The sequence below is a fragment of the Massilia sp. NBRC 108631 genome, assembly GCF_059704565.1.
In genome coordinates this window covers 1-53454 of sequence record NZ_BAAKJE010000124.1, presented here as the reverse complement: position 1 = coordinate 53454, position 53454 = coordinate 1, and the positions used below count along the sequence as shown (strand labels likewise).

Here is a 53454-nt window from a genome sequence, read left to right as displayed (position 1 = left end):
AGGGTTAATTATCCGTACGGATAATTAACCCTGACCCCATATTGCTGCCTGGAAGCCCGCGTGATGCGGGCTTTTCCGTTTTAGCGGTTGCCGCGGTCGATGGCGTCCTTGACCGCTTCCTTGGCGTCGCCTACGCCTTTCTGCAGCTTGCCTTCGGATTGCTTGGCCAGGCCCTTGGCCTGCTGTTCGGAGCTGCCTACCAGTTCGCCCACTTCCTGCTGAACTTTACCGGCGATGTCTTTCGCTTTGCCTTTGACTTGGTCCTTGTTCATGATGCTCTCCTTGGTTGGTTAGGCTCACACGCAGATGCGGTGTGCTGGAGTGCATCGTAGCCCCCGGTCCCCCATGCTTCTGTACGCTCGCGCACACTAAGCGGACATTGGCTTGCGCCACAAGCTGGCCAGCCAGGGCTGCTGTTCACGCGGCAGGCCGGGCGGACGGTAGTAGTGGCCCAGCGCCTCGAAGCCGGCGGCGGTCAGGTACCGTTCCCAGGTTTCATAATCGTAGTAGCTGCCGTAGCGCGGGCCGTTCCAGCCTTCGCGGTTGTCGCCGCGCGGGTTGGAACTGAACAGTACGCCATCCGGCTTGAGCGCGGCGTGCAGGCGCAGCAGCACGTCCGGCAGGGCGGCGCTGGGGACGTGGAACAAGGAGGCATTGGCAAAGATGCCGTCGAACTCGCCGGGCGGCAAGTCGAGCTGCACGAAGTCCTGCTGCCACACTTCGCAGCCGCTCCAGGCGCGCGCCATGCGCACGAACTCGGCCGAGCCATCGACCCCGACTGCACTGTGGCCCAGCCCGCTAAAGGTCTTGAGGTCGCGCCCCGGCCCGCAGCCCACGTCGAGGATGCGGTATGGGGCGCTGGACCGGATGGCGCCCAGCAGCGCAGACACGTTCTGGCTGACGTCGTGGTCGCGCGTGCCTTCGAAAAACTGCTGCGCACTGTGCTCGTAGTGCTGCAGCGTGGCCTGCGTGATCTGCGTGATCTGCTTGAGTTGCTTGATGTCGTTATCCGGTTCCATGCCCCTACTTTACCAGACGCGCACGCGCTGCTGCGGCGCCAGGTACAGCTGCTGGTTGGGCTGGACGTTGAAGGCCTTGTACCACGCGTCCAGGTTGCGCACGGTGTAGGTGCGCCATTGGGCCGGGGCGTGGCCGTCCGTCATCACCTGGCGCCGCAGCGACGGTTCGCGCGTCACGGTGCGCCAGCCTTGCGCGTAGCCGAGGAAGAAGGCGCGGTCGTCGGCTTGCGGGTTGGCGATCTTGAACGCGTCGTAGGAAGCCGCCAGGCCGGCCAGGTCGGACAGGTTTTCGCTCAAGGTCAGCTGGCCGTTGATGGCCAGGTCCGCGAACGGTTTGTAGCCGCTGTACTGCGCCACCAGTGCGCCCGAGGCGGTCTTGAAGTGGGCCGCGTCGGCCGGGGTCCACCAGTCGCGCAGGCGGCCTTCGGAGTCGAACTGGGAGCCGGCGTCGTCGAAGCTGTGGCTGATTTCGTGACCGATGATGGCGCCGATGGCGCCGTAGTTTTGCGCGTCCGGCCCCTTCGGATCGAAGAACGGCGGCTGCAGGATGGCGGCCGGGAAGTTCAGCGCGTTCTGCATCGGCATGTTGACGGCGTTGACCAGTTGCGGCGGCATGCACCACTCCTTGCCATCCACCGGCTGGTTCAGCTTGGCCAGCTGCTGGACGTAGCGCAGGCGCGAGGCGCGCTCGGCGTTGCCGTAGGCGTCGTCGGCCTTGACCGCCAGCTGGGCGTAGGCGGTGAATTTGTCCGGATAGCCGACGCCGACGTACAGCGCGTCCAGCTTGGCGTGCGCTTCCTTGCGGGTGGCCGGCGCCATCCAGTCCAGCCGGTCGATGCGGCCGTGGAAGGCGTGCACGATGTTGGCCACCATTTGCTGCAGCTTGGCCTTGGCTTCGGGCGGGAAATATTTGGCGACGTACATCTTGCCGACGGCGTCCGGCATGCCATGGTTGACGGCGTCCAAGCCCCGCTTCCAGCGCGCGGCCATCTGCGGCGTGCCGCCCAGGGTGCGGCCGTAAAAGTCAAAATGCTGCTCGCTGAACACTTGCGGCAGGTGCGCGGCATTGGTGTTGATGGTGTGGAAGGCGAGGAAGTCTTTCCACGCGTCCAGCGAACATTCCTTCAGCAGCGCGGCCACGCCCACCACGGCGCCCGGATGCCACAGCATGAACTGTTGCTGGCGGCCCAGGCCGGCAGTGTGGAAGAACAGCTTCCAGTCCATGCCCGGCGCCTTCTTCGCGAAGTCGGCGGCGCGCCAGGTATTGTTGGCCTTGAGCACGTCGGCCGAGTCTTCGCGGCTGGCGTGGGTCAGCGCCAGCTTGCGCTCCAGTTCGTATACGCGCGCGGCGCGGGTTTCCGGGTCGCTATAGCCGGCCAGCTTGAACATGGCGGCGATGTGGGCCTGGTAGGCGGTGCGCAGCTTGTGCATGCGCTCGTTGTCTTCCAGGTAGTACACCCGGTCCGGCAGACCCAGCCCGCCCTGCAGCAGGTAGGGCATGTTGCGCTTGGGCTCGTTCAAACCCTGCGCCACCCACAGGCCCAGGATGTTCTCGGTGTGGAATTCGGTGTTGTTGAGCGGATCGACGTCGGCGCGCAGCGTGGCGGCCAGCGCGCGGGTCAGCTCGGTCTTGTCTTTGATGGCGGCGATCTTCTTGAGCGCCGGCTGCATGGGCGCCAGGCCCCTGGCCTCGATGGCGGCCTCGTCCATGAAAGCGCGATAGTAGTCGCTTACTTTCAGCGCTTCGGCGTCGGCCTGCTTGTCGCCCGGCACCGCTTCGACCAGCTTGATGATGCGCTGGTTGGTTTCCTCGGCCAGCTGGGCCATGGAACTCCAGCTGCCACGGTCGGCCGGGATCTGGGCGGACTTCAGCCAGTCCGCATTGGCGTAGGCAAAGAAATCGTCGCCAGGCTGCACCATGGCGGCGGCGGGGACGGCAGGCGTCTCCGCCGGGCCCGCGCAGGCAGGCGCGATGGCCTGCAGCGCGCCGGCCAATGCGAAGCTGAGTACGGTCTTGATGGGTGCGTGCATGTTCCTGTTTCCTGTTGTTGTGTTTTTGGTCGGCGTGGTACGCCAGCATCCACTCTAAGCAAGTGCCCGCCGGGATGCGAGCGTTGTGCGACAGGCTGCAGATTCCAGGGATGCGCTGCAGAATACAGGGAATGCTGTGCGTCAATGCTACGCCCGGCATAAAAAGGCCACAAAATTGGGGCGAATCGCTATATAGTTCACCTACAGCAACGCACATAAAACCAGGAGAGCCCCCTATGAAACTTGAAGCCCTTTTCCAGAACCCGACTGCGTTGCCCACGGCTCCCAAGGTTGTTGAAGAACTGATCAGCAGCTTCGACAAGGCCAGCGTTTCGACCGAAGAAATCGCGAAAAAATTGTCCACCGACCCAGTGCTCAGCGCCAAGCTGCTGCGCCTGGCCAACTCGGCCTACTACCACGTCTCGCGCAGCATCGGCACCGTCGAGGACGCCGTGCTGATGCTGGGCTTCGTCACCGTGCGCACGCTGGTGATCAGCTCCGGCCTGGTGAGCGGTTTCAAGACCGTGCCCGGCCTGGACCTCAAACAATTCTGGCGCTACAGCCTGTACACCGCAGTGTCGGCCAAGTGGATTGCCAAAAAGACCAAAGAGAACACCGACCTGGCGTTCACCATCGGCATGATGCACGCCATCGGCCAACTGGTGATGCACGCCGCCATGCCCGAGCAAGCCATGCAGCTGGACAAGGTTGCCGGTCCGCTGGACTCGCGCCGCCTGGATGCCGAGCAAGCGTCGCTGGCCTACACCTTCGCCGACGTGGGCGCGGAACTGGCCAAGCGCTGGAAGTTCCCGGAAGCGTTCTCCGAGACCATCATGGCCTTCCCCGACCCGATGAACCACGAGCACGGCACCCGCCTGGCCGGCATCATCCACCTGGCCGCCTGGCGCGCGCGCGTGGAAGAGAACAAGCTGACCGACGAGGAAATCGAAGCCTGCTATCCGACCGAGATCGCCGAGGAACTGGGCCTGGAGCCGAACGCGCTGATCGACGACATGCCGCCGCCTAGCGAACTGAGCGCTGGCCTGGAAGAACTGGTCAAATAAAGCCCTGCCTGCCAGCCGCCGGCCGGCGCCGCCCTTCGGGGCCGCGCCGGCCTTGTTTTTTTGCCTATCCCAAAACTATTTTCAAATTATTTTTCAAAAACCCTAAAGTTCCCGAAACGCATGACGTTAATCCAGACAAGCAGTAATCCATTTTTACTTTTCAGGATGCGCCATGACCTCCAACGAAGTCCTCTCGATGTACGAAAATGTTGCCAGCCTGACCAATAACATGGCCATGGCAGCACGCGCGAGCGACTGGGAGAGCCTGGGCCGCCTGGAAAAGCAGACTGCGATGGCAACCGCCACCGTTGCTGCCGGCGCCACCGTCGCCCCGCTGGACGGCGCAGCGCGCCAGCGCAAGATTGACCTGCTGAAGCAAATCCTGGCCAACGACCGCGCCATCCGCGACGTGACCGAACCCTGGCTGAACCGCACGCCCGGCATGGCCCAGTAGCATGGCCCAGTAAGCCGTCCACGCCCCAACGAAAAAAAGCGCCTCACGGCGCTTTTTTTTGCCTGAGAGGAAAATGGAGCCTGACCCCATTTTCCCTTCTGACAATATTACCGGCTGATTGCTACGCGCAGGGACAAGGCGATGCCCTTGGCGGCCTGGCGGATTTCGTCCAGCGAGGGGAAGCTGGGGGCGATGCGGATGTGGCTGTCGTCCGGATCGTTGCCGTAGGGGTAGGCGGCGCCTGCCGGGGTCAGCGTGATGCCGGCTTCTTTCGCCAGCGCGATGGTGCGCTTGGCGGCGCCCGGCGGGGTCACCAGGTCAATGAAGTAGCCGCCTTTCGGACGGGTCCAGCTCACACCTTCCACTTGCCCCAGGTATTCCTCGAATTGCGCCAGCACGATGTCGAACTTGGGCTTGAGCAGCGCGCGGTGCTGTTCCATCAGCGCTTCCACGGTGGCCTTGTCCTTCAGGAAGCGCACGTGGCGCAGCTGGTTGACTTTGTCCGGGCCAATGCTGCGGATGCCGGCGTGCTTGCTCCACCAGGCGATGTTGGCCGGCGAAGCGGCCAGCGCGGCTACGCCGGAGCCGGCCCAGCTGACCTTGGAGCTGGAGGCAAACACGATGGCGCGGTCCGGCTGGCCGGCCTTGGCGCACTCGTCCAGGATATTGGCCATGCCGATCTTCTCGTCGCCCAGGTGGTGGAAGCGGTAGGCGTCGTCCCACATCAGGCGGAAGTCGGGGGCGGCGGTTTTCATGGCGGCCAGGCGGCGCACGGTTTCGTCCGAGTAGACCACGCCGCCCGGGTTGCTGTACTTGGGCACGCACCACATGCCCTTGATGCTGGCGTCGGACGCGACCAGGCGTTCGACCAGGTCCATGTCCAGGCCGTCGTCGGTCATCGGGATGTTGATCATCTTGATGCCGCGCTGCTCGCAAATGGCGAAGTGGCGGTCGTAGCCCGGCACCGGGCACAGGAAGCTGACCGGCTGGCCGGACGAGATCCATGGCGCATGGCCGGGCACGCCCAGCAGCAGGCTGTAGACGACGACGTCGTGCATCAGCGACAGGCTGGCGCTGCTGTCGACCACCACTTGCGCAGCCGGCACGTCCAGCAGTTCGGCGAACAGGGCGCGCGCTTCCGGCAGGCCCACGCCCCCGCCATAGTTGCGGGTGTCGGTGCCGTCGCCGGCGGCGTAGCCGTCCAGCGCGGCCATCAGCTGGTTGGACAGGTCCAGTTGCTCGGGCGCGGGCTTGCCGCGCGACATGTCAAGTTTCAGGCCGAGTTGCTTGAATGCGTCGTATTGCGACGCGATGGTGGCGGAAGTTGCGGTGCTCATGATGCCTTTCCTATGGATTGAAAGCGGGTGCGCAGTGCGCGGGCACCACCCAGCGCCTGTCGCCAGGCGGGAGCGCTGGCTATGCTGACAAGAAAGGAACGGAAAGAATGCTGAAGAGCGGCGGCCGGGTCAGTCGCCGGGATAGTCATGCTTGCGCATGCCGGGATGGCAACCCGGCGAGTATAGCGCGTTTTGCGCACCGCCGCCGGCACCGCTCGCATGGTGCTTATTCCTTCTCGGGTATAGCCTCGTCCGCCACTGCGGCTTCCGGCGCGGCGGCGCTCTTGTTCCTGCGCCAGCCTTGCCACACTTTCAGGGGCTCGGTGGAGAATTTGATCTTCTTGCGGCGAATCAGATAGGCCAGCAGGCCGCCGGCCAGCGCCAGCAGCAGGACGCCGCCCACCACCATGGTGGTGGTGTTGATGCCGCCGGCCTCGCGCTTTTTCTTGCCGTTGACCTTAGGCGGCGCGGAAGGCGGAATGACCGTGCCTGCCTTGTTGGCCGCTTCGGCCGCGCCGGCGGCTGCCGATGCTGCCGGGGCGGCTTGGGGACCTGGCGCCGGCGCGGACGCGGCGGCATTGGCGGCATTGACGGCAGATGCAGCGGAAGACGCAGCTGGTGCTGCGGCCGCTGCACCGCCCTGCCCCAAAGCCGCCTGCAATTGCTTGACCTTGTCTTCCAGGTCCACCAGCTTGGTCTTCAGCTCGGCATTGGTCTGGTCCAGCGCCACGCACTGCTGAGCTTCGGCGTCGGACTGGCCGGGTGCGCAAACGCCGGCCTTGGCCGCACCGGTTTTGCTCCTGGCCACGCGCGGCTCAGACCCAAGCTTGATCGGTACCGCCGCCGGGCCCGGCTTGACCTCGGCCGCAGGCGGCGGCGTGGAAGCGGCATCGCCGGCGGCATCGCGCGCGGCGTTGGCTGCGGCGCGCAACCTCGCGGCGCGCATGGCAGCTGCGCGGTTGGCTGCCGCCTGGGCTTCCTGGGCGGCGCGCTCGGCGGCGGACGGTGCGGCGGCGGGGCCGACGCCGGCGTCGACCGCTAACGGCGGTGCGGTTTGCGGCCGTGGCGCGGCAGCGGCAAGCGCAGCGGCTGAAACGGTAGAAGCAGGCAGCGCAGGCGCCGCGGAGCGCACCGGCGGCGGCTCCGGCGTCAGCCACAGCGTGGCGGAACGCACGCTGGCGCGGCTGCCCGCACCCAGTTCAAAAAAGAGATGCACCAGTTCGGCGTCCAGCGGCTGCAACGTCGTTAAATGCAAAAACTGCCGGTTGTCCCGCCTGACCACCGACATGCGCAGCGACGACAGCGCCGGATGCATGCGCACGTTGGCGCCCAGGTAGATATTCTGTCCGGCCAGCCTGACCTGCACGCCCGCCTGGTCCTCCGGCGTCAGCATCACCAGCTCAATGTCGGCCGACAGCTGCTGCCCGATATGCGAGCGCACCACCACATCGCCCAGCTCTGCCGCTGGCGCGATGGACGGCAAGGCAGCGCACGAGAAGGCGGCCGCCAGCACGATGGCGCCGGCGCGGCGGGCGGGAAAACGGTAAGGGCTACGCTGCATGTATTCGGGGTCGCTAGGCTGCGAATTTCTAAAGTGTAACAGTCTTAACGGCTGGAATTCCCGGTTTTGAAGTCCTGCGCCGGAATTTGGACTCTGCGCTACACTAATTGCATATTCCATCACGAGAGGCATCCATGAGTACCCGTTCCGAGCGAGACAGTTTTGGCCCGATCGACGTCCCCGCAGATAAACTGTGGGGCGCGCAAACCCAGCGCTCGCTGGAACACTTCGCCATCTCCACCGAACGCATGCCGCCCGAGCTGATCAACGCGCTGGCCAGCGTCAAGCGCGCCGCAGCCCGCGTCAACTTCGACCTCGGCCTGCTGGACGAAGCCAAGGCCTCGGCCATCACCCAGGCGGCGGACGAAGTATTGGCCGGCCAGCACGCAGGCGAATTCCCGCTGGCCGTGTGGCAAACCGGTTCCGGCACCCAGTCCAATATGAACATGAACGAAGTGCTGGCCAACCGGGGTTCGGAAATCCTGGGCGGCGAGCGCGGCGAACAACGCCTGCTGCACCCGAACGACCATGTGAACATGGGCCAGTCGTCCAATGACATCTTCCCCACCGCCATCCACGTGGCCTCGGCCAACGCCCTCGCCCACGCCGTGCTGCCCGCGCTGCGCGACCTGCGCGCCACGCTGGACGCCAAGGCCAAGGCCTTCGCCGATATCGTCAAGATCGGCCGCACCCACCTGCAGGACGCCACGCCGCTGACCCTGGGCCAGGAATTCTCCGGTTACGTGGCCCAGCTGGACTACGCCGACCTGGCCATTACCGCCGCCCTGCCCCCGCTGCTGGAACTGGCCGCCGGCGGCACGGCAGTGGGCACCGGCCTGAACGCGCACCCGGAATACGCCACCCGCATCGCCGCCGAGCTGGCCGACCGCTTGCAGCTGCCGTTCGAAACCGCCGACAACAAATTCGCCGCCCTGGCCGCGCACGACGCGCTGGTGGCCGCCCACGGCGCCATGAAAACCCTGGCCACGGCGCTGATGAAAATCGCTAACGACGTGCGCTGGATGGCCTCCGGCCCGCGCTCGGGACTGGGCGAGATCACCATCCCGGAAAACGAGCCGGGCAGCTCCATCATGCCGGGCAAGGTCAACCCTACCCAGTGCGAAGCCGTTACCATGCTGTGCTGCCAGGTGTTCGGCAACGATGTCGCCATTACCGTGGGCGGCGCCTCCGGCAACTTCGAGCTGAACGTGTACAAGCCGCTGATCGCGCACAACTTCCTGCAAAGCGCGCGCCTGCTGGCCGATGGCATGCGCAGCTTCGACCATCATTGCGCGCAGGGCATCGAGGCCAACCTGGGCCGCATCGGCGAGCTGATGGAACGGTCGCTGATGCTGGTCACTGCGCTGGCGCCGCATATAGGCTATGATCGCGCCGCGCAAATTGCCAAGAAGGCGCAGCACGACGGCACGACATTGAAGGAAGCAGCGCTGGCACTGGGCTTCGTCAGCGCGGAACAGTTCGACCAGTGGATCGTGCCGCTGGAGATGACGCAGCCCAGCGCCAGGGCTTGAGCCTGTGCGCTTCGGCTGAATTTTTTGATAACTGAACAACACGTCATCGCGACAAAGGATAAAATAAATGCAAAAGGTTAGTTTTGAACTGACGTCGGAATTCATCGAACTGAACCAGCTGTTGAAAAACGTGGGCCTGTGCGACAGCGGCGGCGCCGGCAAGGTGCTGGTGGCCAGCGGCCAGGTGAAAGTCGACGGCAAGCAGGAATTGCGCAAGACCTGCAAGATACGCGCAGGTCAGCAAGTCAGCGTAGGCGATGTGCGCATCAGCGTCGAGGGTGACAGCGGCGCAGACGGCGCTTGATCGGGCTTGAGTGGCAAGGCAGGAATCGCAATTGCAATATTTCTTGCATTTGGGCAATCAATCGCTAAGCTGAAGGTGGAGCAGGCTGTGCCTGTTCCGCACAGCGATGTTGCTCAACCAGCAGGAGGGGGATCGCCATGGACGGCCCTGAACACAAGCTGCAAACCCAGGAGCGCCTGATCGGCGATTTGCGGCAAGTGATTGAAAACGCGGAAGAACTCCTGAAAAACACCGACCAGCACACCAGCGCGCTGTACCAGAACGCGCGAGCGAAGCTCACCCAGGCGCTGCAGGCCGCCACCGAAGAACTGGCGCGTTTCGAAGACGCGCAACTGGCGCGCATGATCGCCGCCACCCATGCCGCCAGCTTGCAGCACCGCGACAGCAGCGGTGAAGCCAAGCTGATGCGCGCGTTCCGCTAACCGTTCCTTGCCACCGTCAATCCGGCCGTTTCTTCCCGATCAATGCATCGAGCGAAAAACGGCCCGGACCGAAGGCCACCACGACCAGCAGCATCGCTCCCCAGTAAAAATGGTCATTGATGGCCGCCGGGCATTCAAAGCTGAACAGCTGTGGATAGGAAAGCACGGCCATGGCATTGACGAAGAACAGCGCCAGCGCGGCCGGACGCGAGAACAGCCCGACAAACAGCAGCAGCGGCAGCACCAGTTCGCCGCCGGTGCCCATGTAGGCAGCCAGGTCCGGCGGCAATAGCGGCACCTGGTATTCATCGTGGAACAGCGCCAGCGTCGTGCTCCAGTCGTTCACTTTGGTCAGGCCGGCTTTCAGAAATTGCCAGCCGACGTACAGCCGGACCGCCAGGCTGGCCAGCGAGCCGCCCCATGCGCTCAGCGCGGCGTCGTAGCGGGTGGACAGGCGATGCAATGCAGACAGGTTTTTCATGTCAGTCTCGATTCCAGGTTGGGGCAGCCAGCGGCTGCGGTATCAATGCGTGAGCGTGGCGCCCGGCGTGCGGATCGCACTGAACACGGCGTGGTCCAGCCATTGCTGCAAGTGCGCGGCGACGTCGAACGCTTCGTCCTGCTCGAACGCGGCGTCCAGCGCGGCGCCGAAATTGCCGCCGCCCTGCAGCACCGCCAGCGCGGCGTGGCCTGCGCTGCCGAGCGGCAGCACTGCGGTTTTCCAGCGGGCGCGGGTGATGAGCGCAAAACCGGGGATCTCCATGCTGTCCGGGAACGGCGGGCCATCAGACTGGTGCGCCAGCCACAACTGCACCACGTTCCAGCCGGATGCGAACAGGCTGCATGCGCGGCGCAGCGCCAGGTGCGCCTGTTCCAGTTGCTCGGGCGGGACGGCGGCCAGATCGGCAGCCGGCACCGCGGGCGAGTCGGCCGCATAGTGGGCGCGGTGCAGCGCCCATTCGAGCCTGGCCATGTCGGGCAGGTATGGGAGAGCGGCGGTGTGCGGGAAGTCTGCAAGGAAGCCGGCAAAGCCGGCGCCGAACTGGTTCAGGTCGCCGCTGGAGGACGGGTGCGCGCGGCCGTATTGCCCGCTCAGGCCGCCGAAGAATTCTTCGCCCACCAGCTGGGCAATCACCGGATAGGCATTGGCCAGGGTTTTGTGCCAGCTGACGGCCAGATTGCCGCGATACAGAGCGTAGCGCTGCTCGTTGGCATCGCCCCGGCAGGCCGCCAGCACAGGGCCGGCATCGGCGACGTCGAGCAAGCCGGCGGCGAAGGCTTGCTGGCTACCGGCCAGCTTGGCCAGCCCGCCCGGCACTGCGGGCGCGCGGCCATCGCTCTGCCGCACGTCCGGCAGCGGCAGCCGCACTTGCCGTGGCCCGGCGGCCCATCTCTCAGCCATTGCGCGCGCTTTGCCGGCCTCGCCCAGCAGCACGTCGAGCTCGGGAATATCGGTATCCCACTCGATCAGCGTGGGCAGCCAGCCGAAGCGGCGCAGAGCGGCTTCGTACAATGCCCAAACCGGCTCGGCCACCGCCGCACCATGGTGGTCGATCACCGCGTCCGGCGTCACCAGGTGGCCCGCAAGGTGGATTTCGCCCACCGTGCCGGGTGCGATCGCGGCTAGCGCAGCCAGCGCGTCCTCGCCGTGATTGCATTGGTTCACATAAAGATTGTTGATGTCCAGCAGCAGCCCGCAACCGGTCCTCTGCGCCAGCGCCGCCATGAACTCGGCCTCGCTCATGGCGTCGCCGCGAAAGCGTAGATAGGTGGACACATTTTCCAGCAGTATCGTGCGTTGCAGCCTGTCCTGCACGCGATGCACTCGCTCGCACAGCAGATCCAGCGCGGCGCCGTCAAGCGCCAGCGGCAGCAAGTCATTGAGGTGGCGGCCGGCCACGGCTCCCCAGCACAAGTGCTCGGACACCAGTGCCGGCTGCACCGCCCGCACCAGCTCGCGCACGCGGTCCAGGTGCTCTTCGGAGAAGCCGCGCGCCGAACCCAGCCCCAGCCCCACGCCGTGCAGGCTCACCGGATAGTCGCGCCGCAAGTCCTGCAGCACGTGCCAGTCCCAGCCGCCCCGGTCGAGATAATTCTCGGTGTGTACTTCCAGCCACCCGGCCGTGGGCCGCTGCTCCAGGAAGCGGCGATAATGCTGCGCCCTCAGGCCAACGCCAACGCCCAGCGCGGGGGATGGATGGGCGTCGTGCGGCATGGCGGTGGCTCCGGGCGGCAGGGGCGATTACTTGGCTGGCGCGGTGGTCTTGCCGCCGGCTTTTTCGCAGGTGCCCTTGGCCACATATTTCCACTCGGTAGGCGCGTTGTCGGCTTTGGCCTGGCCGGCGCAGGAGTGGGTGCCATTGGACGAAGCACAGTCGTTCTGGCCGGCTTTGGCGATGCCGTAGCATTTTTCCTTGCCGGCGGCAGGTTCCATGGCCGAGGCGGACACGGTGGCGGCGCTGCAGACGGTTGCCAGGGCAGCGGCGATCAGGGCTTGACGTTTGTTCATGACTATCTCCTAAGGATAAGTAGGGTTATCGTTCTTGATGCGCAGAAGTCTGCGGCTGAAGCATAGTCGCGCACCGAGTTCGCATCCTTACATATTTTTTTGAATTCACAAAAGAAAAAGCCCGGCATCACCGAGCGGTGTCTCCGGGCTTGCTGGCGCGCGAGGAGCGCGGCGGCGGTCTACGCCGTGGTGTTGATGGTGTTGCCGAGGTTGGAAGGCAGGTTGGATGCCTTCGGTACAGGAGGGATCGCTTCGATCAGCGCCTGTGCGCTCGATGCCTGGACGTCCTGGGCTTTTTTCTGCACGGCCAAGGCCACGTCCTGCTTGAGGCCGGTGTCGGCGATACTGGTTGCTACGCGTGCAATTCCTGAAACGTCCATGACATCCTCCACTATGGGCTATCCCCTGTTTACGGGCGCTTTTGTGAAAGCTTTAGGGGGCCGGCGAAATAATTTTCACGCGTTGCCGCAGCCAGGCCAGGATGGCCGGCGGATTATTCAAATCCAGCCAGGCCAGGCCGTCGCGCAACTGGTCCGGCGGCGGCTGGTCGGAGGCCACTGCCGCGATGCGCGGGTCGGACGGGTACAGCGGCGGGCGCCCCGTTTCCGGGCGGTACACCTCCAGCTTGTAGTAGGGATAAGACTTGAAGCCTTCGACCAGGGTCAGGTCGGCGGGCGCCATGCGCGCCAGCTGCTCGTACAGCGTGGGTTCCGGGGCGCCGCGCAGCTCCTGGATAATGGCAAAGCGGTACGGGGAGGCCACCATCACTTCGGCCGCGCCGGCCATGCGCAGGCGCGCGGAATCCTTGCGCGGCGGCTCCAGCTCCAGGTCGTGGTGGCTGTGCTTGATGACATTGACGCGCAGACCCAGCGCGGCCAGCTGCGTCACCAGCAGTTCCAGCAGCGTGGTCTTGCCGCTGCCGGAGGTGCCGACGATGCCGATAACGTTGCCGGGAAGTTCGGGGAAATGTGGATGCATCAGAAGTTCTTTCAGTACGGCACGCGGTAGCGGTAGCCCTTGAAGGTGAAGATGGCCGCTTTCGGCAGCAGCTTTTCCAACACCAGGCCGGGGGCGACCTCCTCGCCTTCGCGGCGCAGGATTTTGTCGATCAGCACCAGGCGGTCGGCCGGGTTCTTGGAATACATATAGCCGCCCATGGTGATCGGCGGGATGCTGCGCTGTATCGGCTCCGGCAAGTCGCGCAGCAGTTGGACCGGCTCTTCCGTGACTTCGGCGACAGCGGCTGGCGCGGGTTTCGCCGGCGCAGGCTTCACCGCTTCGGCAGCGGCTAATTGAGCGGGAAGCGGCGCCGGAGCTGCCTGCACTGGCGTGGCAGCCTGCGGCAGCGCGGCCGGTCCGGCCACGGCAAGCTTGGCGGCGGGCGGCGAGGCCGGCATCCCGGCAGCAGCGCCTGGCGGCGGCGCTGGAGGCTCGGCGGGCGGCGCAACCGCAGGCGCAACGGCGGCGGCAGGCGCCGGCGCCGATGCAGCAGCAGCAGCAGCAGCAGCAGCAGCAGCGCCAGTGCCGGGCGCGGCAGGCACTGCCGCCACCGCTGGCGCCTGGCCAACAAGCGCGGCGGGTACCGGCGCGGCAGGGGCGGCAGGAGCGGCTTGCTCGCGCCATGCCAGCGCGGCCGCGCCGGCAATGACCACCGCTCCGGCGGCCAGCGCCAGTGGCTTCCATGGCAGCCCTGGCGCGCGGCGGGTTGCCACCGCATCCAGGGTGGGCGCGTGGATGGTCGGCGTGGCGCCCAACTGGCGTTCCGCTTGCGCCTTCTTGAGCGCTTCAAGTATGTACGACATGATTATTTCCCCGCCACGGCCACGCCGGGCTTAGCCGGCGCCAGCAGGCGCGGTTCGTTCACGCCGCCCAGCTGGTTCAGCCTGATAAAAGTCTTCGGCCCCGCGACACCGTCCGCCTTCAAGTTCTGGCTGAGCTGAAATTCGCGCAGCAGGCGCTGGGTTTCCGCGTCCATGGGCCGGTTTTCCGGCGGCGTGCGGGCGCCGCTCAGCGCCGCCAGGCGCTTGGCCAGCCAGTCCACGTCCGGTCCCTGCTGGCCGGCCGACACCTCGTCGCGCCATGCACGCGGCGCGCGCCACAGCGTGACGAAGGTGCCGTCAAAGCGGCCGGCCAGCGCCTCCAGCCGCACGGTTTCACGCTTGCCGGCAATTTCCAGCGTGGCGCCCTGCCCGTCCATCGCAGTCAGCACTGCGTAGCGCGGCGCCACCGGGTCATCGATCAGTTTCAGCACCGCCGGGCGGTCCAGCAAGCGCAAATCGTCCAGGCCGCCTTTGCCGAACAAGCAGCGCAAGTTCAGTTTCGCGGCGGCCGGGCAGAATTCGCCCGCCGGCACAGCCTGCCCCCACAGCGTAGCCATCTGCCGCAGCGCAAGCTGGACACTTGCCGCCGCGTTCGCAGCGGCGCCAGCAGCCGGGCTTGCAACCAGGGGCGCACCCGGCGCCGGCTGCAATGCGGCGACTGGCGTGCCGGAAGCCGCCGGGGGCGGCGGCGTTGCGGCGGAAGGCGCGGCTGCAACCGTCGCCAGCCCCGTCCTGTCAGGCACCACAACCGTCACCGGGTGCGACATCAGTTGCCAGGCGGCGGTGGCGGTCAAGGCCGCACCCGCCAGCACGCCGGCGGCGACGGCCGGCCACAGGCGCTTGGCCGGCGCCGTACCGGTCTCGGTGGCGAACACCTCGGCGGCGGCGCGGCGCAGGATGGTGCGCGTGACTTGCGGCGCGTTTTCGACATAGGCGCCCAGCATGGCGCGGTCGCACAGCAGGTTGATGCGGCGCGGCACGCCCTTGGTCAGCTGGTGAATCTGCGGCATCAGGCTGGCCGGGAACGGCGCCGCGCCAACCGAGCCGGCCACCGCCAGCCGGTGTCCGATGTAGCTGCCGGTTTCCGCCACGGACAGCGAACCCAGGTGATAGCGCGCGATCACGCGCTGCGCCAGCTGCTCCAGCTCGGGCCGGGCCAGCATGGCGCGCAGCTCGGGCTGGCCGATCAGGATGATCTGCAGCAGCTTGCGCTCGCTGGTTTCCAGGTTGGTCAGCAGGCGCAGCTGCTCGAGCACGTCGGCCGACAGGTTCTGCGCCTCGTCGATGATCAGCACATTGTTGCGGCCCTGCGCGTGGCTCTCCAGCAAGTGCTGGTTGATGCCGTCCACATAGGCTTTGACACTGACCGCGCCGGCTCCCTGCGGCGCCAGCGTAATGCGGAATTCATCGCAGATCGACAGCAGCAGCTCTTCCACGGACAGCTTGGGATTGAAGATGTAGCCCAGCTGGCAATTTTCAGGAATCTGTTCCATGAAGCAGCGGCACACGGTGGTCTTGCCGGCGCCGATCTCGCCGGTCAGCAGCACGAAGCCGCCGCCGCTGCCCACCCCGTACAGCAAGTGCGCCAGCGCTTCGCGGTGGCGTTCGCTCATGTACAAATAGCGCGGGTCGGGCGCGATGGAAAACGGCGATTGTTTCAGGTTGAAAAATTGCGTGTACATGTAGTCCCTGGATGAACGCCCGGCCAAGCCCGCGCTGCGGCCCGCCGTCAGCGCAGGGCAGGCGGCAGCGGCTTGAACTTGGCGCAGTAAATCTTGGCCCTGCGGTCGGCGTACACGATGCGGCTGCCCAGCGCGGCTTGCCGCACCGGAAAGCGCGAATTGTCAATTTTCGCATACCGCAGCCCATCCTGGGCAATGATGGCTTCTTCCAGCTTTTCCGGCGTGCTTTCAGCCACCGCGCCAACGAACACCATGGGCCAGCTGTCGTCGCTGACGATCACTTCCACGATCTCCTGGCCCCACAGCCGCGCGTCCTCGGTGCGGAACCACCAGGCGCCGCCTTCGCGCTTGTATGGCGGGCCGAAGAACTTGACCATGTAGTCATAGTAAAAGCGGTTGCTGGTTTCGTCGCGGCACAGCAGGCCACTGCCGATCACCGTGCCGAAAGTGGTGGGCGGCGCAGCCTGCGTTGCCGGCAAGGCCAGCAGCAGGCTCAGCGCGAAAACGGCTGTCAACGAGGGGGGCAGGCAGCGCATTACTAGATTTTGGACATCCACGCGCGGTTGGCGCTGATCTTGGCCTTGGCGGCCGCCGGCAACGCGTCATAGCAGCCGGGATACTGCTTCAGCGCGCTCTCGCGCACTTCCTTCTGCAAACCGTTTATCAGGAAGACATAGAGAGTGCCACCTTCGCTGGTTTTCCTGGTCCCTATGTATTTGATCATGCTGATTCTCCTTCCCGGCTTGGCATGCGCTCCGCCGGCGTCGCTCTGCAACCATTATGACATCTCTGGGAGCTTCTAATGGTATTTCGCGTGGCTATGCCGCTACACAACTTAACGGTATGGAACCGGGAAATCTATAGGGCGCCGATAATTGCTGACATTGGAATTGTGCATTGCGATTATGCGGCTTTTTCAAGCCAATGGCGCTGTATACACTGGGCTCATATTGATGTGGAAACACTTCTTCCCTCTTCCCTCTTCCCTCTTCCCGCAAGGAGCCAGACCATGAAATCGCTGAAACTGATTGCCGCCCTGACCGTCCTGAGCGCCGCCTCCGCCTTCGCGTCCGACGCGCCCAAGGCCGAAGCACAAGCCCCGGCCGACGCCAAGCCGGCCCCGGTGCTGCTGGCAAGCGCAGCCACCCCGGCCGCCGCTGCCGGCCTTGCCACCGCCGTGGCCGCCCCCCTGGCACCGGCCAAAAAAGACATTGGCCGCTCGCGCGCCGAGGTGCAGCGTGAAGCCGTCGAGGCGGTGCGCAACCATGAAAACACCCTGTCCAGGGACTTGAGCTTCTATACCAGATAAGCGCCCTGCCCCTGCCTGTGCGGCGCTGCATTTCAGCGCCGCTATTTTGCAGTTGATCCCGCGATTTCGCGCTTTCATCCCATTCCGCCTACCGCGCGCTGCTTTTTATCATATTGTTCACACACTTCCCGCCCCCTGGGTGAAAACTACAGTGTGAAAACTATATGAATAAGCTGATCAAACAAACCGCCCTGGCCTCCCTCCTGGTAGCGGGCGGCGCCATCTCCCTGGCCAGCCGCGCGGAAACCGCCCCGTCCAACGCCGTGGCCAATGAAGCACGCCCGGTGGCGGCCTTCACGGCCATCGAACTGGCCGGCCCCTACAACGTGGTCATCAAGGATGACGGCGGCCGCGCAGTGGAAGTGCGCGGCACCCGCAAGCAGCTGGACAACCTGGAAACCATAGTGCAAAACGGCACGCTGATCGTGCGCCCGGTCAAGCGCAACGGCTTTTCCTTCCAGTTCGGCAAGACCGCCGAACCGCCCACCGTGCGCATCAGCGCGGCAGGCCTGAAAAGCCTAATCGCAGGCGGCTCCGGCGACGTGCGCGCCGACCTGATCAAGGGGCAGCAATTCGCGCTCACGGCCAGCGGCTCCGGCGACGTGGAAGCCAGCGGCGCGGTCGGCAACCTGGTGGTGCGCGCCGGCGGCAGCGGCGACCTGGACATGCGCCAGCTGAAAAGCGGCAGCGTGAACCTGCAGATGAGCGGCTCCGGCGACGTGCAGGCCGGCGCCGTCAGCATGGACCTGAACGCCGAACTGAGCGGCTCGGGCGACCTGGAAGCCACCGAGCTGCGCACCAACACCGTCAACGCGCTGATGCACAGCTCCGGCAGCGTGACCCTGGGCGGCAGCAGCAAGGAAATCCGCGCCGAGATTACCGGCTCGGGCGACCTGGAGGCGTGCGGCCTGGCAGTGGAAAACGCCAGCGCCATGCTGCGCAGTTCGGGCAACGCCTGCATCGCCGGCAACATCAAGAAATTCGACGCCGAGGTACATGGTTCGGGCGACCTGAGCGCGCGCGGCCTGGCCAGCAACAATGTGCGCGTCATCCTGGACAGCTCGGGCAGCGTGGAACTGTCCGGCACCAGCAATACGCTGAGCGCCGAAGTGAACGGTTCGGGCGACCTGGACGCCAAGGGCCTGGTGGTGGCGCGCGCCGTCACCCGCAACCGCGGCCCCGGCAATATCTTCCTCAAGAAGGTGAGCGACTCGCTGGACGCCGAAGTGCGCGGTTCCGGCGAGCTGAAAACCACCGCTGAATGCAAGGACGTGAAACTGACCATGAGCGGCCCGGGCCAGGTCCACCTGGACGGCAACACCGCCAACCTGAACGCCCGCCTGAGCGGCTCCGGCAACCTGGAGGCGCGCGGCCTGGTGGCCAAGCAGGCCGACGTGGTGGTGCGCGGCCCGGGCAGCGCCTGGGTCCACGTGCAGGGCAAACTGAACACTGAGGGCAAACAGTCCGGTGCGGAAGGCTCGCGCATGGTGATGATAGATCGCAGCGGCGTACGCCCCAGCCGCGACAATTGACGGTGGAGGCGGGCCTGCGGGTCCGCCCAGCCAGACTTTCCCGAACGCCCGGCCCCGAGCCGGGCGTTTTTGCGTTTACGGTCCCGCCCCCTGAAAATTGGCCTTATGCCAGACCAGATTCAATACCAACGCAACAAAATAATTTACCCTTAAAAAACAAAGATATAAGCAATAATTGCCGCCTTGGAAAGCAAGTCCACTTAACCCAAATACAATACCAGTTAAATACCTGTTGACAAGCTGGTTAGGCAACCATATAGTGCCCCACAGCTCCTCACATACACATGAACATGATCGAATTCTTAATCGGCGTCGATGGCGGCGGCAGCGGTACCCGGGTGCGCCTGATGCGCAGCAACGGCGCGCCGCTGGGCGAAGGCGACAGCGGTCCTTCTGGCCTGCTGCACGGCATCAAGAACGCGTGGTCCTCGGTCGAGGATGCGGCTGCGAAAGCTTTCAAGGCCAGCGGCCTGGACTATCCGGCGCGCGAGCGCATCGCCATCGGCCTGGGCCTGGCGGGCGTGCACAACCGCCAGTGGGCAGCCAATTTCGTGGCAGCCAATCCCGGCTACGCGGCCGTGGCGCTGGAAACGGACGCCTACACCACCGTGCTGGGCGCCCACCAGGGCCAGCCGGGCGCCATCATCGCGCTGGGCACCGGCAGCGTGGGCGAAATCCTGCTGGCCGACGGCAGCCGCAAGGAAGTGGGCGGCTGGGGCTTCCCGGCCGGCGACGAAGCGGGCGGCGCCTGGATCGGCCTGCGCGCCATCAGCCACATCCAGCAAGTGATCGACGGCCGCGCCGAAGGCGGCGCCTTCGCGGCCACTGTCATCAATGCCTGCGGGGGCGAACGCAACGCCATCCAGGTGTGGCTGGCCAACGCCACCCAGACCCATTATGCGCACCTGGCGCGCATCGTGCTGCAGCACGCGGACACGGACGAGGTGGCGCGCGCCATCCTGCTGGAGGCGGGCCGCCAGGTAGCCTTGATCGCGCAGGCGCTGGACGCCTCCGGCAAGCTGCCGATCGCGCTGTGCGGCGGCCTGGGCGAGCCCCTGCGCGCCTACCTGCCATCCCAGCTGCTGCAGCGCATCGTCGCGCCGCAGGGCGACTCGGCCGCCGGGGCGCTGCGGCTGATCCAGCAGCATCTGCAGCACTCGCAACAACACCAGACCAACAACTAAGCACCCACCAGCAAGGAGCCACCCGTGCTAGACCAGTTGAGCGATTTCAGGCCGGACCATGAAAGCGACACACCGCTGTACATGCAGCTGGCGAACAAGCTGTCCGACGGCATAGCCAGCGGCGACTGGCGCGCCAACGAGGCGCTGCCGTCCGAACGCGTACTCTCTGAAATGCTCGACATCTCGCGGGTCACCGCGCGCAAGGCCATCGACATGCTGTGCGACCGTGGCATGCTGACCCGCAAGCGCGGCTCGGGCACCTACATCACGCCGAAACTGGAACAGCCGCTGTCGCGCCTGACCAGCTTCTCCGAAGAGCTGCGCCAGCGCGGCTTCACGGCTGGCTCGCGCTGGCTGCAGCGCGAGATCGGGGTGGCGGCGCCGCTGGAACTGCTGTCGCTGGGCCTGTCGCCCAACATGGCCGTGGCGCGCCTGAAGCGCCTGCGCACCGCCGACGACGTGGTGATGGCGATCGAAACCACCACCATCCCGGCCACCTACATGCCCAACCCGCACAGCGTGACGGGTTCCCTGTACGGCTTTTTGGAAGCCAACGGCACGGTGCCGATGCGCGCGCTGCAGCACATCCGGGCGGTCAACGCGACCACCGAGCAAGCCAAGCTGGCCAACATCCAGCCCGGCGAAGCCATGCTGCATATCACGCGCGTGAGTTATCTCGAAAACGGCGCAGCGGTGGAGCTCACGCACTCCTACTGCCGCAGCGATTATTATGAATTTGTAGCGGAGTCGCGCAGATGAGCGATGTAACGATCCAAGGCAATATCCTGACCCCGGCCGGCTGGCTGAGCGGCGCAATCTCGTTCGGCGAACGCATCGCCGGCATCAACGGCGCGGCAGTCGACCCGCAACTGAACGGCGACGACTACATCCTGCCCGGCTTTATCGACCTGCACGTGCATGGCGGGGCCGGCAAGGACGTGATGGAAGGCGGCGACGCGGTGCACACCATCGCCAGGATCCACGCGCAGCACGGCACCACCAGCATGCTGGCCACCACCATGACGGCGCCGCCGGAAGACATCGACATCGCGTTGACGGCCATCGGCCGGGCGGTGCGCCAGCGCGGCAAGAACGAGGCGCGGGTGCTGGGCGCCCACCTCGAGGGCCCGTACATCAATTCCGGCAAGCTCGGTGCGCAGCCCAATTTTGCGCGCGCCGCCACGCTGGCCGAAGTGCAGCGCCTGGAAGCCATGGCGCCGCTGCGCGTGATCACCGTGGCGCCCGAAATCGCCGGCCATCTCGGCCTGGTGCGCGAACTGGCCGACGAAGGCATGCGGGTGCAGATCGGCCACACGCTGGGATCGTACGAAGACGGCGTGGCGGCGCTGGAGCACGGCGCGGCCGGCTTCACGCACCTGTTCAACGCCATGAGCGGCCTGCACCACCGCGAGCCCGGCATGGTGGGCGCCGCGCTGGCGCACGCCGAATACGCCGAGCTGATACCGGACCTGCTGCACGTGCATCCGGGCGCCATCAAGACCGCGCTGCGCGCCATACCGCGCCTGTACTGCGTCACCGACTCCACCGCCGCCACCGGCATGCCGGACGGCGAATACATGCTGGGCCGGCACGTGGTCCACAAATGCATGGGCGGCGTGCGCCTGCCCGACGGCACCCTGGCCGGCAGCACCCTCACACTGGACCAGGCGCTGCGCAACCTGGTCGGACTCGGACTGGACCTGGCGGACGCCTCGGCCCGGGTCTCAACCAATGCGGCCGACTACATCGGCCTGCAGGAACGCGGCCGCCTAGCGCCGGGCGCGTATGCCGATCTGGTGGTACTGGATCGCGATCTCAAACTCAAAGCCGTATATATCGAAGGAGAACGTTGTGACCTCAATGATGCTTAAAGAAGCCCTGTCCGCCGCTGAATGCGTCGCGCTGCAACTGGCGAACGACGCGGACCGCTACGCGGACCTGGGACGCAAATTGAGGAGCACGCCCTTCTCGACCGCGCTGACGGTGGCGCGCGGCAGCTCGGACCACGCCTGCAACTACATCGCCTACCTGATCATGGCGCGCCTGGGGCGCGTGGTGGCCTCGCTGCCGATGTCGCTGGTGACCCTGCACAAGTCGCCGCTGATCACGCGCGACACCTTGACCATCGCCGTGTCGCAGTCGGGCCAGAGCCCGGACGTGGTCGAGCCGATCCGCTACTTCCGCGACGGCGGCGCCACCACCGTGGCGCTGGTCAACGACATCGACTCGCCGCTGGCGCAGGCCGCCGAGTGGTCGATGCCGCTGCGCGCCGGCAAAGAGCAGAGCGTGGCCGCCACCAAGAGCTTCATCACCTCGCTGGTGGCCGGTGCGCGCCTGGTGGCGCAATGGCAGAACGACCCGGAACTGCTGGCCGGCCTGCAGGCCCTGCCCGAGTCGCTGAGCAAGGCCACCGAGGCCGACTGGTCGCAGGCGCTGGACGTGCTGGCCCCGGCCAAGAACATCATGGTGGTGGGACGCGGCATCAGCTTCCCGGTGGCGCTGGAATCGGCGCTGAAATTCAAGGAAACCTCGGCGCTGCAAGCCGAGGCGTTCAGCGGCGCCGAGATCAAGCACGGCCCGATGGCGCTGATCGAGGAAGGCTACCCGCTGCTGATCTTCGCCACCCGCGGTCCGACCCAGGCCGGCCTGCTGGCGCTGGCCGACGAGATGCGCGGCCGTGGCGCGCGCGTGCTGCTGGCCGCGCCGGACGACGTGGCCCAGCGCGACCTGACCTTGCCGGTGGCCGCCACGCCGGACCTCGATCCCATCGTCGCCATCCAGGCGTTCTACGTGATGGCTGCCAAGCTGTCCGCCGCGCGCGGCATGGACCCGGACCGTCCGCGCCACCTGAGCAAAGTCACCAAGACCAATTAAGCAAGCCAAGCTGCGCCCTGCCCCGGACCATCGATGAGAATCAAGACACTGCTGACCGCATTGATGGCCCTGGGCGCGGCAACGTGCGCCCTGGCTGCGCCGCCGGTTCAAAAAATCGAATTCTGGACCTTCAGCATGAAGCCCAAATTCACGCCCTATTTCGAGGGCCTGGCGCGTAATTACGAAGCCACCCATCCCGGCGTGAAGGTTGAATGGGTCGACTTCCCATGGGACATCATCCAGACCAAGCTGGTGACCCGCATCGTGGCCGGCACCCCGCCCGCGCTGGTGAACCTGAACGTACCCTGGGCCGATGAATTCGCCCGCGACGGCCTGCTCACCCCGGTCGACGACCTGCTGCAAGGCGCCCGCCAGCGCTACCTGGCCAGCACGCTGGAAGACCTCACCTTCGGCGGCAAGACCTACGGCTTCCCGATGTACAGCAACGTCGCCGTCATCAGCTACAACACCGAAATCTTCAAGGCTGCCGGCCTGACGCGCGCGCCGCGCAGCCTGGACGAGCAGCTCGCCTTCGCGCGCCAGATCGCCCAGCGCACCGGCAAGGCCGGCCTGTGCCCGGCCTTGGCCAAGATCGACGGCCTGATGATGCAGCAAGGCCTGCCAGTGATCAAAGACGGCCGCGCCGCCTTCAACTCGCCCGCGCACGTGGCGCTGATCGCCAAGCTGGCCGAGACCTACAAGGCCGGCGGCCTGCTAAAGGACAGCCTGTTCGCCGAAGACAACTTCCCCGCCGCCATTGACGCCTACAAAGGCGGCCGACTTGGCATGCTGCTAGCGCCGCCGACGGCCGTCAAACGCATCGAAACCGACGCCAAAGACATCTACGCCAAGACCGACGTGGCCCCCGCGCCGCTCGGTCCGACCGGCATCGCCGATGGCGGGTGGCTGGTGCACTTCGCCGTGCCGGCCGGCGTGGACAAGCAACTGCTGCCGCAGATCGGCGAGTTCGCGCGCTACCTGACCAACGACGCCAACCAGCTGGCGTTCGCCAAGCAGGCCAGCGTGTACCCGGCCGCGGCCAACGCGGCGCGCGACCCGTTCTTTCTGGCGGTGCCGGCCAATGCAGGCGCTGCGGAAAAAGCGGTGTCGGCCGGAGCGGTCTCGATGCCGCATTCGCATACGCTCTACGTGTCCGGCGTCACCGACTATGACGAGTTGCGCCGTTCTCTGGTGAAAGCCGTCGAAGCGGGCGTCACCGGCCGGCAAGACATCAAGCAGGCGCTCGACGCCGCTGCTGCCATCTGGAACAAGAAGCTCTCCCGCCAAAGCAAGCTGAGCCGCATTTCCCCAATTCGGGGTCTGACCCCGAGTCAGGAGAATGCGGCTCAGCTCGTTTCCCAGCGGAACGCGAAACCTGCCGAGATTCGCATTGCAGCGGCGACAGTTTCGCCAATGACGGTGCCGGCGTCACTCTGGGAAGAAGGCGAGCTGAGCCGCATTGCGCGCACACGGGGTCTGACCCCGGGGTTGGAAAATGCGGCTCAGGCTGCTTGGGTGGGGCGGCTGTGAGCGCGCGGCGGACGACGTTGGCGGCGTGGCTGTTCCTGGCGCCTGCGCTGATTTTGCTGGCGGCGTTTTCGTTCTGGCCGGTCGGCTTCGGCTCTTACCTGGCTTTCACGGACTACAGCCTGATCCGCCCCACGTCTTGGGTGGGGCTGGACAATTTCCGCTACATCTTCGATAACGAGATGTTCGTCACCGGCTTGAAAAACTCGCTGGTGTTCCTGCTGATGGTGCCCTTCGTGCAGCTGGGCGCGCTGGGACTGGCGGTACTGGTGAATAACCAGCTGCCCGGCATACGCCTGTTCCGCGCGGCCTTCTATGTGCCCGTGGTGACCACCGTGTCGGTAGTCGGCATCATGTGGGGCTTCATGTTCCACGAGCAGGGCGCGCTCAATTACGTGCTGATGGCGATGCGCTTCGTCGATGCGCCCATCGGCTGGCTGTCGAACGATACGCTGGCCCTGTTCTGCATCATGTTCGTCACGCTGTGGCGCGGCCTGGGCTGGTACATGGTGATGTACCTGGCCGCGCTGCAGGCCGTACCGGCCGACATGCAGGAAGCGGCCATCCTCGACGGCGCCAACCGCTGGCAGCGCTTCTGGAAAATCACCGTGCCCACGCTGCGCCCCACCATCATGGTGTGCACCATCCTGTCCGTGCTGGCGGCGCTGAAGGCTTACCAGGAAGTGGACGTGCTCACGCAAGGCGGCCCGATGAACTCCACCTTCACGGCGCTGTACTACTCCTACGACCAGGGCCTTAAGCACCTGAAGCTGCCGCGCGCGCTGGCGGCCAGTTTCGTGGTCTCTGTATTCTGCGTCGGCATCGCCATGCTGTGCCTGCGCTATCTGAAGCCGAGCCACAAATGACGATCGCAATCAAGCCACGCACTGTCCTGCATTACGCCGCGCTGTGCGCCATCGCGCTGGTATGCGTGTTCCCGTTCTGGTGGACGGTGGTGACGGCCGTTTCCACGGAGGGCAACATCTTCGCCTTCCCGCCCACCTTCTGGCCCAAGTCGCCGTCGCTGGTCAATTTCGAGGAAGCGTTCCGCGTCATCCCCTTCCTGGCCTTCTTCAAGAACTCCATCCTGATCGCCGCGTTCACGGTGTTCTGGAAGCTGGTGCTGTGCTCGATGGCCGCCTACCCGCTGGCGCGCATGCATTTCAAGGGCCGCCGCCTGGTGTTCGGCCTGATTTTGGCCACGCTGGTACTGCCTTCCGAAGTGAACTTCCTGGTCAACTTCATCACCGTCACCAAACTGAGCCTGGTGGACACCTACGCCGGCGTGATCCTGCCCAACGTGGTGACCGCCGTCGCCATCCTGCTGCTGAAGCAAGCCTTCGAGGAAGTGCCGCAGGACCTGATCGACGCGGCCCGCGTGGACGGCGCTTCCGAGTGGATCATCTTCACCCGCATCATGCTGCCGCTGATCGCGCCCTGGCTGGCCACGGTGGGCATCCTGACGGCGGTGGAGGCCTGGAACGAATACATCTGGCCTTCCATCGTGATGAGCAAGCCGGACGAGTTTCCGCTGTCGGTGGGCGTGCTGTACTTGCGCGGCACCTTCGGCAGCAGCACCCGCGTGATCGCCGCCGGCACGGTGCTCACCATCCTGCCCACGCTGGCAGCTTTCCTTTTCACCCAACGTTATTTCATGCGCGGCATGGACGGAGCAGTCAAATGAATCACCAGGAACTTCGAAAAATCGCCGGTCAACTGATCATGATCCGCTTCCCCGGCACCGTGCTGGACGAGGCCACCGCCGAGTTCATCCGCACCAACAGCATCCGCGGCGTATGCCTGTTCCGTGGCAACATGGCGGACTCCGAGCAGCTGGCCAAGCTGACCGCCGACCTGCGCGCGGTGATGGGACCGGACGCGCTGATCGCCATCGACCAGGAAGGCGGCGCCGTGGTGCGCTCGACCTGGGTGCCGGCGCCGCCGGCCGCCATGGGCCTGGGCGCGGCCGACGACACCGACCTGGCCTACCGCACCGGCGCGGCCGTGGCGCGCGCGGTCAAGTCGCTGGGCTTCAACTGGAACTTCGCGCCGGTGCTGGACTTGAACAACAACCCGAACAACCCGGTGATCGCCGAGCGCTCCTTCGGCGCCGAGCCGCAGCGCGCCGCCGAGCTGGCGATGGCGTGGATGGCGGGCAGCCATGCGGAGGGCGTGGCTTGCTGCGTGAAGCACTTCCCCGGCCACGGCGACACGCACGTCGATTCGCACCGCGACCTGCCCACCGTGGACAAGCCCTTGTCGGAGCTGGAGAACTTCGAGCTCAAGCCCTTCAAGCTGGCCGCGCCCACAGCGCCCGCGATGATGACGGCGCACATAGTCTACCCATCCATTGATGCGGACAATCCGGCCACCATGTCGCCCGCCATCCTGGACGGCCTGCTGCGCAAGCAGTGGAACTACCGGGGCGTGATCATCACCGACGGCATGGACATGCATGCCATCGCCGGCCGCTACGGGGTGGGCAACGCCGCCGTGCGCGCGCTGATCGCCGGCGCGGACATGGTGATGGCGCTGGGAACGCCGGCAACGCAGGACGAAACCTTGAACGCCATCGCCGCCGCGCTGGCCGAGGGCTCGCTGCCGCAGGCCGCCGTGGACCAGCGCCTGGCGCGCCTGACCGCGCTGGCGCAAGCCTATCCATGCAAGCCGCGCTCGTACAAGGAAGACGCCGCCGACCGCCAGGTGATGGCCGAAGGCTGGCGCCGCGCCCTGACCGCGCGCGGCAATCCGCAGCGCCCCGCCGCCGGCGCCAGGGTGCGCCTGGTGGCGCGCCAGGACGTGGTGAGCGATGGCGTATCGGAAGCCGGCGTACCGGCCGCCGTGGTGGCGGCGTCGCTGGGCAGGCTGTACGACGTGGAACTGGTGACCTACTCGGACGCCGACGCCTTCGACTGGTCCGCGCTGCCGCAGGATGGCCGCTATACCATGCTGGCCTCGACCTCCCGCCTGCGCTACGGCGCCCATGCGCGCGCGACGTGGAAGCCGGACCTGCACCTGGCGCTGTGGAATCCGTACCAGGCGCTGGACATCGACGCGGCCGCACTGATGACCTACGGCTTCGCCGCGCCCGCGCTGGAGGCGGTCAACGCCTGGCTGGCCGGCGCGCTGGAAGCGCAGGGCCGCTGCCCGGTGCCGGGATTCGATTGACACCGCCATGGCGGGTTGCGGGCGCTGCGCGCACCGACCCGCCCTACGGTATTGCCGCGCGCCGCCAACTGCCCGGCCCAGACAACTATAACGACAGGATGACGCAATAATGGACAAGACCGCCACCCGCAGCCCGCTGGCCTGGGTTCCCACGCTGTACTTCGCGCAGGGCCTGCCCTTCTTCGCCGTGGCGCTGATCGCCGGCCTGATGCTCAAGTCGATGGGCGTGCCGAACGACGACATCGCGCACTGGACCGCCTACATCGGCCTGGCCTGGGTGCTCAAGCCGCTGTGGAGCCCCTTCCTGGAACTGGCCGCCAGCAAGAAGGTCGTGGTGGTCGGCTTCCAGCTGGCCGGCGGGGTCTGCCTCGGCCTGGTGGGGCTGGCGCTGCAACTGCCGTTCTGGCTGTCGGCCTGCGTGGCCATGCTGGCCCTGGTGGCGATCTGCTCCGCCACCCACGACATCGGCTGCGACGGCCTGTACATCGCCAGCCTGACCGAGAAGCAGCAGGCCGGATACGCCGGCTGGCAGGGCGCCTTCTTCAACGCGGGCCGCTTCATCTCGCTGGGCGGGCTGGTGATCCTGGCCGGCTACCTGGAAAAGTCGCAGGGCGTGGTACCCGCCTGGACCATCATCTTCTGCATCCTGGCCGCCACCATGATCGCGCTCGGCCTGTATCACAGCTGGGCGCTGCCGCCGGCCTGGAACGCCGTCACCGCCGACGCCACCGCCGCCGGCATCGCCCGCACGCTGAAGGACGTCATCATCGACTATGTCAGCAAGCCGGGCATCTGGGTCTCCATCCTGTTCATCATCCTGTTCCGCGCCGGCGAAGCGCAGATCCAGACCATTGGCCCGCTGTTCCTGCGCGAGGCGCGCAACCTCGGCGGCCTGGGACTGACCACCTCGGAAGTGGGCGCCGTGTATGGCACCACCGGCACCATCGCCTTCCTCATCGGCTCCATCGCGGGCGGCTACTTCACCTCCTGGCTCAGCCTGCGGCGCGCCATCCTGTGGCTGATCCTGGCGATGAACCTGCCCAACGCGGCCTTCTATTTCCTGTCCACCTACCAGCCCACCGACCTGCCCCTGATCGGCGCGGCGCTGGGCGCGGAGATGTTCGGCTACGGCTTCGGCTTCGTCGGCATCATCCTGTACATGATGCAGGTGGTCGCGCCCGGCAAATACCAGACCGCGCACTACGCCTTCTCCACCGGCATCATGCAGCTGGGCTTTGTACTGTTCAAATACGTGAGCGGCACCATCCAGCTCTCGCTCGGCTACCAGAAGTTCTTCGTCTGGGTGCTGCTGTCGGCCATTCCCGTGGCCGTGCTGTCGCAGCTGATACCGATGGCCTCGCGCGCCGCCAAGGACCAGCCGGCGGCTGGGGCGCAAGAACCTGCCACCGCGAGCTAAGCCCATGTCCAGCGTCAGCCTGAAAGGCGTCGTCAAGCACTACGACGCCAAGCACCCCGTCATCCACGGCGTGGACCTCGACATCGGCGACGGCGAGTTCGTGGTCTTCGTCGGCCCGTCCGGCTGCGGCAAGTCCACCCTGCTGCGCATGATCGCGGGGCTGGAGAGCATCACCGGCGGCGAACTGCATATCGGCGAGCGCCTGGCCAACGACGTGGCGCCGGCCGAACGCCGCATCGCCATGGTGTTCCAGTCCTACGCGCTATACCCGCACATGACGGTGTACGAGAACATGGCCTTTGCCCTCAAGCTGGCCGGCCACAAGGCGGACGAGGTGCGGCAGATGGTCGAGCGCGCCGCCGCCATCCTGCAGCTCACGGCCCTGCTCAAGCGCAAGCCGAAAGAGCTGTCCGGCGGCCAGCGCCAGCGCGTGGCGATCGGCCGCGCCATCGTGCGCAAACCGGAAGTGTTCCTGTTCGACGAACCGCTGTCCAACCTGGACGCCAGCCTGCGCGTGCAGATGCGGGTGGAAATCAGCCGCCTGCACCAGGAGCTGAAGACCACCATGATCTACGTGACGCACGACCAGGTGGAAGCGATGACGCTGGGCGAACGCATCGTGGTGTTCAACGGCGGCCGCATCGAGCAGGTGGGCGCGCCGCTGGAGCTGTACAACAACCCGGCCAACCTGTTCGTGGCGGGCTTTCTCGGCTCGCCGAAAATGAACTTCATCCCTGGCGAAGTGATGGCCGCCGGCCCGCATTTCGTGGCGGTGATGACGGCCGGCGGCGCGCTGGTGGAAGTCGCCGCCCAAGGGGGCGGCGCCCAGCGCGGCGAGCGCGTCACCATCGGTATCCGCGCCGAGCACATGGCGTTGCGTCCGGCCGCCGTGCTGGACGACCAGCTCGCGCCGCAGGAAGAAAACCTGCTTGAGGCCACCGTGGGCCACGTGGAGAACCTGGGCGACCAGTCCATCGTCTACGCCAACCTGCCCGGCGTGCCGGACATGGTGGCGGTCAGGCAGGCCGCCGGAGGCCTGCAGCTGGCGCCCGGCAGCGCGGCCCGGCTGCACCTGCCGGCGGCGCGCTGCCTGCTATTTAATTCCGACGGACAAGCTTACGCACGCGGGGTGTAACAGCGGTTACAATTCACGCACTTTTGAAACCCGGCGCGCTTCCCTTTTTATGGGAGAATATGCGTTTGTCTTTATTTAGATTGAAGGATTATCCATGTCCAAGTTTCGTTTCGCACGTACCAGCCTGATCGTTGCCGCACTCGGCCTGAACCTTGCGCCAGCCCTGCTGGTTACTGCGACCGCCGCCGAAAAGGCCGCGCCCGCACCGGAAGCACCGAAGCCTGACACCGTGCGTCCTGAACTCTTCAAACTGCTGGATCCGGCCCAGATCAAGGAACTGATGGCGGCCAAGAACTACGCCGAAGTCCAGAACCGCATCACCCAGGCCGAAGCGATGGCGAACCTGACCCCTTACGAGACCTTCGTGCTGAGCCGCATGAAGGTATCGCTGGGCTCCGTCACCCAGAACAACCCCATGACCATCCAGGGCCTGGAAGCCGTGCTGGCGTCGGGCAAGCTGCCGGCCGCCGACCAGGGCGACTTCATCCAGGCGCTGGGCAATCTGTACTACAACGGCAAGGACTATCCGAAAGCCATCGCCACCTTCAACAAATACGCCGAAGTAACCGGTGACGCCACCAAGCTGCGTCCCTACGTGCTGCGCGCCTACTACTTCAACAACGACTTCGCCACCGCCAAGGCCGAACTGCTGAAGGACCTGGAAGCGAACACCAAGGCCGGCAAGACGCCCGCGCTGGAAGAGCTGCAACTGCTGGCCAACACCGGCGCCAAGTCCAAGGACACCGCCACCTATCTGATCGCCGTCGAGAAGCTGGTGCAGTTCTACCCGACCGACGACTACTGGATCGACCTGCTGAGCCGCACCCAGGGCAAGTCCACCTACTCGACCCGCTTCGCGCTGGACGTGTACCGCCTGGAGAAAGCCGCCGTGTCGAAGATGGCGCAGGAAGACTACATGGAAATGGCTGAACTGGCGCTGCTGGCCGGCCAGCCGATCGAAGCGAAAAAGGCCATGGACGCGGGCTACGCAGCCGGCGTGCTGGGCACCGGCGGCAACGCGGACAAGCACAAGAAGATCAAGGCGCAGGCCGACAAGCAGGCGGCCGACGACGTGAAGAACATCGCCAGCGGCGAAGCGTCGGCCAAGAAATCGAAAGACGGCACCGGCCTGGTCAACCTGGGCTACGCCTACGTGACGCTGGACCAGTTCGACAAGGGCATCGACCTGATCCAGCAAGGTATCGCCAAGGGCGGCCTGAAGAACGCCGACGACGCCAAGCTGCGCCTGGGCTACTCCTACGCGCTGGCCGGCAAGAAGGAAGAAGCGGTCAAAGTGCTGGAAACCGTGCAAGGCGCCGACGGCCGTGCCGACCTGGCCCGCTACTGGATCCTGTGGGTTAACCGCCCAAGCACCGCAGCCGCCACTGCAGCCAAGTAATATTTCCCAAGGAACAAATGGGGTCAGGGTTAATTAGCTGCTTAATTAACCCTGGCCCCATTTTGCATTTTGGCTACGTCCCCCCGCCTCCTCAGTCTCGACGCGTTCCGCGGCTTCGTCATCCTGGCCATGATCTGGGTGAACTATGTCGCCGGCATGCCGGGCATTCCTTATTGGCTTGAGCACGCCGGCCCCACGGCGGACGGCATTACCTTGCCGGACCTGGTGTTTCCTGCTTTCTTGTTTATCGTGGGCATCGCCATTCCGCTGGCGCTGCACCGGGAGCAAGGCCGCTTCAGCGCCGCGCTGCTGGGGCGCTTGCTGTGGCGCGCCGGCAGCCTGATGGTGGCGGGCGTGGTGCTGGCCAACGCCTACCGCTACGATGCCGCCGCCGCGCTGCTGCCGCGCGCGGTCTACTTCCTGCTGTTTTACGTGGCGATGATCTTGCTGTGGCGCCAAACCGCGCAGCGCGGGGCGGCCTTCTGGGCCGGGCTGGCGCTGATGCTGTTCCTGCTGCTGTCCTTCCGGGGCCAGCTGAACGCGGAGTTCAGCAGCGTCTACCTGCAGCACACGTGGTGGGGCATCCTGGGGATGATAGGCTGGGCCTACCTGCTGTGCAGCGTTATCTACCTGGCGGTGAACGGCAAGCCGCTGCTGCTGCTGGCCGCCTTCGGGCTGCTGATCGTGCTGTACCTTGTCGGCACCGCCGGCATGCTGCCGCTGCCGCAGGCGCTAAATGAAGTGGTCAACGTGCCGCAGGTGCTGGGGTCCACCTCGGCCAATGTACTGGCGGGCACGCTGATGGGAACGCTGTTCCTGCGCCGCGCACAGCCCGAAGGACTGCGGCCGGTGTCGCCTGCGGTGCCCGTGCCGCCGGCGCCTGCAGGCAATGCGGTGCTGCACCGGCGCCGCGTGATGCTGATGGCCTGCTTCGCCGTGGCGCTGTTCGGCGCCGGCATGCTGCTACGCCCCCTGCACGGCATCAACAAGGTCCATGCCACCGAGTCGTACACGCTGGTGTGCTCCGGACTGGTGCTGGCGCTGTTCATTCTGTTCTACGTGCTGATCGATGTGCTGCAGTGGCGCTGGTGGAGCGTTGCGCTGATGCCGGCCGGCGCGAACGCGCTGTTCGCCTTCATTGCGCCGGACCTGTGGGAGCAGTTGGCGGCGGTGCTGCGGATGCCGCGCTGGTGGTGGCCTTACCTGGAGTCGGGCGGCGGCGCCGGGCTGCTGAACGCCGCCGCGCTGACCGTGGCGATGATGGGACTGACAGCGCTGGCCAACCGGGCCGGCCTGCGCCTCAAGTTCTGACTCAGACTTTGATATAGATCCGCCGGCGGTCCATCAGGTAGCCAACCGCCCAGCAGGCCAGCATGAACGTCACCGCGAACAGCAGCGAGGCCACCTTCGGCGGCGCCAGCGCCTGGAAGGTATGCGCGTACAGCCAGTCGTAGCCGTTGCCGTTGCCGGCCTTGGTCTTCACCAGGATCACCACCGCCAGTTCGGACAGCAGGTAAATGAACAGGGTGTTCTTGCCGAACACTTCAAAGAAGTAGGTCCAGCCGCGGCGGCCGCGCATCTCGATCAGGTAAATCAGCAACGGCAGCACCAGCAGGTCCAGGCCTACCGTGTACAGCGCGTAGGAACTGGTCCACAGCTTTTTGTTGATGGGCAAGACCATGTCCCAGCACAGGGCCACGCCAACGCACAGCACGCCGGCCATCATCAGTTTCGCCAGCGTTTCGTAGTTGGCTCCCTGCGCCAGTATCAGCCTGCCGGTGAAGTAGCCGGCAATGACGTTGACGGTGGCAGGCAGGGTGCCAAGCAGGCCTTCCGGATCGAACGGCAGGCCTTCGCCGCGGTACAAATGGCGTTCGCCCAGCAGCCACAGGTCGGCCTTGCCGGCGGCATTGCCGGCCAGTGTGTAGTCGCCTCCCAGCGCCAGCATCAGCCAGTAGCCCAGCAGCGCCAGCACGCAGTAGGCCAGCGCCCCCTTCTCCTTCCAGAAATACAGGATCAGCGAGGCCAGGCCGAAGCACAGGGCGATGCGCTGCAGCACGCCCGGAACGCGCGTGCCCGACAGCGGGATCAGGCTCCAGTTGCCCGCGCCGTCCACCGCCACGAAGGGAAACCAGAACAGCAGGAAGCCGAGCAGGAAAATAATGGCGCTGCGCCTGCCGACCTTGGCCAGTACCGAGCCTTGGCCCAGGCGTGCGTACTTGGGCTGGGCGAAGCTGAGTGCGTTGCCGACCACGAACAGGAATGTGGGGAAGACCCAGTCGGTGGGGGTGAAGCCGTGCCATTGCGCGTGCAGCAGCGGCGCGAACACGGTGTTCCAGTCGCCCGGCGTGTTGACGATGATCATCAGTGCGACGGTCAGGCCGCGCAGCACGTCCAGCGACAGGTAGCGGCTGACTGCGTTGACGGCGGACTGCGCCGCCGACGCTGGCGCGGCAGAAGGCAAAGCGCTCACCTGCCCGCCTCCGCAGCTTGTGCGTGCGCCTGCGCGCGCGCCTTGGCGTGCTCCTGCAGCGCGCGCGCGTAGGCGCCGGCAGGCACGCCGGGCATGCCGCTGCAGGCGGCGTCCGCGCCCTTCACTTCGGTGCGGCAGGGCGTGTCGCGGTCGGTCGACCAGAAATGCAGGCCGGCCAGCTTGAGCTTGCGCGCTCCGCGCGCCATGGCGTCCATGTCGGCCACGGTGAACACATTTTCCACCACGTCGTTCACGCCTATCATGGCGGTCAGCTCGATCCGGTTGTAGGGCACCTGGTACTTCTCATGCACGTTGCGTGCCGCCTGCAGCGCCGAGGCACCCATGTCGCAGCGGCCCTTGCGCACCACGCACACGTCCTTCGCCGCCGGGCCGTAGTCCATCACCATGATGTTCAGCGTGTAGTCTTGCAGCCCGTTGCGGCGTACCGACTCCAGCACGGTCTCGGCCATCCCGTTCAGGCTGCGGCGGCTGCCGTCCGAGGCCGCGTGCGTGGCCACCGTAAAGCTCATGCGCAGATGCGGGCGCCGTGCCTGCGCCGCCACGATGCGCTGCACCAGCGAGTCCACCTGCTGCCCGGTCTGCCCTGCCTCGATGTCGAAGTCGAGACCAATCAGCTGCGGCGACTCGTAACGCCTGATGAAGCGCTCCATGCCCTCGTCGCTGCCGCAGGTGAAGACGTTGCCCTGCCCGCCGGTGGAAATGATGTAGCCGGTACCAGCCGCCGCGAAGGCCGCCACGTTGGCCTCCGCCACCGCTTGCGCGGGCTGGCCACCCCAGTTCTCCTCGCCGCATTCGCCGCTGGCGAAGGCCCAGGTCAGGGGCTGCCTGCTGTGGCCGGTATAGGGCACGCGCTGGCCGTCCGGGGCGATGGTGATGGCGTTGCTGGCCGGGTCGTTGTGGATGGCCAGGTGCTTGTAGGGACTGTAGACCACGCGCGGCGCCGTGTCCGCGGCGTAGGCCGAACCCGTTATGGCGCCCGCCAGCAGCGCCGTTTTAATCAAATTATGCATTCCCGCTCCAGGAAGAAAAAAGGCAGGGCCTCCGAGGAAGCCCTGCCCTGTATCGCGTCAGACTTCAGCCGGCATTACATCTTGCCGCGCACGCCCAGGAAGAACTGCTTGCCGTTCTTGTAGAAGGCGCGCGGCTGCTCCTTGGTGGAGGCGTAGGACTTCAGCAGCGGATCGTTCAGGTCCTTGCCTTCGAACGACAGCGTCAGGTTTTCGGTCAGGTTGTAGTTCAGCGCCAGCGACACGGTGCCCACGTCGTCCTGGTAGATCGCGCTGTTGCGGTCCAGGCCGTTCAGGAAGGCCGAGCGGAAGCTGTAGTTCACGCGTGCGCTGAACTTGTCGTTCTCGTAGAACACGCTGGCGTTGTACGAGTTCTTCGAGGTGCCGATCATGCTGCAATCGCCCAGGTCCGCGCAGGCCGATTTCGGCGCCTTGCCGGTTTCCTTGCCGTCCGCGTAGGTGTAGTTCACGCTGGCGCCGAAACCGTTGCCCAGATCCTGCGAATACTGCAGCTCTACGCCTTTCACGCGGGCCTTGGTGTTCAGGGCCGAGCTCATGTTGTAGTTGGTGATCGAGTTGGTGGACTGGTTGTAGAACTGCGCCACCGAGGAGCCGAAGGTCACGTAGGAACCCAGGTGCATGTCGTACACGCTCATGGCGATCAGCGACTTCGGCATGAAGTACCACTCGACGCCGGCTTCCACGTTGTTCGAGTAGATCGGCTTCAGGTTCGGATTGCCGCCGGTGCCCGAGAAGGTCAGGTCGTTCAGGCTCAGCGAACCCAGGGCGCCGAAGTCCGGACGCGCCAGGGTGCGGCTGGCGGAACCGCGCAGCACCACGTCGGAGGTCAGGTCGGTACGCAGGTTCAGGCTGGGCAGGAAGTCGTTGTAGGTCTTCGAGGTGTAGACCGGTTTCCAGGCGGTGTTCGGCGAACCGTTGGCCACGTCGATTTCGGTCTTCACGAAACGCACGCCGAAGTTACCGCTGACAGGGCCCACGTTCAGGTCCGCCATCGCGTAGGCGGCATGCGCCTTTTCGGCGATCTGGAACTCGTTCTGGTAGGCGTGGCTGTCGAACTTCACGTACTTGTCGCCCCATTCCTTCATCGATTCTGCGGTGAAGGTCCACGGATTCTGCAGCACATTGCTCAGCGGGCTGGTTGGGTAGGTCGTCAGGCCGGTCGGGCGGTTGGCCAGCAGTTTACCCGCGTCGGCCACGGTGCCCTGCAGCCAGGTCAGCTGGCGGTCATGCTTGGCCGTGCGCAAGCCCATGCGGATGGTCGGCACCATGTCCCATGGGGTCTTGTAGGTGCCATCCACCTGGCCGTAGGTTTCCTTGTCCTTGGCGGTGGTGTCCGATGCCCAGCCGCCGAAGAAGTCGGCGCCGGTACGCGGGCTGAAAGTGCCGGCGTTGTCCACGGTGACGGTGGCGGGCGACATGCCGTTCATGGTCAGGCTGGTGCCTGAATAGGCCAGCCATGCTTCGTAGCCGTAGTCGCGGGCGTAGCCGGTGCCGCGCGTGGTGCCGACCTGGCCGGTGAATTTCAGGTCGTCGTTGACGCGGTATTTCCAGTCCACGTTGACGAACTTCGAGTCGCTGTACGAACCTGGACGGGCAATAATGTCCTGCACCGACGGGCCCATATTGGCACAGCTGGCGACCGGGCAGGTTTTCGGGAAGGTGATCGAGGTGATCTGGTTGCCGGTGATGGTGTAGGCCGACGGCACCACGCCGCCCACGCCGGACCAGTTGTTCGACAGCGGCTGGTACGGTGCCAGCATGAAGTTGGCGTTGACGTTGTCCGCGTCCAGGCGGGTGTACAGGCCGCTCACGTCGAAGCTGAAGTCGCTGTTGACTTTCACTTCCACGTCGATCATGCCGCCCTTGCGTTCGCGCTTCTGCTGGAACAGCGAGGAGCCGGTCAGCATGGACAGGTATTTGTTTTCCACTTCAGGATTTTTCGCGATCCAGTCCGGTGCGAAGCCCTTGGTCAGCTTGTCCCACCACAGGAATTCCTGGCCCATGCGGCGCAGCGTGCGCTTCTCGTCAAACACCTGGACCAGTACCCCCAGGTTGTTTTCCTGGTTCTTCCAGTTGGCCAGCGCGCTCACTTGCAGGTCGGTCTTCTTGGCCGCGTCGCCGTAGGCGCCTTCGATGGAACCCATCAGCGTCAGCGGTTTCTTGAAGCTCAGCGGCTTGCGGGTTTCGATGTCCACATTGCCGGCGGCGCCGCCTTCGGTCAGGTTGGCCTGCGAGCTCTTGTGCACGGTCACGCGGCCGATCAGTTCGGACGGGAACATCGAGTAGCTGACCGAACGGCCGCCGCCGGTGATGTTGGAGATATACCAGTCGCCGCTCGAGACGGTGTGGCCGTTCAGCGTGGTCAGGGTCAGGTTGGACGGCGTGCCTTTCAGGCTGACGCGGTCGTTTTCACCGAAGCCGCCTTCGGCGCCGCCGGCCGTGGCGACGGACACGCCAGGTACGCGCTGCAGCGAGTCGGCGACGCTCTTGTCCGGCATCTTGCCCACGTCTTCGGCGGTGATTACTTCCACCTGCGAGTCGGCGTTACGCTTCTGGTTGATCGACTGCGCCAATGCGGCACGGACGCCGGTCACGGTCACAACCGCGTCTGGCGACTTGGATGCATCCTGCGCCATGGCGGCGGTGCTGGTGATCAGGATGGCGACCGCAGTGGCGATCGGTGTCAAATTGCGCTTCATGTACTCCCCCTTGATTGTGGCCTTCGGTGAAAGCCCGTCCGTTTTAAGTAGATCCTCTTGCAGACCGCCGCGCTCCCCGCAACGCCCCGCAGATCCATCTATACAACCACTAACAAAACCAATTCAACGCCAATATACTCTCATCCAATACCAGAACACTACCAATTTTCGTATTTTTTTCACATGTTGTTTGCACCACACAGACCACTTTGCCAACATTCCGCCTTAGATAGCGCTACCTCCCTCTGTGGTTGCGCATGCGCAATGCAAACCGCTAGCATGCCGGTCTTTTTTTGGTATTATCGGAGCGCATAAAAGTAGACAAAAACAACAGGGGACCAGACATGACATCGCTTCAACAGATCATGCAGCACCTGGGGCAGACCAGCAGCCAGCCCCTGTACCAGCAGTTGCAGCGTGCGCTGCGCGAAGCGATCGACAAGCGCATTTTCGGACCCGACGAGGCGCTGCCGGCCGAGCGCCAGTTGGCCAACGACCTGGCCATTTCCCGCATCACGGTGCGCAAGGCCATTGACGGCCTGGTGGACGAAGGCCTGCTGGTGCGGCGCGCCGGCTCCGGCAATTTCATCAACACGCGGATAGAAAAGAACTTCGCCAAGCTGACCTCGTTTTCAGAGGACATGCGGGCGCGCGGACGCACGCCGCGCAGCGTGTGGCTGAAGCGTTCGGAGGGGACGGTGACGCCGGAAGAGGCCTTGCGGCTGCGGCTCAGCCCCGGCGCGCCGGTGTACCGCTTCAACCGCATCCGCTACGCGGACGAGATACCGATGTGCCTGGAGTACGCCACCATCGTCGCCGGCGCCCTGCCCTCGCTGGAGGCGGTGGGCGTGTCGATGTACGAGGCGCTGGAGCAGGCCGGCAACCGGCCGGTGCGCGCGCTGCAGCGCCTGAGCGCGCTGCTGCTCACCGGCGAGCAGGCCGCGCTGCTGCAAGCGAAGGAAGGCGACGCGGGCCTGGCGGTGGAGCGGCTCGGCTTCCTGCGCGACGGCCGCGCGGTGGAGTTCTGCCGCTCCTACTTCAGGGGCGACATGTATGACTTTGTCGCCGAGTTGAGTACGCCGTAGCCGCTTACTTGGCCTTGGCCTGGTCGCCGGCCGTCACCACGCTCAGCTTGTTCAAGTCCACCGCCTTGCGGAAGGCGGCGTTGACCTGCGCTGGCGTGAGCGCTTTCAGCTTGTCTTCGTAGGCCTGGCTCCACGCGTAGGTGCGGTTCAGGTACAGGAAGTTGGCCCAGCCGCCGGCCAGCACATTGTCCTGCGAGCGGTTTTGGACGCGCTGCTGCAGCATGCCGGACTTGGCCCCCGCCACCTCGACCGCCGTGAAGCCGTCCTTCAGCGCGCGCGCCACTTCCTCGCGGATGGCCGTTTCCAGCTTCTTCAGGTTCTGCGGCGCGGCGATGGCCGAGATGCTGAGATTGCTGGCGCGGTCCACGTCGCTCACCGACAGGCTGGAACCGCCGCCGTAGGACAGGCCGTCCTTCTGCCGGATGCGGTCCATCAGGCGTGATTTCAGGCCGCCTTCGCCGAGGATGTAGTTGGCCACCTCCAGCGCCACGAAGTCCGGGTCTTCGGTGTTCATGTCGATGTTCACCTGCGCGGCATAGAAGCCGTTTTCCTTGTCCGGCGCGTTGATCACCGTATGCAGCGGCGGCCGTTCCACGTTCACGTTCAGCACGCGCGCGTAATTCGGCTTGCTCACCCAGTTGCCGAATTCCTCAGCCACCACGGCTTGCGCGGCGGGCGAATCGAAGTCGCCGACGATGGCCAGCTCGCCGTGCGAGGCGCCGTAGAATTCGCGGTGATAGGCCTTCAAATCGTCCAGCGTCAGCGCCTTGATGGCTTCGATCTGCTCATCGGTGCTCATCGCGTAGCGCACGTCGCCTTTCGGGTAGTTGTTGTAGTGCTTGGCCAGCGCATTGGTGGCCAGCACCTGCGGCTCGTTGCGCGACGCTTCCACGCCCACCAGCCATTGCTGGCGCAGCTGCTCGAACTCGGCCGCGTCGAAGGCCGGTTCCTTGAGCACGTGCGCGGCCAGGCGCAGTGCCGCTTCCAGCTTGCTGCGCGTGGTGTCGAAGCGGTACACGCTGCCGGACATCTTCAGCTTTTCCATCGCGTCGGCCAGCTGCGCACGGCTGTACTTGCTGGTGCCGCGCGTGAGCATGTGGTTGGTGGCGGCGGCGACGATCGCCTTGCCGAACTGGTTCTTCTCGTCGCCCCAGTGCAGGCGCAGCTCCACCGACACGGTTTCGCCCCGGTTCTTCTTCGGCAGCAGCGCCACTTTCAGGCCGCCGATGGTTTTCAGCTCGGTGCGCTTCAGGATGTTGGCCTGGCTCGGATCGAACACCTCGGACTTCAGCGTGTCTTCCTTGCCCTTGAAGTCCTGCATCACTTTCTCGATCGCCGGCGCGGCGGTGATCTCGGCGCGCTGCACGCTGTCCTCCGGCACGAAGCTGCCGACGGTGCGGTTGTCGCGCTTCAGGTAATGCGCGGCGGCCTTGGCCACCTGCTGCGGCGTCACCTTGGGCAGACTGTCGCGGCCCAGGAACAGCAGGCGCCAGTCGCCCAGCGCGATCTGCTCGGACAGCGCCACGCCCACCTTCTGCGGATCATTGAGCGCCTTCTCGATGCCATTGCCGATGTTGCGGCGCACGCGTTCCATTTCGTCCTCGGTGGGGGGGGTTTTCGCGAAGCCTTCCACGGCGGCGATCAGCTCGTCGCGCACCGGCTCCAGCGGCTGGCCGGCCTTCACCACGGCGCCGATCAGTTGCAGGCCGGGCGCGTAGCCGGTCTGGCCGAAGCTGAACACCTGCGCGGCCTTGCCGGTTTCCACCAGCGCCTTGTGCAGGCGGCCGTTCGGCGTGTCGTTCAGGATCTCGGACATGAAGGCCAGCGCGTCGCTGTCCTCGTGCAGCGCGGCCGGGATCTTGTAGCCCAGCGCGACGATCTGGATGTCGCCCTTGCGGCGCACGATGAAGGAACGCTCGCCATCCTGGGTCGGCTCCACGGTCCAGAAAGGCGGCAGCTTGCGCTTGGGCTTGGGGATGGCGCCAAAGGACTTGCTGATCCACGCCAGCGTCTGCGCCGGCTCGAACTTGCCGGCCACCAGCAGCACCGCGTTGTCCGGCTGGTAGTAGGTGCGGTAGAAGGCCTGCAGGTTCTCGATCTTGACGTTCTCGATGTCGCTGCGGTTGCCGATGGTGGAGCGGCCGTAGCTGTGCCAGTCGTAGGCCACGCTCTGCATGCGCTTGAGCAGCACCTCGAACGGGCTGTTCTCGCCGCTCTCGTACTCGTTGCGCACCACCGTCATTTCCGAGTCCAGGTCCTTCTTCGCCACGAAGGAATTGACCATGCGGTCGGCCTCCATGTCGAGCGCCCATTTCAGGTTGTCGCCGCCGGCCTGGAACACTTCGTAGTAGTTGGTGCGGTCGTACGAGGTGGTGCCGTTGTACTCCATGCCGCGGTCGGCGAACTGCTGCGGGATGCTGCGGTTCTTCGGCGCGCCCTTGAACAGCATGTGTTCCAGCAGGTGGGCCATGCCGGTCTCGCCGTAGTTCTCGTGGCGCGAACCGACCAGGTAGGTGACGTTGACGGTGACGGTGGGTTTGGAGGCGTCCGGGAACAGCAGTACCTTGAGGCCGTTCGGCAGCCGGTATTCGCTGATGCCTTCGACCGACGGGCCTTTCACGGTGCCCGGCGGCAGCGCCTGCGCCAGGACCAGGGAGGGCGGCAGCAGCGTCAGGCTGCACAGCAGCAGGGTGGCGCGCAGCGCCGGCAGATGTGGTTTCATGTAGTAGCCGTACAGGAAAATTGCATCCTACCCTACTTCGCCCGCCCCTCACAGTCCCGCAGGGGCGGCGTGACAAAGCGCGCATTTTTCGGCCCGGGCCGATCGATATACTGGCCGCTTTCAACCGCGAGAGGAAAACATGCATCAACGCTCCGTACTGACGCTGGCGCTTGCGCTGGCAGCAATGCCCGCCGCCGCCCGGCAGGCCAGCGCCGATCCCCTGGGGCCGATCGCGCAATGCATCGCCAAGGGGCAGTTCAGGTCGGCCGAAACGCTGCGGCGCGCCAACCAGGATCCAACGCGCCAGGTGGAGGGCCCGAACGGCCCCGCCACCGTGTCGGTGGCCGACGGCTACCGCGTCATGCTGCACAAGGCCGGCAAGGCGCCGCTGGTCAACTTGAAGATAGAACTGTCGGCGCCGGGGCAATTCAGGCAGGACCGCGACGCCATCCTGGCGCAATACGGCGTGATGGCGAAGCGCGCAGCGGCGGCGGGAGCGGCCCCGGTGGCGGCGGCGCGCAGCGAGATCAACGGCGTGGAAGTGATCGACCTGACCAGTCCGACCATCGATCGCGGCGGACCGCTCAGCATGGTCACGCTGGCGCACGAGGCCAGCGGCGTGATCGGCACGGCTTACATGCTGAGCCAGCCCAAGGACGTGCGCGAATACGCGAACATGGAAGAATATACCGCCTTGCGCGACCAGTTCACCCGCGAACTGGCCGGTTGCATGGCCGCGAAGGGCTAGGCGGGGTCGCCGGGCAGCGGCAGGAAGCAGGCGTCCACCACTTGCAGGCCGTTATCCTTGGCGAAATTGAGGACGAAATGGTAGGCCATGGGTTCGAAGTCCCGCAGCGCTTCGTTCACCACCACCGCCTTGACGCCATTGATGTGGGTCGGGCGCACGAAGGTGGAATAACCGAGATGGGAATCTCGGCCGCTGGTGCCTTCCGGACGGAAGCACGACATGACGCCGCACAGGCGGTCGGCCCAGTCGCTGGGACGGAATTGCCTGCCATCGGCAGTAATGCCAAGGATAAAGAACTCGTTGGCCAGTTCTTTGGGGGATTGAGCTGACTCGGCCATAGATGACTCGCGGGACCTGGATGCGTGAAAAATCCTAGGTATTATATCTTATAGAAGACCTAAGGAGGTAAGTACTTGATTTGAAACACGCATTGGCGGCCGCACTGCCTGGGGCGCAGGCGCCAATCCCGATATTGTAACCCGATCCAGCTGTCGGATTTCTTTCAGCGCCCTCAGCCGAGCCAGACCGCGCCGGAAAGCAACAGCAGCAGCATCATCCACAGCAACAGCGCGCGCCACACCAGGCCGACCGTGCTTTGCAGCGCGCGCACCCCCGGCTCCTCGCCCGGCAGCGCCTCCGATTCCATGTCGCCGCTGTCGACCACGGCCGCGTCGGCCGGCAGCAGGCGCGCCGCGTTTTCCTGCGGCGTGCCCAGGCGCACGCCCATGGCGCCGCCGCCAGCGGCCAGAATGATGCCGCGCGCCTCGTCGGCCCAGCGGTGGGCGAAGTTGCGCCAGGCGTAGATGGCGTCCTCGAAGTTGCCCACCACGGCGAAGGCCACGGCGGTCAGGCGCACCGGGATCCAGTCGATCCAGTAAAAGGCCCGGGTGGCGAACTCGCCGAACGCCTCGTTGCGCATGTGCTCGGGCTCGTTCCAGGCCCGCGCCAGGTATTCCGACACACGGTACAGCACCGCGCCGGCCGGGCCGAGCGGCATCAGGAACCAGAAGAACACGCCGAACACGTTGCGGTGGGTGGTGATCAGGGCTTTTTCGACGGCGATGCGGGAGATTTCGCCCGCTTCCATGCCCACCGTATCGAGCTTGGTCCATTCGGCCAGCAGCGCGCGCGCGGCCGCCTCGTCGCCCGCGTTCAGGGCCAGCTGGATGGAGGTGAAGTAATGGCTGTAGTGGCGGAAGCCCAGCGTCAGGTAGACGATCAGCACATTCCATGCGAACGCGGCCAGGAACCAGTCGTAGCGGATCAGCACCCAGTAGATCAGCATGGTGGGCGCCACCAGCGCGAACATCATCAGGAACCAGCCGATGCGGCCATGGCGCGAGTCGCCCGCGTTGAACCACGCTTCCATGCGCACCGCCAGGCTCTTGATCTCGGCGTAGATGGGATTATCCGCCCGCAGCGGCTTCATCTGCTCGATCAGCAGCGCGCAAAGAATGGAAAGAAAAGTCATTAAACGTCCTTAAGATTGGCATTGCCGCAATGCCCGCTACGATAGCGCAGCAGCGCGCCGGAATCAAACTTATTAGCGTTCCGGGAGCGCCGCGTCAGGCTCTGAGGAAATGGAACAGATTGCGCAGCATGCCGGCGGTGGCGCCCCAGATGTAATAGCGCTGGTAGGGCATGGCGTAGAAGCTGCGCCGCCCGCTGGCCAGCTCGGCCGACAGGCGCTGGTGGTTCAGGCCGTCCATCAGGAAGGCCAGCGGCACTTCGAAGATCTCGGCCACTTCGCCCGGGTCGGCGCGCAGCTCGAACGGCGGGTGCAGCAGGGCCACCACCGGGGTCACGCTGTAGTTGGTGCCGGTGTAGTAGACCGGCAGGGTGCCGATGATCTCGGCATGGCGGCGGTCCAGGCCGATCTCCTCCTCCGCTTCGCGCAGCGCGGTGTCGGCCGGACTGGCGTCATATTCCTCGGCGCGGCCGCCGGGAAAGCTGATCTGGCCGGCGTGGCTGCTCAGATGGTCGGTGCGCTGCGTGAGCAGCAGCCGCAGGCCCTCGGCGCGCTGCACCAGCGGCACCAGCACGGCGGCGGCCTTGGCGCTGGCCTGCGGCGCGAACGGGGTTTCATCGCCCTCCGGGGTCCACAGCGGCGGCGCGGCGAAGCGCGCGCGCAGCCAGTCCGGCGCCAGGCGCTCGGCCGGCACGGCCGGCTCGCCGGCGATGGCGTCAATCGGGAGTTGCTGCGGGTCGAACAAAAGCTTGGCCATACCACCTCCAAATAGCGAAAGGGCGCCAGCGGCGCCCTTTTGAGGGACGCCACCCAGGCGCCCCTGCCCCAAACCCAAACGCGATTAAGCGCTTGCTTTTGCCGCTGCTGGGCGACGGTTTGGCAGTTTTTCTTTGATACGTGCCGATTTGCCCGAACGGTCGCGCAGGTAGTACAGCTTGGCGCGACGTACGTCACCGCGGCGTTTCACTTCGATCGAAGCGATCAGCGGGGAGTACAGCTGGAAGGTACGCTCAACGCCTTCGCCGGACGAGATCTTGCGAACGATGAAGTTCGAGTTCAGGCCACGGTTACGACGGGAGATGACCACGCCTTCGTAAGCCTGGGCGCGCTTGCGGGTGCCTTCGACTACGTTGACGTTGACGATCACGGTGTCGCCAGGTGCAAATTCAGGGATGTTTTTGCCCAGGCGAGCAATTTCTTCTTGCTCGAGTTGTTGAATCAGGTTCATTTGATGACTCCAATTACCATCGTGCCGGCGCGTACTAAACCCGGTAGAGGATGGGGTTAAACAAAGAGGCAACATGCCTCTCGTCTCTACTGCTTTGCTACAGTGCCGGTTTTTCTAAACCGGCCAAAAATTTCTCGTCCTGGCGCGTCAGCAAGCCTGCTTGGCGCGCCTTGGGCAATAAATCCGGGCGCTTGCGCGCGGTCGCTTCCAGCATGCGCTGGCGGCGCCATTTTTCAATCTCGGCGTGGTTGCCGCCCATCAGCACGGCAGGCACATCCTCGCCTTCATACGTCACCGGCCGCGTGTAGTGCGGCGAATCGAGCAGGCCGTTGACAAAGCTGTCCTCGACCGCCGACGCTTCGGTGTTGAGCACGCCCGGCAGCAGGCGCACCACTGCGTCCATCAGCGCCATGGCCGGCAATTCGCCGCCCGACAGCACGAAGTCGCCCAGGCTGATTTCCTCATCGACGCAACGGTCGATCAGGCGCTGGTCCACCGCCTCGTAGCGGCCGCACAGAATCACCAGGCCGGGCTCGGCTTTGAGCTGCATCACGCGTTCGTGCGTCAGCTGCTTGCCCTGCGGCGACATGAACACCACGCGCGGCGCCGGCAAGCCGGCGTCGATCTGGCGCTGTTTCGCGGCGGCGATGGTCGCCTCCAGCGGCTTGGCCAGCATCACCATGCCGGGGCCGCCGCCATAGGGGCGGTCATCCACGGTGCGGTGATTGTCGGTGGTGAAGTCGCGCGGATTCCACAGCGACAAATTCCACTTCTGCTGCTCGAACGCGCGGCGGGTCACGCCCGACTGCGTCAGTGCGGCAAACATTTCCGGGAACAGCGTTACAACATCGAATTGCATACAGGCTCCCGGATCAGTAATCCAGGCCCCAGTCCACCGTGATCTTTTTCGCTTCCTTGTCCACCGTGATGATGAACTGGTCCACAAATGGAATCAGGCGCTCCTGCGCCGCGGACTCGGCGTCGCCAGGCTGTGCGCTGACCGGAGCGGTAATACGCAGTATCGACTGCGGACCATTGCTCATCATGTCGGCCACAACGCCCAGGCTCTCGCCCTGCAAATTCACGACTTCCAGCCCGATCAGGTCGGACCAGTAAAACTCGCCGTCATCCAGCGTGGGGAACTGGCTGCGCGGGATGTACACGCCGGTGCCTTTCAGCGCCTCCGCGAGATCCCGGTCGGTCAGGTCGTCCAGCTGGGTCACGACGTCGCCGCCGTGCAGTTTCGCACGGCGCACATTCACTGCGTGCAGGCTGGGTTTATCCAGCCACCAGGTCTTAACATGCAACAAGGCATCCGCATCGTCGGAAAAGGGGCGAACCCGGATTCCGCCTGCTACGCCGTAAGCGCCGGACACAAAGCCCACTTGCACCAGATCGTCGGGGAGTTGCACCCCGGATGCCAATTTATCTGTCAAAACCTGAACGCCGAATTAGGCTGCTTTCTTGTTCGAAGCGACCAGGCGAGCAACGGCTGGGGACAGCTGTGCGCCTACGCCGATCCAGTGAGCCAGACGGTCTTCGGTAATCTTGAATGGCACTTCTTGACCCGAAGCCATCGGGTTGTAGAAACCAACGCGTTCGATGAAACGGCCATCGCGGCGATTGCGCGAATCGGTTGCAACGATGTTGAAGAATGGGCGCTTCTTGGCGCCTCCACGAGCTAAACGAATAACGACCATAATATTTCCAAAAAGTGTGCTGAGACGGAAAAAGCCGCAAATTATAGCGCGCTTTCTCTTCCGCCAGCAAGCATTAATAACAATTGGGGTGGGTTTGGGGCAATCGAAGATTATCCCCCAGTCCGGCAAGCAGGGCAAGCATTGCGTGCAAAAAGGCTGTGCCGGAAGGCGATTATGACCGATACTTGCCGCTCCGCCGTTTCATTTTCGCCATTGTTATCGATTGTTATCGCTTTTATGACACCACAACACAAAAACAAGACTTTCTCGTCCCTGCTGGCCTTCCTGCTGGGCGGTATCGGCGCACACCGCTTCTACCTGCGTGGCGTAAATGATACATGGGGCTGGGTGCATGCGGCCAGCGTGCCGGCCATCGGCCTGGTGATGGCGGCGGCCCCGCAGGCCGACATATTCTTCAAGCTGCTGCCGCTGTTCCTGTCGATGCTGGCCGGCTTCCTGCAGGCGCTGGTGCTGGGTTTGATGTCCGACGAGCAGTGGGACGCCACCTTCAACCGCGGTTCCGCGCGCCGCTCCGAAACGCGCTGGCCGCTGGCCGTGATCCTGGTGGCCACCATGCTGGTGGGCTGTGCCAGCCTCATCGCCACGATATCCCGCCTGTTTGACTTGCTGTACACTGGGGGCGCTTACGGCTGACCCAGCCCCTCACCGCCACCACCAGATGACGTTCCGCCTTTCCGCCCTGCTGTGCTGCGCGCTTGCCGCCGCCGTCACCACCCAGGCCCACGCCACCGAGCGCCTGAACTGGGGCTGGTTCAACGCCGCACCCTATATGATTGCCGAGGGGCCGGACAAGGGCAACGGCATCTTCGACCAGATCCGGGGCTTGCTCAAGGACGAGATGCCGGGCTACGAGCACAAGGACGTGCAAGCGCCCTTCCCGCGCATCTTCCAGGAAATCAGGAATGGCAACCCGTGGTGCTTCGTGGGCGGCGTGAAGAACCCGGAGCGCGAGGCGCTGGCCTACTTTTCAGCCCCGGTGGCGGTGTTCCTGCCCTTTAAAGTGGTGGTGCGGCGCGACCGGCTGGCCGAGTTCAGCGGCGCTGCCGGTCCCGGCGGCAGCATTTCGCTGGCCGAACTGATGGCGCGCGACGGCGTGCGCACCAGCTATCTGCGCGGGCGCTCGTTCTCGCCGCAGATCAACGCGCTGCTCGAACAGCACCCCAACCGCCAGTACCACTCGGAGTTCAACGAGGCGCTGCAGATGCTGCTGGCGCGGCGCCTGGACTATCTGCTGGAACTGCCCATTATCAGCACCTACTCGGCGCGCCAGCTGGGCCGCGACGGCGAACTGGCCGCGCTCACCATCCGCGAGCACGCCGACCCCACGGTGAACCGCGTGATGTGCCCGCGCACCGAATGGGGCAAGCAGGTGGTCGCCAAGGTCAACGCGGTGCTGCACGCGCAGCGCAACACCGCGCGCTACCGCGCCATCGTCGAGCGCTGGTCGGACGAGGAATCGCTGCGCATCATCCGCGCCATCTATCCCACCCAGATCCTCAAATCCGAATGAAGAGCAACCTGGCGGCGCGCCTGCTGCGCATCATCTTCGGCTGCTACTTCATCGTCACGCTGGTGGTCACCTGCGTGCAGCTGGCCGCCGAATACCGCCACACGCAGCAGCGCCTGGACGAGGAAATCGGCGCCATGGAGCACACCTTCGGCCCCGGCATCACCGGCGCGCTGTGGCGCTTCAACGGCGAAGTGCTGGGCAGCATCGTCACCGGCGTAAAAGCGCTGCCCATCGTCATCGGCGTCAAGGTCGAGGACGAGCAGGGCAAGCTGCTGCGCGCCATCGGCACCGTCAACGACGGCGCCGGCAAGCGCCTGGAAGCGGGCCCGGACGGCGCACTGATGGCCGCGCCGGCGCCGGGCATGCTGTTCGACCGCATGTTCAGCCGCAGCTTCGCCGCCGTCTACGTGGACGAGGCCGGCGAGCGCCACCCGGTGGGCCGCTGGACCGTGTACTCCAGCCAGCAGGTGGTGGTGCGCCAGGTGGCCTACGGCTTCTTCCTGATCCTGGTGAACTCCGTCATCAAGACGCTGGCGCTGTGGTTCATCTTCCTGTACGTGATCAAGCGCACGCTGGGCCAGCCGCTGCGGCAGATGAGCGACTTCGTGGGCCAGCTCAATATCGACAACATCGGCGACCGCCATTTCGTGCTGAGGGACAAGGGCAAACACGAGCTGCACCAGCTGACCGACAAGCTGAACCAGATGGCCGGCACCCTGCGCAAGTCGGTGGCCGAGAATGCCGCGCTGTACGCTGAACTGAAGGAAATGAACCGCACGCTGGAATCGCAGGTGGCCGAGCGCACCCGCGAACTGCAGCGCGTGGCCAGCACCGACATGCTGACCGGCCTGCACAACCGGCGCAAGCTGGACGAGGTGCTGGGCTATGAGGTGGAGCGCGTGCACCGCTACGGCGGCGGGCTGGCCGTGATCCTGCTCGACATCGACCACTTCAAGCAGACCAACGACAGCTACGGCCACCCCGCCGGCGACCGCGTGCTGGCGGCGGTGGCGGCCATCCTGCGCAGCGGCGCGCGCAGCATCGACAGCGTGGGCCGCTGGGGCGGCGAGGAATTCATGGTGATTTGCCCGCAGACCGAACTGCTAGGCGCGGGCGCGCTGGCCGAGATGCTGCGCCTGCGCATCGCCGCCGCCGAGTTCCCGGAGGTGGGCCGCAAGACCTGCTCCTTCGGCGTGGCCGCGCTGGGTCCGGACGAAAGCCTGTCCAGCCTGGTGGCCCGCGCCGACGCCGCGCTGTACCGCGCCAAGCAGAACGGCCGCAATGCCGTCGAGCACGATACGATTGCACAATTGCTGTAAAGCCATTTTCACCGGTTATACTGGAGAAATAACCCAGTCACCGGAGAACCAAAATGAATGTCCGCACCACTCTGCGCGCCATCGCGCTGTCCCTGATCCTGGCCGGCATGGCCAGCACCGCGTCGGCCCAGAGCTACACCAAGGCGCAGTACGCGGCCGACACCAAGCAGGCGGCCGCCCGTTATGCGGAAGACAAGAAACTGTGCGCCGAAGAGAGCAACTCCGGCGCCCGCATGCAGTGCCAGCGCGACGCCAAGGCCGAGTACAACAAGGCGCTGGCAGCAGCCAAGGCCGACCTGAAAAACGCCAGCGCCAAGCCGGCCGCCTGCAACGACTGCGGCCGCGTGATCGCGGTCAACGTGGTGGATAAAAAAGGCGAAGGCAGCGCGGTCGGCGTGATCGCCGGCGGCGTGGCCGGCGCCCTGCTGGGCAACCAGGTGGGCAGCGGCGGCGGCCGCAAGCTGGCCACCCTCGCCGGCGCGGCCGGTGGCGCCTACGCCGGCAACAAGGTCGAAGAGCACGTCAAATCGACCAAGGTATGGAATGTCAAAGTCCAGTACGACAACGGCACCCAGGGCGAGTTCAGCTTCGACAAAGACCCTGGCTACGCGAACGGCGACCTGGTCAAGAGCGCCAACGGCACCATCGTACGCCGCTAAGCCGCCCGGCACCGCCCGGCGCGCAAGCGAGCGCCGGGAATTCCTTGTCTTGTGTACGATTTGATAATTTCCACAAGACAAGGTAATCATGGAAGACCTGAAAGAACCCGAGGCCGCCCGGCCCGCCCCGGTCCACTCGCCCGCCGCTCCTGCGGCCGCCTCTGCGGCCGCCTCTACAGCCTCGCCTGCCGCCGCGCGGCCACGCCGCAAGCGCTGGATCAGCGTGCTGCTCTATCTGCTGGCCGCCTGCGGCCTGCTGTTCCTGGGCATCGTGGCCTACGCCATGCTCAAGGCGCCGGCCCCGAAAGCGCTCATCGTCATCGACGAGGCGGCTGTCATCGACAGCGTCATGTCCAGCAACTACGGCAAATACTCCCCCACCAAGAAAGGCTGGCTCTACGTCGGCGAGGACAACCGCACCTATCTGATGCGGGTGGTGCAGCAGGCGCGCCTGCAGGACGGCGCCGACGGCGACGAGCTGTATTTCATCGCGAGCGGCGCCTCGGTCACCGAAGGCGACCAGGCCGCCGTCTACGGCGTGTTCTACATCCGCCCCGACCTGGCCGACGGCGGCCTGTCCGAGATCAGCAGCCCGGCCATGCATGCCGGCACGCGCGCGGTGCAGCCGGAGGACGTGCGCTTCGAGGCGCTGAGCGACAATCTGTGGGGCTGGGTGGTCAAGACGCGCGACGGCGAAGATCCGCGCGCGGTGCGGGCGGTGACGCACAACGTAGTGCTGGCGCCGAACGGCACCCAGATCGCCACGCTGGCCGAGTTCCTGGCGGCCGCCGAGCACGCGCCGGAAGACGGCTGCGCGGGCGCCCAGGCCCGCTACGACGCCTACCAGGCCGAGCAGAGCGCCGCCGCCGCCGCGGCCACGGACGACAGCGTGACCGAACCGGAATACGAAGAACCGCTGCGCTGCGAGAAGCGGCGCTGGAGCTACCGCACCGCGACCGTCAACGGCAGCGTGCCGGTGCCGTTCACGGTCACCTTGAGCGGCATGATGAACGGCGCGGCGGTGGAAGCGAAGAACTGGAAACTGATGTTCGACACCAAGAGCTTCAGCTACAACGTGCCGGAGGAATTGAAGTATTGATCAACGTTCGCCCGGTCTCGGCAGCGCGCCTAGGCGCGGCGCGACAGCAGCAAGCCCAGTCCCGCGCTGGCCAGCAGGGCAGCGCAGCTGCGGTTGAAGATGCGCTTGCCGCGCGGCTGCGCGAACCAGCGCCGCAGCCGCGTGCCCATCCAAGCATAGATGGCAATGGCCGCCATTTCCAGCGCCAGGAACAAGGCGCCCAGCACGGTGAACTGCGCCGCCATGGGCTGCGCCGGATCGACGAACTGCGGCAGGAACGCCGTGAAGATCAGGATGGCTTTGGGATTGCCGGCCGCCACCAGGAACTCCTGCCGCGCCAGCTGCATCAGTCCTGCGGCCGGCGCGGCCGGCCCGGCTTCCGCGCCGCGCGCCGCGCGCCACAGCTGAAACGCCAGGTAGAACAGATACGCCGCGCCCACCGTCTTGATGCCGTAGAACAGCAGCTCCGACGTGTGCAGCACCGCCGCCAGCCCGGCCGAAGCGAGCGCGATCATGACGCCAAACGCCAGCAAGCGCCCCGCCCCGGCGGTGCAAGCCTGGCCGAAGCCGTAGCGCGTGGCGTTGCTGATGGATAGCAGGTTGTTCGGCCCGGGCGCCATGTTCAGCGCGAAGCAGGCCGGGACAAACAGCGCAAGCGTGGAAAATTCCATGGGACCGGCTCCTTGAGTTGAGCCCTATTCTACCCACGTCCGGCATCCCGTCTCAACCATTGGCTTCCGGCGCTCCGAACAGGTCCGATGGCACCGCGCCATCGGACAGGCGCTCGATCCAACGCTCCAGCTCGGTTTGCCCGGCCTCGTCGATACGCCGCGCCCACTCAGGCGCGACCGCCGCTGCCCGGCGAACAAGCAAGCGCCGCAGCAAATCCCTGGCAACTTGCCGCCGGCCCTCCTCCCGGCCTTCTTCCCGGCCTTCTTCCCGGCCTTCTTCCCGGCCCTCAGCCCTGCCTTGTTCCCTGCCTATCTCCAAGCCTTGCGCCCGGCCTTCCTCCAGCCCTTTCGAGATCCACAGCTTCCCGGCATCGTCGCGCAACAGCTCCTTGCCATTGACCAGCAAGTCATACAAACACTCTTCCCACGAGTCGAACTCTTTATCCTCCACCACTGCCGTTTTCATGGCCGCCTCCCTGCGCGCCGCACGATGCTTTGTTCCCAGCTTATGCTGCATCGCGCGTGAAATCCAGCCCGACAGGCTGTCGCGCAGCAGCTGATTCCGCTCTTCCAAAATCCACTCCGTGAGCCGGTTAACCACGTGCGCGCAAGCCTGGCGCGAGCGGGTATGGAGCAGGCCAAACAAGGCCGCCACCAGGTTGCGCCCGGCGGTGCACACGGCACTGCGATCCCGGTCGATCAGCAGATACCGCTGCTCTGGCTGCAGCAAGTCCAGGCCTTCCGGTGGCGCCAGCACCAGGCCCAACAGCGACCTGCTGGCGCGCCAGGGCCGCGCGCCGCCATACAACACGATGGGCAGCACCGCAGGCAGCTTGGCGTTCCGCCCCAGCTTGCGCTGCTTGACCAGGGGTAGCCGGTGTCGGGGTCGGTGCGCATCGGCACAGTGTGGTCCCGGCGCGCCACGGCCACGGCCGCCATGCGCGGGATGTTTGGGCTGGCTCAAGCAGGGTGAAAAAAAGGCAGCCAAAGCTGCCTTGAAGTCCGTCCCGCGGAGTGCGCTCGACCTGCGCGGGGCGCGGCTTAGAACTGGTCTTCGCTCAGCGCCAGCACGCCGGCGCTGCCGTCGATGATGGCGGTGCGCATGCCGGACGATTGCGTCAGGAAGTGGTCGGCGAAGAAGCGCGCGGTGACGATCTTGGCGCGGTAGAAGCTGGCGTCGCTGTCGCCGGCGTCCAGCTTCTGCCGGGAGATCACGGCGGCGCGCGCCATCTGCCAGCCGCCCAGCACGATGCCGGCCAGCTTCAGATAGGTCACGCTGCCGGCGAACACGGCCTTGATGTCGGTCTTCATATTGCCGGCCACGTACTCGACCACCGCTTCCAGGTCGGCCGCGCCTTGCGCCAGGTGCTTGCGGATGGCCGCGAAGTCAGCGCCGTCCAGCTTGGCCAGTTCCGCTTCCGTGGCGCGCACTTGCGCGATCAGGCCCTTGGCCACCTTGCCGCCGTCGCGCACGGTCTTGCGGCCCACCAGGTCATTGGCCTGGATGGCGGTCGTGCCTTCGTAGATCGTCAGGATCTTGGCGTCGCGGTAGTGCTGCGCCGCGCCGGTTTCCTCGATGAAACCCATGCCGCCGTGCACCTGCACGCCGTCGCGCGCCACGTCCTGCGACAGCTCGGTGGACCAACCCTTGATGATCGGCACCAGGTATTCGTACACGGCCTGGTTCTCGGCGCGGGTGGCCGCGTCGGCATGGTGGTGCGCCGCGTCGTACAGCGCGGCGCCG

General features: G+C 65.5%; 54 protein-coding genes. 26 read left to right on the top strand and 28 right to left on the bottom strand.

The window, feature by feature from the left end; genetic code table 11:
* Nucleotides 1–80 precede the first annotated feature (80 nt).
* From AC6H42_RS13720 to AC6H42_RS13710, 3 genes are all read right to left on the bottom strand, one after another.
* Nucleotides 81–272, bottom strand: a complete 192-nt coding sequence (locus AC6H42_RS13720) for a CsbD family protein (protein WP_057158948.1) — start codon at nt 270–272, stop codon at nt 81–83.
* Nucleotides 273–368: 96 nt separating this feature from the next.
* Complete coding sequence (locus tag AC6H42_RS13715; protein ID WP_497548280.1) at nt 369–1019, bottom strand: class I SAM-dependent methyltransferase; 651 nt, start codon at nt 1017–1019, stop codon at nt 369–371.
* A gap of 9 nt (nt 1020–1028) precedes the next feature.
* Nucleotides 1029–3050 carry a M13 family metallopeptidase gene (locus AC6H42_RS13710; RefSeq protein WP_497548279.1) on the bottom strand — a complete coding sequence of 674 codons (2022 nt, stop codon included), beginning with the start codon at nt 3048–3050 and terminating at the stop codon, nt 1029–1031.
* Nucleotides 3051–3286: 236 nt separating this feature from the next.
* On the opposite strand from AC6H42_RS13710, the gene AC6H42_RS13705 reads away from it, so the two are divergent.
* Together AC6H42_RS13705 and AC6H42_RS13700 are read left to right on the top strand one after the other, a co-directional pair.
* Nucleotides 3287–4114 carry an HDOD domain-containing protein gene (locus AC6H42_RS13705; RefSeq protein ID WP_057158951.1) on the top strand — a complete coding sequence of 276 codons (828 nt, stop codon included), beginning with the start codon at nt 3287–3289 and terminating at the stop codon, nt 4112–4114.
* Between the two features lie 172 nt (nt 4115–4286).
* A complete protein-coding gene (locus AC6H42_RS13700; protein ID WP_057158952.1) occupies nt 4287–4568 on the top strand; it encodes a flagellar protein FliT in 282 nt (93 codons plus the stop codon).
* Nucleotides 4569–4675: 107 nt separating this feature from the next.
* Here AC6H42_RS13700 and AC6H42_RS13695 read toward each other — a convergent pair whose 3' ends face one another.
* Together AC6H42_RS13695 and AC6H42_RS13690 are read right to left on the bottom strand one after the other, a co-directional pair.
* Nucleotides 4676–5905 (bottom strand): aspartate aminotransferase type Ic, encoded by a 1230-nt coding sequence (locus tag AC6H42_RS13695; protein ID WP_057158953.1) that lies wholly within the window; start codon nt 5903–5905, stop codon nt 4676–4678.
* Between the two features lie 226 nt (nt 5906–6131).
* Nucleotides 6132–7466, bottom strand: coding sequence for a type IV pilus assembly protein FimV (locus AC6H42_RS13690; RefSeq protein WP_497548278.1), 1335 nt, complete (start codon nt 7464–7466; stop codon nt 6132–6134).
* Between the two features lie 134 nt (nt 7467–7600).
* Between AC6H42_RS13690 and fumC the strand changes: the two genes are divergently transcribed.
* The 3 genes from fumC (at nt 7601) to AC6H42_RS13675 (ending at nt 9724) form a co-directional block, all read left to right on the top strand.
* The gene (gene fumC / locus AC6H42_RS13685) at nt 7601–8998 is read left to right on the top strand and encodes a class II fumarate hydratase (protein WP_057158955.1); all 1398 of its coding nucleotides are present in this window, start codon (nt 7601–7603) and stop codon (nt 8996–8998) included.
* A 67-nt stretch (nt 8999–9065) separates the two neighbouring features.
* Nucleotides 9066–9302, top strand: a complete 237-nt coding sequence (locus AC6H42_RS13680) for an RNA-binding S4 domain-containing protein (RefSeq protein ID WP_056403114.1) — start codon at nt 9066–9068, stop codon at nt 9300–9302.
* Between the two features lie 137 nt (nt 9303–9439).
* Nucleotides 9440–9724: a DUF883 domain-containing protein gene (locus AC6H42_RS13675; protein WP_057158956.1), complete on the top strand. Its 285-nt coding sequence runs from the start codon at nt 9440–9442 to the stop codon at nt 9722–9724.
* A 16-nt stretch (nt 9725–9740) separates the two neighbouring features.
* Here AC6H42_RS13675 and AC6H42_RS13670 read toward each other — a convergent pair whose 3' ends face one another.
* From AC6H42_RS13670 to AC6H42_RS13630, 9 genes are all read right to left on the bottom strand, one after another.
* Nucleotides 9741–10205 carry a DoxX family protein gene (locus AC6H42_RS13670; RefSeq protein WP_057158957.1) on the bottom strand — a complete coding sequence of 155 codons (465 nt, stop codon included), beginning with the start codon at nt 10203–10205 and terminating at the stop codon, nt 9741–9743.
* Nucleotides 10206–10247: 42 nt separating this feature from the next.
* Nucleotides 10248–11939, bottom strand: a complete 1692-nt coding sequence (gene bufB, locus AC6H42_RS13665; protein WP_497548277.1) for an MNIO family bufferin maturase — start codon at nt 11937–11939, stop codon at nt 10248–10250.
* A 27-nt stretch (nt 11940–11966) separates the two neighbouring features.
* Nucleotides 11967–12233, bottom strand: a complete 267-nt coding sequence (locus AC6H42_RS13660; RefSeq protein WP_057158959.1) for a BufA1 family periplasmic bufferin-type metallophore — start codon at nt 12231–12233, stop codon at nt 11967–11969.
* A 179-nt stretch (nt 12234–12412) separates the two neighbouring features.
* Nucleotides 12413–12613 carry a YjfB family protein gene (locus tag AC6H42_RS13655; protein WP_057158960.1) on the bottom strand — a complete coding sequence of 67 codons (201 nt, stop codon included), beginning with the start codon at nt 12611–12613 and terminating at the stop codon, nt 12413–12415.
* A 52-nt stretch (nt 12614–12665) separates the two neighbouring features.
* Entirely contained in the window at nt 12666–13211 is a 546-nt protein-coding gene (gene mobB, locus AC6H42_RS13650; protein WP_057158961.1) for a molybdopterin-guanine dinucleotide biosynthesis protein B, read from the bottom strand.
* 11 nt (nt 13212–13222) lie between these two features.
* Complete coding sequence (locus AC6H42_RS13645) at nt 13223–14035, bottom strand: general secretion pathway protein GspB (RefSeq protein WP_497548276.1); 813 nt, start codon at nt 14033–14035, stop codon at nt 13223–13225.
* A gap of 2 nt (nt 14036–14037) precedes the next feature.
* Nucleotides 14038–15735 (bottom strand): ExeA family protein, encoded by a 1698-nt coding sequence (locus tag AC6H42_RS13640; protein WP_497548275.1) that lies wholly within the window; start codon nt 15733–15735, stop codon nt 14038–14040.
* 47 nt (nt 15736–15782) lie between these two features.
* On the bottom strand, nt 15783–16250 hold the full coding sequence (locus tag AC6H42_RS13635; RefSeq protein ID WP_229418401.1) for a hypothetical protein: 468 nt from the start codon (nt 16248–16250) through the stop codon (nt 15783–15785).
* A 23-nt stretch (nt 16251–16273) separates the two neighbouring features.
* Nucleotides 16274–16459, bottom strand: coding sequence for a hypothetical protein (locus tag AC6H42_RS13630; protein ID WP_057158965.1), 186 nt, complete (start codon nt 16457–16459; stop codon nt 16274–16276).
* 285 nt (nt 16460–16744) lie between these two features.
* Here AC6H42_RS13630 and AC6H42_RS13625 point away from each other — a divergent pair, with 285 nt between their 5' ends.
* The 14 genes from AC6H42_RS13625 to AC6H42_RS13560 all read left to right on the top strand — a co-directional run bounded on the left by AC6H42_RS13625 (nt 16745) and on the right by AC6H42_RS13560 (nt 32591).
* Nucleotides 16745–17044, top strand: coding sequence for a hypothetical protein (locus tag AC6H42_RS13625; RefSeq protein ID WP_057158966.1), 300 nt, complete (start codon nt 16745–16747; stop codon nt 17042–17044).
* A 164-nt stretch (nt 17045–17208) separates the two neighbouring features.
* A complete protein-coding gene (locus AC6H42_RS13620; RefSeq protein WP_082552266.1) occupies nt 17209–18576 on the top strand; it encodes a GIN domain-containing protein in 1368 nt (455 codons plus the stop codon).
* A gap of 290 nt (nt 18577–18866) precedes the next feature.
* Nucleotides 18867–19760, top strand: coding sequence for a glucosamine kinase nucleotide-binding domain-containing protein (locus tag AC6H42_RS13615; RefSeq protein ID WP_497548274.1), 894 nt, complete (start codon nt 18867–18869; stop codon nt 19758–19760).
* Nucleotides 19761–19784: 24 nt separating this feature from the next.
* Nucleotides 19785–20519 carry a GntR family transcriptional regulator gene (locus tag AC6H42_RS13610; RefSeq protein ID WP_200954133.1) on the top strand — a complete coding sequence of 245 codons (735 nt, stop codon included), beginning with the start codon at nt 19785–19787 and terminating at the stop codon, nt 20517–20519.
* Nucleotides 20516–21631 carry an N-acetylglucosamine-6-phosphate deacetylase gene (nagA, locus tag AC6H42_RS13605; protein ID WP_057158967.1) on the top strand — a complete coding sequence of 372 codons (1116 nt, stop codon included), beginning with the start codon at nt 20516–20518 and terminating at the stop codon, nt 21629–21631. Before AC6H42_RS13610 ends, nagA begins: the two co-directional genes overlap by 4 nt.
* Complete coding sequence (locus tag AC6H42_RS13600) at nt 21621–22634, top strand: SIS domain-containing protein (RefSeq protein ID WP_057158968.1); 1014 nt, start codon at nt 21621–21623, stop codon at nt 22632–22634. Before nagA ends, AC6H42_RS13600 begins: the two co-directional genes overlap by 11 nt.
* A gap of 33 nt (nt 22635–22667) precedes the next feature.
* Complete coding sequence (locus AC6H42_RS13595; protein ID WP_497548273.1) at nt 22668–24164, top strand: ABC transporter substrate-binding protein; 1497 nt, start codon at nt 22668–22670, stop codon at nt 24162–24164.
* Nucleotides 24165–24181: 17 nt separating this feature from the next.
* Nucleotides 24182–25027 (top strand): carbohydrate ABC transporter permease, encoded by an 846-nt coding sequence (locus AC6H42_RS13590; protein WP_229418403.1) that lies wholly within the window; start codon nt 24182–24184, stop codon nt 25025–25027.
* A complete protein-coding gene (locus AC6H42_RS13585; RefSeq protein ID WP_057158970.1) occupies nt 25024–25845 on the top strand; it encodes a carbohydrate ABC transporter permease in 822 nt (273 codons plus the stop codon). Before AC6H42_RS13590 ends, AC6H42_RS13585 begins: the two co-directional genes overlap by 4 nt.
* Entirely contained in the window at nt 25842–27329 is a 1488-nt protein-coding gene (nagZ, locus tag AC6H42_RS13580; RefSeq protein ID WP_497548272.1) for a beta-N-acetylhexosaminidase, read from the top strand. Before AC6H42_RS13585 ends, nagZ begins: the two co-directional genes overlap by 4 nt.
* Nucleotides 27330–27438: 109 nt before the next feature.
* Nucleotides 27439–28746, top strand: a complete 1308-nt coding sequence (locus tag AC6H42_RS13575; RefSeq protein WP_057158972.1) for an MFS transporter — start codon at nt 27439–27441, stop codon at nt 28744–28746.
* A 4-nt stretch (nt 28747–28750) separates the two neighbouring features.
* Nucleotides 28751–29881, top strand: a complete 1131-nt coding sequence (locus AC6H42_RS13570; RefSeq protein ID WP_497548271.1) for an ABC transporter ATP-binding protein — start codon at nt 28751–28753, stop codon at nt 29879–29881.
* A 94-nt stretch (nt 29882–29975) separates the two neighbouring features.
* A complete protein-coding gene (locus AC6H42_RS13565; protein WP_057158974.1) occupies nt 29976–31280 on the top strand; it encodes a tetratricopeptide repeat protein in 1305 nt (434 codons plus the stop codon).
* Nucleotides 31281–31349: 69 nt separating this feature from the next.
* Nucleotides 31350–32591, top strand: coding sequence for a hypothetical protein (locus AC6H42_RS13560; protein ID WP_497548270.1), 1242 nt, complete (start codon nt 31350–31352; stop codon nt 32589–32591).
* Nucleotide 32592: 1 nt separating this feature from the next.
* Here the strand turns inward: AC6H42_RS13560 and AC6H42_RS13555 are convergent, their stop codons facing one another.
* The 3 genes from AC6H42_RS13555 to AC6H42_RS13545 all read right to left on the bottom strand — a co-directional run bounded on the left by AC6H42_RS13555 (nt 32593) and on the right by AC6H42_RS13545 (nt 37501).
* Nucleotides 32593–33753, bottom strand: a complete 1161-nt coding sequence (locus AC6H42_RS13555) for an acyltransferase family protein (protein WP_497548269.1) — start codon at nt 33751–33753, stop codon at nt 32593–32595.
* A complete protein-coding gene (locus AC6H42_RS13550; protein ID WP_497548268.1) occupies nt 33750–34784 on the bottom strand; it encodes a glycoside hydrolase family 18 protein in 1035 nt (344 codons plus the stop codon). The genes AC6H42_RS13555 and AC6H42_RS13550 overlap by 4 nt, the downstream gene beginning before the upstream one ends.
* Nucleotides 34785–34858: 74 nt before the next feature.
* Nucleotides 34859–37501 (bottom strand): TonB-dependent receptor, encoded by a 2643-nt coding sequence (locus AC6H42_RS13545; RefSeq protein ID WP_057158978.1) that lies wholly within the window; start codon nt 37499–37501, stop codon nt 34859–34861.
* 344 nt (nt 37502–37845) lie between these two features.
* On the opposite strand from AC6H42_RS13545, the gene AC6H42_RS13540 reads away from it, so the two are divergent.
* The gene (locus tag AC6H42_RS13540) at nt 37846–38586 is read left to right on the top strand and encodes a GntR family transcriptional regulator (RefSeq protein ID WP_057158979.1); all 741 of its coding nucleotides are present in this window, start codon (nt 37846–37848) and stop codon (nt 38584–38586) included.
* A 4-nt stretch (nt 38587–38590) separates the two neighbouring features.
* Here the strand turns inward: AC6H42_RS13540 and AC6H42_RS13535 are convergent, their stop codons facing one another.
* Nucleotides 38591–41308 carry a M16 family metallopeptidase gene (locus AC6H42_RS13535; RefSeq protein WP_497548267.1) on the bottom strand — a complete coding sequence of 906 codons (2718 nt, stop codon included), beginning with the start codon at nt 41306–41308 and terminating at the stop codon, nt 38591–38593.
* A 139-nt stretch (nt 41309–41447) separates the two neighbouring features.
* On the opposite strand from AC6H42_RS13535, the gene AC6H42_RS13530 reads away from it, so the two are divergent.
* Nucleotides 41448–42056 (top strand): hypothetical protein, encoded by a 609-nt coding sequence (locus AC6H42_RS13530; RefSeq protein WP_057158981.1) that lies wholly within the window; start codon nt 41448–41450, stop codon nt 42054–42056.
* On the opposite strand, the gene AC6H42_RS13525 is transcribed toward AC6H42_RS13530, so the two are convergent.
* The 7 genes from AC6H42_RS13525 to rpsP form a co-directional block, all read right to left on the bottom strand.
* On the bottom strand, nt 42053–42394 hold the full coding sequence (locus tag AC6H42_RS13525) for a DUF3579 domain-containing protein (protein ID WP_057158982.1): 342 nt from the start codon (nt 42392–42394) through the stop codon (nt 42053–42055). The two genes, AC6H42_RS13530 and AC6H42_RS13525, sit on opposite strands and share 4 nt — an antisense overlap.
* Before the next feature lie 173 nt (nt 42395–42567).
* The gene (locus tag AC6H42_RS13520) at nt 42568–43527 is read right to left on the bottom strand and encodes a CobD/CbiB family protein (RefSeq protein ID WP_057158983.1); all 960 of its coding nucleotides are present in this window, start codon (nt 43525–43527) and stop codon (nt 42568–42570) included.
* A gap of 94 nt (nt 43528–43621) precedes the next feature.
* Nucleotides 43622–44281 carry a CoA pyrophosphatase gene (locus AC6H42_RS13515; RefSeq protein ID WP_057158984.1) on the bottom strand — a complete coding sequence of 220 codons (660 nt, stop codon included), beginning with the start codon at nt 44279–44281 and terminating at the stop codon, nt 43622–43624.
* An 84-nt stretch (nt 44282–44365) separates the two neighbouring features.
* Nucleotides 44366–44752: a 50S ribosomal protein L19 gene (rplS, locus tag AC6H42_RS13510; RefSeq protein ID WP_056403202.1), complete on the bottom strand. Its 387-nt coding sequence runs from the start codon at nt 44750–44752 to the stop codon at nt 44366–44368.
* 97 nt (nt 44753–44849) lie between these two features.
* The gene (trmD, locus tag AC6H42_RS13505; protein ID WP_057158985.1) at nt 44850–45611 is read right to left on the bottom strand and encodes a tRNA (guanosine(37)-N1)-methyltransferase TrmD; all 762 of its coding nucleotides are present in this window, start codon (nt 45609–45611) and stop codon (nt 44850–44852) included.
* Between the two features lie 13 nt (nt 45612–45624).
* Nucleotides 45625–46164 (bottom strand): ribosome maturation factor RimM, encoded by a 540-nt coding sequence (gene rimM / locus AC6H42_RS13500; protein ID WP_200954134.1) that lies wholly within the window; start codon nt 46162–46164, stop codon nt 45625–45627.
* A 39-nt stretch (nt 46165–46203) separates the two neighbouring features.
* Nucleotides 46204–46452, bottom strand: a complete 249-nt coding sequence (rpsP, locus tag AC6H42_RS13495; protein WP_056403210.1) for a 30S ribosomal protein S16 — start codon at nt 46450–46452, stop codon at nt 46204–46206.
* A gap of 237 nt (nt 46453–46689) precedes the next feature.
* Here rpsP and AC6H42_RS13490 point away from each other — a divergent pair, with 237 nt between their 5' ends.
* The 5 genes from AC6H42_RS13490 to AC6H42_RS13470 all read left to right on the top strand — a co-directional run bounded on the left by AC6H42_RS13490 (nt 46690) and on the right by AC6H42_RS13470 (nt 51060).
* Nucleotides 46690–47106: an NINE protein gene (locus tag AC6H42_RS13490; protein ID WP_497548266.1), complete on the top strand. Its 417-nt coding sequence runs from the start codon at nt 46690–46692 to the stop codon at nt 47104–47106.
* Between the two features lie 25 nt (nt 47107–47131).
* On the top strand, nt 47132–47983 hold the full coding sequence (locus AC6H42_RS13485) for a TIGR02285 family protein (RefSeq protein ID WP_057158988.1): 852 nt from the start codon (nt 47132–47134) through the stop codon (nt 47981–47983).
* The gene (locus tag AC6H42_RS13480) at nt 47980–49302 is read left to right on the top strand and encodes a GGDEF domain-containing protein (protein WP_497548265.1); all 1323 of its coding nucleotides are present in this window, start codon (nt 47980–47982) and stop codon (nt 49300–49302) included. Before AC6H42_RS13485 ends, AC6H42_RS13480 begins: the two co-directional genes overlap by 4 nt.
* A gap of 53 nt (nt 49303–49355) precedes the next feature.
* On the top strand, nt 49356–49961 hold the full coding sequence (locus AC6H42_RS13475) for a glycine zipper 2TM domain-containing protein (protein WP_497548264.1): 606 nt from the start codon (nt 49356–49358) through the stop codon (nt 49959–49961).
* Nucleotides 49962–50049: 88 nt separating this feature from the next.
* On the top strand, nt 50050–51060 hold the full coding sequence (locus AC6H42_RS13470; RefSeq protein ID WP_497548263.1) for a hypothetical protein: 1011 nt from the start codon (nt 50050–50052) through the stop codon (nt 51058–51060).
* Nucleotides 51061–51089: 29 nt separating this feature from the next.
* Here the strand turns inward: AC6H42_RS13470 and AC6H42_RS13465 are convergent, their stop codons facing one another.
* The 3 genes from AC6H42_RS13465 to AC6H42_RS13455 form a co-directional block, all read right to left on the bottom strand.
* Nucleotides 51090–51710 carry a LysE family translocator gene (locus AC6H42_RS13465; RefSeq protein WP_057158991.1) on the bottom strand — a complete coding sequence of 207 codons (621 nt, stop codon included), beginning with the start codon at nt 51708–51710 and terminating at the stop codon, nt 51090–51092.
* Between the two features lie 52 nt (nt 51711–51762).
* Complete coding sequence (locus tag AC6H42_RS13460; protein ID WP_497548262.1) at nt 51763–52674, bottom strand: Rpn family recombination-promoting nuclease/putative transposase; 912 nt, start codon at nt 52672–52674, stop codon at nt 51763–51765.
* 77 nt (nt 52675–52751) lie between these two features.
* A partial coding sequence (locus AC6H42_RS13455; RefSeq protein ID WP_497548261.1) for an acyl-CoA dehydrogenase C-terminal domain-containing protein occupies nt 52752–53454 on the bottom strand: 703 nt, incomplete at its 5' end.

What these genes read in the sequence shown, in the direction of transcription:
- rpsP (WP_056403210.1), bottom strand. Translation starts at nt 46,452, where the DNA reads ATGGTCGTTATTCGTTTAGCTCGTGGAGGCGCCAAGAAGCGCCCATTC.
- AC6H42_RS13535 (WP_497548267.1), bottom strand. Translation starts at nt 41,308, where the DNA reads ATGAAACCACATCTGCCGGCGCTGCGCGCCACCCTGCTGCTGTGCAGC.
- AC6H42_RS13475 (WP_497548264.1), top strand. Translation starts at nt 49,356, where the DNA reads ATGAATGTCCGCACCACTCTGCGCGCCATCGCGCTGTCCCTGATCCTG.
- AC6H42_RS13640 (WP_497548275.1), bottom strand. Translation starts at nt 15,735, where the DNA reads ATGTACACGCAATTTTTCAACCTGAAACAATCGCCGTTTTCCATCGCG.
- AC6H42_RS13575 (WP_057158972.1), top strand. Translation starts at nt 27,439, where the DNA reads ATGGACAAGACCGCCACCCGCAGCCCGCTGGCCTGGGTTCCCACGCTG.
- rplS (WP_056403202.1), bottom strand. Translation starts at nt 44,752, where the DNA reads ATGAACCTGATTCAACAACTCGAGCAAGAAGAAATTGCTCGCCTGGGC.
- AC6H42_RS13660 (WP_057158959.1), bottom strand. Translation starts at nt 12,233, where the DNA reads ATGAACAAACGTCAAGCCCTGATCGCCGCTGCCCTGGCAACCGTCTGC.
- AC6H42_RS13470 (WP_497548263.1), top strand. Translation starts at nt 50,050, where the DNA reads ATGGAAGACCTGAAAGAACCCGAGGCCGCCCGGCCCGCCCCGGTCCAC.
- AC6H42_RS13485 (WP_057158988.1), top strand. Translation starts at nt 47,132, where the DNA reads ATGACGTTCCGCCTTTCCGCCCTGCTGTGCTGCGCGCTTGCCGCCGCC.
- AC6H42_RS13545 (WP_057158978.1), bottom strand. Translation starts at nt 37,501, where the DNA reads ATGAAGCGCAATTTGACACCGATCGCCACTGCGGTCGCCATCCTGATC.
- nagA (WP_057158967.1), top strand. Translation starts at nt 20,516, where the DNA reads ATGAGCGATGTAACGATCCAAGGCAATATCCTGACCCCGGCCGGCTGG.
- AC6H42_RS13530 (WP_057158981.1), top strand. Translation starts at nt 41,448, where the DNA reads ATGCATCAACGCTCCGTACTGACGCTGGCGCTTGCGCTGGCAGCAATG.
- AC6H42_RS13720 (WP_057158948.1), bottom strand. Translation starts at nt 272, where the DNA reads ATGAACAAGGACCAAGTCAAAGGCAAAGCGAAAGACATCGCCGGTAAA.
- AC6H42_RS13480 (WP_497548265.1), top strand. Translation starts at nt 47,980, where the DNA reads ATGAAGAGCAACCTGGCGGCGCGCCTGCTGCGCATCATCTTCGGCTGC.
- AC6H42_RS13680 (WP_056403114.1), top strand. Translation starts at nt 9,066, where the DNA reads ATGCAAAAGGTTAGTTTTGAACTGACGTCGGAATTCATCGAACTGAAC.
- AC6H42_RS13615 (WP_497548274.1), top strand. Translation starts at nt 18,867, where the DNA reads ATGATCGAATTCTTAATCGGCGTCGATGGCGGCGGCAGCGGTACCCGG.
- AC6H42_RS13620 (WP_082552266.1), top strand. Translation starts at nt 17,209, where the DNA reads ATGAATAAGCTGATCAAACAAACCGCCCTGGCCTCCCTCCTGGTAGCG.
- AC6H42_RS13585 (WP_057158970.1), top strand. Translation starts at nt 25,024, where the DNA reads ATGACGATCGCAATCAAGCCACGCACTGTCCTGCATTACGCCGCGCTG.
- AC6H42_RS13655 (WP_057158960.1), bottom strand. Translation starts at nt 12,613, where the DNA reads ATGGACGTTTCAGGAATTGCACGCGTAGCAACCAGTATCGCCGACACC.
- nagZ (WP_497548272.1), top strand. Translation starts at nt 25,842, where the DNA reads ATGAATCACCAGGAACTTCGAAAAATCGCCGGTCAACTGATCATGATC.
- AC6H42_RS13630 (WP_057158965.1), bottom strand. Translation starts at nt 16,459, where the DNA reads ATGATCAAATACATAGGGACCAGGAAAACCAGCGAAGGTGGCACTCTC.
- AC6H42_RS13595 (WP_497548273.1), top strand. Translation starts at nt 22,668, where the DNA reads ATGAGAATCAAGACACTGCTGACCGCATTGATGGCCCTGGGCGCGGCA.
- AC6H42_RS13490 (WP_497548266.1), top strand. Translation starts at nt 46,690, where the DNA reads ATGACACCACAACACAAAAACAAGACTTTCTCGTCCCTGCTGGCCTTC.
- AC6H42_RS13715 (WP_497548280.1), bottom strand. Translation starts at nt 1,019, where the DNA reads ATGGAACCGGATAACGACATCAAGCAACTCAAGCAGATCACGCAGATC.
- AC6H42_RS13600 (WP_057158968.1), top strand. Translation starts at nt 21,621, where the DNA reads ATGATGCTTAAAGAAGCCCTGTCCGCCGCTGAATGCGTCGCGCTGCAA.
- bufB (WP_497548277.1), bottom strand. Translation starts at nt 11,939, where the DNA reads ATGCCGCACGACGCCCATCCATCCCCCGCGCTGGGCGTTGGCGTTGGC.
- AC6H42_RS13540 (WP_057158979.1), top strand. Translation starts at nt 37,846, where the DNA reads ATGACATCGCTTCAACAGATCATGCAGCACCTGGGGCAGACCAGCAGC.
- AC6H42_RS13670 (WP_057158957.1), bottom strand. Translation starts at nt 10,205, where the DNA reads ATGAAAAACCTGTCTGCATTGCATCGCCTGTCCACCCGCTACGACGCC.
- trmD (WP_057158985.1), bottom strand. Translation starts at nt 45,611, where the DNA reads ATGCAATTCGATGTTGTAACGCTGTTCCCGGAAATGTTTGCCGCACTG.
- fumC (WP_057158955.1), top strand. Translation starts at nt 7,601, where the DNA reads ATGAGTACCCGTTCCGAGCGAGACAGTTTTGGCCCGATCGACGTCCCC.
- AC6H42_RS13525 (WP_057158982.1), bottom strand. Translation starts at nt 42,394, where the DNA reads ATGGCCGAGTCAGCTCAATCCCCCAAAGAACTGGCCAACGAGTTCTTT.
- AC6H42_RS13465 (WP_057158991.1), bottom strand. Translation starts at nt 51,710, where the DNA reads ATGGAATTTTCCACGCTTGCGCTGTTTGTCCCGGCCTGCTTCGCGCTG.
- AC6H42_RS13625 (WP_057158966.1), top strand. Translation starts at nt 16,745, where the DNA reads ATGAAATCGCTGAAACTGATTGCCGCCCTGACCGTCCTGAGCGCCGCC.
- AC6H42_RS13550 (WP_497548268.1), bottom strand. Translation starts at nt 34,784, where the DNA reads ATGCATAATTTGATTAAAACGGCGCTGCTGGCGGGCGCCATAACGGGT.
- mobB (WP_057158961.1), bottom strand. Translation starts at nt 13,211, where the DNA reads ATGCATCCACATTTCCCCGAACTTCCCGGCAACGTTATCGGCATCGTC.
- AC6H42_RS13515 (WP_057158984.1), bottom strand. Translation starts at nt 44,281, where the DNA reads ATGGCCAAGCTTTTGTTCGACCCGCAGCAACTCCCGATTGACGCCATC.
- AC6H42_RS13695 (WP_057158953.1), bottom strand. Translation starts at nt 5,905, where the DNA reads ATGAGCACCGCAACTTCCGCCACCATCGCGTCGCAATACGACGCATTC.
- AC6H42_RS13705 (WP_057158951.1), top strand. Translation starts at nt 3,287, where the DNA reads ATGAAACTTGAAGCCCTTTTCCAGAACCCGACTGCGTTGCCCACGGCT.
- AC6H42_RS13690 (WP_497548278.1), bottom strand. Translation starts at nt 7,466, where the DNA reads ATGCAGCGTAGCCCTTACCGTTTTCCCGCCCGCCGCGCCGGCGCCATC.
- AC6H42_RS13565 (WP_057158974.1), top strand. Translation starts at nt 29,976, where the DNA reads ATGTCCAAGTTTCGTTTCGCACGTACCAGCCTGATCGTTGCCGCACTC.
- AC6H42_RS13675 (WP_057158956.1), top strand. Translation starts at nt 9,440, where the DNA reads ATGGACGGCCCTGAACACAAGCTGCAAACCCAGGAGCGCCTGATCGGC.
- AC6H42_RS13645 (WP_497548276.1), bottom strand. Translation starts at nt 14,035, where the DNA reads ATGTCGTACATACTTGAAGCGCTCAAGAAGGCGCAAGCGGAACGCCAG.
- AC6H42_RS13700 (WP_057158952.1), top strand. Translation starts at nt 4,287, where the DNA reads ATGACCTCCAACGAAGTCCTCTCGATGTACGAAAATGTTGCCAGCCTG.
- AC6H42_RS13710 (WP_497548279.1), bottom strand. Translation starts at nt 3,050, where the DNA reads ATGCACGCACCCATCAAGACCGTACTCAGCTTCGCATTGGCCGGCGCG.
- AC6H42_RS13570 (WP_497548271.1), top strand. Translation starts at nt 28,751, where the DNA reads ATGTCCAGCGTCAGCCTGAAAGGCGTCGTCAAGCACTACGACGCCAAG.
- AC6H42_RS13520 (WP_057158983.1), bottom strand. Translation starts at nt 43,527, where the DNA reads ATGACTTTTCTTTCCATTCTTTGCGCGCTGCTGATCGAGCAGATGAAG.